38 protein-coding genes and 2 pseudogenes are annotated in these 42,852 nt (G+C 64.4%); 29 read left to right on the plus strand and 11 right to left on the minus strand.

The features are described 5' to 3' along the window. From H8B02_RS48025 to H8B02_RS13645, 7 genes and pseudogenes are all read left to right on the plus strand, one after another. Nucleotides 1-673 (plus strand): annotated as a pseudogene (locus H8B02_RS48025) (amidase family protein); the annotation flags it as partial. A gap of 224 nt (nucleotides 674-897) precedes the next feature. After that, complete coding sequence (locus tag H8B02_RS48030) at nucleotides 898-1,224, plus strand: amidase family protein (RefSeq protein WP_283842187.1); 327 nt, start codon at nucleotides 898-900, stop codon at nucleotides 1,222-1,224. 255 nt (nucleotides 1,225-1,479) lie between these two features. After that, on the plus strand, nucleotides 1,480-2,478 hold the full coding sequence (locus H8B02_RS13625; protein WP_229166710.1) for an AraC family transcriptional regulator: 999 nt from the start codon (nucleotides 1,480-1,482) through the stop codon (nucleotides 2,476-2,478). Nucleotides 2,479-2,626: 148 nt separating this feature from the next. Beyond that, a complete protein-coding gene (locus H8B02_RS13630; RefSeq protein WP_229166711.1) occupies nucleotides 2,627-2,959 on the plus strand; it encodes a hypothetical protein in 333 nt (110 codons plus the stop codon). Next, nucleotides 2,899-3,624 carry a transporter gene (locus H8B02_RS13635; RefSeq protein ID WP_229166712.1) on the plus strand — a complete coding sequence of 242 codons (726 nt, stop codon included), beginning with the start codon at nucleotides 2,899-2,901 and terminating at the stop codon, nucleotides 3,622-3,624. Before H8B02_RS13630 ends, H8B02_RS13635 begins: the two co-directional genes overlap by 61 nt. Nucleotides 3,625-3,709: 85 nt before the next feature. Beyond that, on the plus strand, nucleotides 3,710-4,447 hold the full coding sequence (locus H8B02_RS13640; RefSeq protein ID WP_229166713.1) for an alpha/beta fold hydrolase: 738 nt from the start codon (nucleotides 3,710-3,712) through the stop codon (nucleotides 4,445-4,447). A 40-nt stretch (nucleotides 4,448-4,487) separates the two neighbouring features. Beyond that, complete coding sequence (locus H8B02_RS13645) at nucleotides 4,488-4,931, plus strand: nuclear transport factor 2 family protein (RefSeq protein ID WP_229166714.1); 444 nt, start codon at nucleotides 4,488-4,490, stop codon at nucleotides 4,929-4,931. A 309-nt stretch (nucleotides 4,932-5,240) separates the two neighbouring features. On the opposite strand, the gene H8B02_RS13650 is transcribed toward H8B02_RS13645, so the two are convergent. Together H8B02_RS13650 and H8B02_RS13655 are read right to left on the minus strand one after the other, a co-directional pair. After that, on the minus strand, nucleotides 5,241-5,519 hold the full coding sequence (locus H8B02_RS13650; protein WP_229166715.1) for a hypothetical protein: 279 nt from the start codon (nucleotides 5,517-5,519) through the stop codon (nucleotides 5,241-5,243). Nucleotides 5,520-5,629: 110 nt separating this feature from the next. Further along, nucleotides 5,630-7,462: an outer membrane protein assembly factor BamB family protein gene (locus tag H8B02_RS13655; RefSeq protein WP_229166716.1), complete on the minus strand. Its 1,833-nt coding sequence runs from the start codon at nucleotides 7,460-7,462 to the stop codon at nucleotides 5,630-5,632. A 269-nt stretch (nucleotides 7,463-7,731) separates the two neighbouring features. Here H8B02_RS13655 and H8B02_RS13660 point away from each other — a divergent pair, with 269 nt between their 5' ends. From H8B02_RS13660 to H8B02_RS13675, 4 genes are all read left to right on the plus strand, one after another. Further along, the gene (locus tag H8B02_RS13660; protein ID WP_229166717.1) at nucleotides 7,732-9,306 is read left to right on the plus strand and encodes a sugar ABC transporter ATP-binding protein; all 1,575 of its coding nucleotides are present in this window, start codon (nucleotides 7,732-7,734) and stop codon (nucleotides 9,304-9,306) included. Then, on the plus strand, nucleotides 9,303-10,295 hold the full coding sequence (locus H8B02_RS13665; RefSeq protein ID WP_229166718.1) for an ABC transporter permease: 993 nt from the start codon (nucleotides 9,303-9,305) through the stop codon (nucleotides 10,293-10,295). The genes H8B02_RS13660 and H8B02_RS13665 overlap by 4 nt, the downstream gene beginning before the upstream one ends. A gap of 74 nt (nucleotides 10,296-10,369) precedes the next feature. Then, a complete protein-coding gene (locus H8B02_RS13670; protein ID WP_229166719.1) occupies nucleotides 10,370-10,681 on the plus strand; it encodes a hypothetical protein in 312 nt (103 codons plus the stop codon). After that, nucleotides 10,621-11,520, plus strand: a complete 900-nt coding sequence (locus H8B02_RS13675; protein WP_229166720.1) for a substrate-binding domain-containing protein — start codon at nucleotides 10,621-10,623, stop codon at nucleotides 11,518-11,520. The genes H8B02_RS13670 and H8B02_RS13675 overlap by 61 nt, the downstream gene beginning before the upstream one ends. 80 nt (nucleotides 11,521-11,600) lie before the next feature. On the opposite strand, the gene H8B02_RS13680 is transcribed toward H8B02_RS13675, so the two are convergent. Then, nucleotides 11,601-12,395, minus strand: coding sequence for a DeoR/GlpR family DNA-binding transcription regulator (locus H8B02_RS13680; RefSeq protein WP_229166721.1), 795 nt, complete (start codon nucleotides 12,393-12,395; stop codon nucleotides 11,601-11,603). Between the two features lie 349 nt (nucleotides 12,396-12,744). On the opposite strand from H8B02_RS13680, the gene deoC reads away from it, so the two are divergent. From deoC to H8B02_RS13720, 8 genes and pseudogenes are all read left to right on the plus strand, one after another. Beyond that, nucleotides 12,745-13,662, plus strand: coding sequence for a deoxyribose-phosphate aldolase (deoC, locus tag H8B02_RS13685; RefSeq protein ID WP_376711656.1), 918 nt, complete (start codon nucleotides 12,745-12,747; stop codon nucleotides 13,660-13,662). A gap of 10 nt (nucleotides 13,663-13,672) precedes the next feature. Beyond that, the gene (locus tag H8B02_RS13690) at nucleotides 13,673-16,060 is read left to right on the plus strand and encodes an aldehyde dehydrogenase family protein (RefSeq protein WP_229166723.1); all 2,388 of its coding nucleotides are present in this window, start codon (nucleotides 13,673-13,675) and stop codon (nucleotides 16,058-16,060) included. A 177-nt stretch (nucleotides 16,061-16,237) separates the two neighbouring features. Next, nucleotides 16,238-16,693: an RbsD/FucU family protein gene (locus H8B02_RS13695; protein WP_229166724.1), complete on the plus strand. Its 456-nt coding sequence runs from the start codon at nucleotides 16,238-16,240 to the stop codon at nucleotides 16,691-16,693. A gap of 4 nt (nucleotides 16,694-16,697) precedes the next feature. Beyond that, a pseudogene (locus tag H8B02_RS13700) lies at nucleotides 16,698-17,620 on the plus strand (ribokinase). Between the two features lie 7 nt (nucleotides 17,621-17,627). Continuing rightward, nucleotides 17,628-18,503, plus strand: coding sequence for a carbohydrate ABC transporter permease (locus tag H8B02_RS13705; RefSeq protein ID WP_092124618.1), 876 nt, complete (start codon nucleotides 17,628-17,630; stop codon nucleotides 18,501-18,503). Continuing rightward, nucleotides 18,500-19,537, plus strand: a complete 1,038-nt coding sequence (locus H8B02_RS13710; RefSeq protein WP_229166725.1) for a carbohydrate ABC transporter permease — start codon at nucleotides 18,500-18,502, stop codon at nucleotides 19,535-19,537. Before H8B02_RS13705 ends, H8B02_RS13710 begins: the two co-directional genes overlap by 4 nt. A 49-nt stretch (nucleotides 19,538-19,586) precedes the next feature. Beyond that, the gene (locus H8B02_RS13715) at nucleotides 19,587-21,026 is read left to right on the plus strand and encodes an extracellular solute-binding protein (protein WP_312000884.1); all 1,440 of its coding nucleotides are present in this window, start codon (nucleotides 19,587-19,589) and stop codon (nucleotides 21,024-21,026) included. 82 nt (nucleotides 21,027-21,108) lie between these two features. Next, nucleotides 21,109-22,200: an ABC transporter ATP-binding protein gene (locus H8B02_RS13720; RefSeq protein WP_229166726.1), complete on the plus strand. Its 1,092-nt coding sequence runs from the start codon at nucleotides 21,109-21,111 to the stop codon at nucleotides 22,198-22,200. Nucleotides 22,201-22,235: 35 nt separating this feature from the next. Here H8B02_RS13720 and H8B02_RS13725 read toward each other — a convergent pair whose 3' ends face one another. Continuing rightward, nucleotides 22,236-23,189, minus strand: coding sequence for a helix-turn-helix transcriptional regulator (locus H8B02_RS13725; protein ID WP_229166727.1), 954 nt, complete (start codon nucleotides 23,187-23,189; stop codon nucleotides 22,236-22,238). A 585-nt stretch (nucleotides 23,190-23,774) separates the two neighbouring features. Between H8B02_RS13725 and H8B02_RS13730 the strand changes: the two genes are divergently transcribed. From H8B02_RS13730 to serA, 3 genes are all read left to right on the plus strand, one after another. Then, the gene (locus H8B02_RS13730; RefSeq protein ID WP_229166728.1) at nucleotides 23,775-24,071 is read left to right on the plus strand and encodes a hypothetical protein; all 297 of its coding nucleotides are present in this window, start codon (nucleotides 23,775-23,777) and stop codon (nucleotides 24,069-24,071) included. A gap of 157 nt (nucleotides 24,072-24,228) precedes the next feature. Next, nucleotides 24,229-24,597, plus strand: coding sequence for a BA14K family protein (locus H8B02_RS13735; protein WP_229166729.1), 369 nt, complete (start codon nucleotides 24,229-24,231; stop codon nucleotides 24,595-24,597). A gap of 380 nt (nucleotides 24,598-24,977) precedes the next feature. Next, the gene (serA, locus tag H8B02_RS13740; RefSeq protein WP_229166742.1) at nucleotides 24,978-26,231 is read left to right on the plus strand and encodes a phosphoglycerate dehydrogenase; all 1,254 of its coding nucleotides are present in this window, start codon (nucleotides 24,978-24,980) and stop codon (nucleotides 26,229-26,231) included. Between the two features lie 9 nt (nucleotides 26,232-26,240). Here serA and H8B02_RS13745 read toward each other — a convergent pair whose 3' ends face one another. Beyond that, on the minus strand, nucleotides 26,241-27,680 hold the full coding sequence (locus H8B02_RS13745; protein WP_092124625.1) for a helix-turn-helix domain-containing protein: 1,440 nt from the start codon (nucleotides 27,678-27,680) through the stop codon (nucleotides 26,241-26,243). A gap of 144 nt (nucleotides 27,681-27,824) precedes the next feature. Between H8B02_RS13745 and H8B02_RS13750 the strand changes: the two genes are divergently transcribed. After that, nucleotides 27,825-29,453 carry an isocitrate lyase gene (locus H8B02_RS13750; RefSeq protein WP_229166730.1) on the plus strand — a complete coding sequence of 543 codons (1,629 nt, stop codon included), beginning with the start codon at nucleotides 27,825-27,827 and terminating at the stop codon, nucleotides 29,451-29,453. Nucleotides 29,454-29,678: 225 nt separating this feature from the next. Further along, nucleotides 29,679-30,206, plus strand: a complete 528-nt coding sequence (locus H8B02_RS13755; protein WP_229166731.1) for a DUF4269 domain-containing protein — start codon at nucleotides 29,679-29,681, stop codon at nucleotides 30,204-30,206. Nucleotides 30,207-30,215: 9 nt separating this feature from the next. On the opposite strand, the gene H8B02_RS13760 is transcribed toward H8B02_RS13755, so the two are convergent. The 3 genes from H8B02_RS13760 to H8B02_RS13770 are packed head-to-tail and all read right to left on the minus strand — an operon-like array spanning nucleotide 30,216 to nucleotide 34,783. Then, complete coding sequence (locus H8B02_RS13760; RefSeq protein WP_229166732.1) at nucleotides 30,216-31,430, minus strand: PepSY-associated TM helix domain-containing protein; 1,215 nt, start codon at nucleotides 31,428-31,430, stop codon at nucleotides 30,216-30,218. After that, nucleotides 31,423-32,448, minus strand: coding sequence for an extracellular solute-binding protein (locus tag H8B02_RS13765; RefSeq protein WP_229166733.1), 1,026 nt, complete (start codon nucleotides 32,446-32,448; stop codon nucleotides 31,423-31,425). Before H8B02_RS13765 ends, H8B02_RS13760 begins: the two co-directional genes overlap by 8 nt. A gap of 1 nt (nucleotide 32,449) precedes the next feature. Next, nucleotides 32,450-34,783, minus strand: coding sequence for a TonB-dependent siderophore receptor (locus tag H8B02_RS13770; RefSeq protein WP_376711657.1), 2,334 nt, complete (start codon nucleotides 34,781-34,783; stop codon nucleotides 32,450-32,452). A gap of 263 nt (nucleotides 34,784-35,046) precedes the next feature. Here H8B02_RS13770 and H8B02_RS13775 point away from each other — a divergent pair, with 263 nt between their 5' ends. Then, nucleotides 35,047-35,244 (plus strand): hypothetical protein, encoded by a 198-nt coding sequence (locus tag H8B02_RS13775; RefSeq protein WP_229166734.1) that lies wholly within the window; start codon nucleotides 35,047-35,049, stop codon nucleotides 35,242-35,244. Nucleotides 35,245-35,508: 264 nt separating this feature from the next. On the opposite strand, the gene H8B02_RS13780 is transcribed toward H8B02_RS13775, so the two are convergent. From H8B02_RS13780 to H8B02_RS13790, 3 genes are read right to left on the minus strand one after another with little or no spacing between them, the layout of a single operon-like run. After that, nucleotides 35,509-36,435, minus strand: a complete 927-nt coding sequence (locus tag H8B02_RS13780) for an acyl-CoA thioesterase (protein WP_229166735.1) — start codon at nucleotides 36,433-36,435, stop codon at nucleotides 35,509-35,511. A gap of 5 nt (nucleotides 36,436-36,440) precedes the next feature. Then, on the minus strand, nucleotides 36,441-37,556 hold the full coding sequence (locus tag H8B02_RS13785; RefSeq protein WP_229166736.1) for an Rv3169 family protein: 1,116 nt from the start codon (nucleotides 37,554-37,556) through the stop codon (nucleotides 36,441-36,443). Nucleotides 37,557-37,610: 54 nt separating this feature from the next. After that, nucleotides 37,611-38,834 (minus strand): ABC transporter substrate-binding protein, encoded by a 1,224-nt coding sequence (locus tag H8B02_RS13790; protein ID WP_229166737.1) that lies wholly within the window; start codon nucleotides 38,832-38,834, stop codon nucleotides 37,611-37,613. Between the two features lie 201 nt (nucleotides 38,835-39,035). On the opposite strand from H8B02_RS13790, the gene H8B02_RS13795 reads away from it, so the two are divergent. The 4 genes from H8B02_RS13795 to H8B02_RS13810 form a co-directional block, all read left to right on the plus strand. Beyond that, nucleotides 39,036-40,589, plus strand: coding sequence for an acyl-CoA synthetase (locus H8B02_RS13795; RefSeq protein WP_229166738.1), 1,554 nt, complete (start codon nucleotides 39,036-39,038; stop codon nucleotides 40,587-40,589). Beyond that, nucleotides 40,589-41,656, plus strand: coding sequence for a phosphotransferase family protein (locus tag H8B02_RS13800; RefSeq protein WP_229166739.1), 1,068 nt, complete (start codon nucleotides 40,589-40,591; stop codon nucleotides 41,654-41,656). Before H8B02_RS13795 ends, H8B02_RS13800 begins: the two co-directional genes overlap by 1 nt. Next, the gene (locus tag H8B02_RS13805; RefSeq protein WP_229166740.1) at nucleotides 41,653-42,162 is read left to right on the plus strand and encodes a hypothetical protein; all 510 of its coding nucleotides are present in this window, start codon (nucleotides 41,653-41,655) and stop codon (nucleotides 42,160-42,162) included. The genes H8B02_RS13800 and H8B02_RS13805 overlap by 4 nt, the downstream gene beginning before the upstream one ends. 187 nt (nucleotides 42,163-42,349) lie before the next feature. Continuing rightward, nucleotides 42,350-42,852: aromatic ring-hydroxylating oxygenase subunit alpha (locus H8B02_RS13810; RefSeq protein ID WP_229166741.1), on the plus strand; the 503-nt coding region annotated here is incomplete at its 3' end.

Here is a 42,852-nt window from a genome sequence, read left to right on the forward strand (position 1 = left end):
GTTCGCTGAGAGTGCCCGCTGCGAGGCTGAAGCTGCCGATCGGCGCGCGGTCGCCGGGACCACACGCGGCCCGCTCGACGGTCGCATTGTCTCGGTCAAGGCGCTCTTCGACGTCGCAGGCTCCGTAACGAGCTCGGGGTCCGCTGTACTAGGCGTCTTGCCCCCTGCCGCCGAAGACGCCCTGGTCGTGAAGCGCTTGCGCGCCGCGGGAGCCGTGATCATCGGCAAGACCCAGATGACCGAGTTTGCCTTTTCCGCGTTGGGCACGAACCCGAACGATGGGGTGCCGGCTAACCCCCGGGACCGCCGCCGCGTTCCGGGAGGGTCATCGTCGGGGGCTGTCGTCTCGGTCATCGACGGCATGGCGGAAATCGCCATTGGGAGCGACACGGGAGGGTCGATCCGAATTCCGGCGGCGCTGTCGGGCGCAACCGGCTTCAAGCCGACCAGCGGGTTCGTGCCGACCGCCGGCGCGTTCTCGTTGTCGTCCAGCCTCGATACCATCGGGCCGATTGCCTCGAGCGTCGCGGACTGCTTCGTCGCCGATCAGGTGCTGTCGGGTGCTGACGTGGTGCCGCGGCCGCAGGCTGCCTCTCCCTACACCTTTCGTCTTACGGTCGCTCGCGGACGCCTGTTTGACGGCTGCGAGCCGGAAGTGCTTGGCGCATTCGAGAATGCCATAGAGCGGCTTCGATCAGGTGGCTTGCAGATCGAAGATGGATCGATCGAACCTGCTCTCGATCGCATTGCCGAGATCGACAGGATCGGCACTTTTCCGTCGATCGAGGTCGGCGCTACGCTGCGCAGTCTCGGGGTATCGAGCCTGGATGGGGTCGATCCGAAACCCGGGTTCGTATCGAGGCGGGCACCGGCATCCTCGCCGTCGATTATGTGCGCATGGTGCGTTTCCGGCGCGCCGCAATCCAGGCTTTTGAACAGTCCTTCGGCAATGATGAGATTTTCATTCTGCCAACGACGCCAATCCGTGCGCCGCTTCTGTCGGCGGTCAAGGAGGATAGCGCCTTCCACAAATTCAACGGACTGGTGCTTCGCAATCCCCGCATCGCCAACATGCTCGATTGCCCGTCGATCTCGATGCCGTTGCCGGTCGGCGGCCTGCCCGTCGGCCTGATGCTGATCGGCCGCAGGAATGCCGACCGGCGCCTGCTGGAGATCGCGGCTAGCGTGGAAGCGATGCTGCGTGGCCATTCGCATGCCGTTTAGGAGTTTCGCGCGAAAAGACCGCCGCATCTGGTTGAATACGGAGGCTGTGCGCAAGCGCAGGTGAAGCTGTAGCTTGCCGATTGTCGGCATAGGGTATGGGCGCCGAAGCAGGGCGCTTCTGCTGCGGTGGCCCAATCGTGGGTTTTGCGATGCGGCAGACCTACGCTGCCGATAGCCGCGATATCGTGCGTCAATCAGCCGATTGCGCTATGGTTGCGATGTTGCGGTGCCGCCGACGGTTGGAAAGGAGCAGTGATGGCCGTATCGACCTCGTTCATCGCAGATCGTCTGTTCGACGCCAAGCACCTGGTTCTTGCAAGCGGTGACCTTGACGAGGTGGTCGAGGGATGCAGCAGGATGCTGCGGCCGCACGATCTGGCCATGCGAGGGCGACGCGCGAAGCTGGCCGCGCGCTTGCACCATCTGCCGATAGGGCCGATTTCGCTCAACCGGTTGCGCTATGGGGGCGATGTCACCGTGGTGCCCGAATTGTCGGAGGAGGGAAATTTCCTCGTCACGCTGCCGGTCCAGGGCAGTGCGCAGTTTCGCTACGGCTCGGCGGTCGCCGACGTGACACCGGGGCACGGTACGATCGTAGGGCCATACCGGGAATTCCGCCTCGACATTGAAGGTGCCTTTGACCAGATATTGCTGCGGCTGGATCGTCGGCGGGTAGAGGTCGTTTGTGCTAGTCTGCTGGGCTCGGACAAAGCCATGCCAGTTCATTTCGACCTCACGCTGCGCGAGATGCCCGCGTTCTGGCACAAGCTTCTCGAGGCTGCAGCCGGCCTGTCAACGTTCGGCGAGGCGTTGGCGTATCCGAAGATGTTCGTGCAACTTGAGGAGCTGATCGTCGAGTCGCTCCTCGTGGCGCAGCCGAACAATTTCAGCGGCGCGATCGCTGCGGCGAACGGGGCAGCGCCGTCGGCGCAGGTGCGCAAGGCGATGGACTATATGCGCCAGCACATCGCCGATGCGGTTAGCCTGGGGCAGGTCGCACGGCACTGCGGGCTCAGCCTGCGCAGCCTCCAGGCCGGATTCCAGCGCGATCTCGGGACGTCGCCGAGCCGATGGCTGCGCGCGCAACGGCTCGACCGGGTGCACGCCATCCTGTTGTCATCTGAACCCGGCAGTGTTGCGGTGACCGACGTCGCGCTGCAATGCGGCTTCTTCCACCTCGGCGATTTCTCGGCGCGGTTCAAGGAACGGTTCGGCGAGAAGCCGTCCGCCGTGCTGGCAAAACACCGCTCGTAGCGCCGCGCGTCCACGAAATTTTCGCGATTCCGATAATCGTCTTCGCGCGCGCGATAGCGCCGCGTCGCCCTCTGTCCAACAATCCGGCCAACGAAACCTGCCGCCGCCATCCGGTGATGAGAGCAGGAAGCTGTGGATCGGAGGGGACATGTTTTCTGAACGGATATTTACCACAGGATTGACCGTCGGTCTGACGATGGCTTGCACGCAAGTCTCTGCGTTCGAGGCCGGCTATATCGGCTCGGCGCAGAAGCCGGGCCTCGTGCTCGGAAATGCCGCGATCACGCCGCCGGCCGGCCTCTACATGTTCGACCAGGCGGTAGTCTATTCGGGATCGATCGTCGGTCCGGGCGCGCGACCGCCGCAGGCGGCGGCAAGACCTCCGTTCACATCGCGGCCGGGGCGGCAGGATTGCTCTGGGTGCCCGGATGGACGGTGTTCGGCGCAAGCTACGATGCTGTCATCGTGCAACCGTTCATGATGCTAGACGTCGGCTCGCCGGTGAACGTCAATCCGCTCGGCATGCATAATACGTTCCTGGCGCCGGCGGAGCTGAGCTGGAAACTCGGCGACAGCGGTGTGTACGTCAAGACGGGCTTCGGCATGTGGATGCCGACCGGTACCACCGCGGGCCCGAACGGGCTCGGAGATGTAGGCGCGCCCTGGTGGACGTTCCAGCCGAACCTCGTGGTCTCGTATTTCAAGGACGGCTGGAATCTCACGGCCAACGTCTTCGAGGAAATCAACACCGCGAGCTCGGTGACCGGCTACACCAGCGGCAACGTGCTGCATGCCGAATTCACTGCGACCAAGACCATCGGCAACTGGACGTTCGGTCCGGTCGCCTACTACGTCGGACAGGTGAGCGACGACAAGTCCAGTGCGTTCTATGGCGGGGCGGTCAACCTCAAGCGTTACGACATCTGGGCCGCCGGCGCGCTGGTCGGATACAATTTCGGTCCCGCCGCGTTGAGCGTGTGGGCGACGCACGAACTGTCGGCCAACGTTTCCGGAGGGACGGCGGTGCCCGGCATCGACAGCGCGGCCGTCTCGCGCGGTTTCACGGTGTTCGCCAACCTGAGCTACCGTCTGTGGGCGCCCGATGCTCCGGCCGCTGCGCCGACGCGTACATCGTCTCGCAAATAGCTCCATTCGCGCCGGCGCAGCGCTCGACACAGCGCTGCGTGGGCGTCCGATCGCACATCACGCCATCGAATATTGGAGAACATTGATGTCCTACGCAGTTGAAAATTGGGGTGGCGGAGGGGGGCGGATCGTCCTTGTTCATGGCAGCCTTGGCGTCGGCGCCGCCGCATTCGGCGAGCAGAAACCGCTGGCCGAGAGCTTTGCCCTCGCCGTCATGACGCGCCGCGGCTACGGCGACACCCCACCGATCGATTCGGTGGATGTCCTGCGCGACGCGGCTGATGTCGTCGAGTTGCTCGGCGACGGCGCGCATCTGGTCGGCACGTCGATGGGAGGGATCGTTGCGATGAACGCCGCGGGCCGGCGTCCCGACCTCGTGCGTTCGCTCACGGTCATCGAGCCGCCGGCCTTTGCGCTGGCGTCGGATCTCGCCCCGGTGCGCCGCGTGGCGGAGGCGATGCGCAAGCATTGGGCCACCGCCGATCGGACGAAACGCCACGCCTTCGTGACCGGCTTCCTGGCAGCGCTCGAGATGAACATGCCGATGCCCGATCCGCTTCCCCCGCCGGTTAACGCCGCGGCCGGCGTCCTCGTCACCGAGCGTCCCTGGAGCGTTGATGTGCCGGTCGGCGCGGTCGCCGACGCGCGCTTCCCGAAGCTCGTCGTCACCGGCGGCTGGAGCGAAGCCTTTGACGGCATCAGCGGGCGGCTCGCCGACCTGTTCAACGTCGAATGCCACTGCCTGCAAGGTGCCGGTCACGCGGTCCAGAAGGTTGGCGAGCCCTTCAATGCGTTGCTGCGGCGGCACATCGCCTCCGCCTGAGTCCATTCATTCAAAAACCGAAACCAAAGGGAGACTATCGATGACCATCACGACCGAAGACAAGATCGACATCCAGGAACTCACCGCGCGGACCTATATCGGGCTCGACAGCGAGGACGCCGGCGGCTTCGCTTCCGGCTTTGCCGACGACGGCGTCTTCGTCGCCCCCTACGGCGAATTCGTCGGCCCCGCCGCGGTGAAGGAATTCATCACCAAGCACATCGCCGCCGGCAAGGAAGACGGCGTGCGGCATTTCCTCACCAACCACGTCGTAGATGCTCACGAGGACGGCGCACGCTATCGCTTCTACATCGCTAAGATGAACATCGCGACCGGGCCGGTCGCGATCGCAACTGCGGGCGGCGATTGCATTGTCAGGCGCACGGCGGATGGCTGGCGCTTCAAACGCTTCCAGTTGACGATCGATCCGGCGATGTTCGGTGAAGCCAAGCCGGTCGTAGCGCCAGTCGCCAAGAGTATGTGACTCTTAATCCGCGGTCTCGTCGCAAGGCGGTTGTCGGAGCAAGCGGGCGGACGTTGAGTTTGCTCGCGTGTTACGAATTCCTCAAGCGCAAGATCGGATGAGCTACCTTAGATTCGGTTGGTGCGGGAAGTGGCGGTAGCGGTCCCCTGACTCGGACCCCCGACGGACCGGCAGGTGCCAACGGACATTATGCCCACCATCGGCTTCGCTGGTAGCCGATTTGACAAGCAATACTCGAGCCTGGGAAAAAGGCTTCGCCAACCACCGATTGACCACCGCAACCCCGTGAACAAACAGCGATAGCGGTGGTCAACCAGGATCGAGCTTCATTGTTTTTGTTGATTTTTTCGGTCGCTGATTACGTTCGGGACGCAGGGGTCGCAGGTTCGAATCCTGCCACTCCGACCATTCTTTCAAGCACTTATAGTTTCTGTGTTTTTTGTGCGCAACGACATGCGCATCGATTTCGGGCGCGGCAGCCATGTCGGTCGATTCGATTCGACGCCGCTCGGAACCTGACGCGCGACGATTGTTGGGCGCGGGGGAAAAGCCGCCTGACGTGATGTTGCGTAGCACGTCACCAAGCACCAGAAGGCCTCCCGTCAGACCTATCAGCCGATCTTGGCCGACATCAAAGCACGAATAGCCCGTGGCGAGTAGTGCTCAACGTGCCGTCGCAAATGCTGACATTGCACTCGTCAGGGGATGCCGACCTCGAAGGCCAGCAGAACGTTGCCGGGCAGGCCGCCCCATTGCGCGTAGCCGGAATTGACATACAGCATGCCATCGACGACGACCGCGCCGGGGCCGTCCATGGCGCCGCCACGGGCCGGAACACCATTCACCGTGGTGTAGTCGCGCGCGGTGTCGATCTCCCAAAGCAGCCGCGCATCATCGGTGGCGTAGGCGCGCAAGAAACCGCTCACGCCACCCGAGAAGACGACGCCGGGAACGAGGGTGATCGCTGCGGAGAGGGCGGGACTGCATTGTGGACGATCGCCACAGGCAACCGGCGCCACCTGCATCGCGATTTTCCCGGTCGCAAGATCGAGGCCAAACAGGCCGCCACCTTCGCTTGAGTTGAGACGCCTCGAGCCGTCTCTCAGAAACCGCACGTCGGAATTGGCGACATAAATTCGCTCCTGGTCCGCGGCGGAGCCCCACTCGGTTCCTCCCAATGGGCCACCTTGGCCGATCCGCGTCTGCCACAGGATCTTGCCCTCGTGGTCGGGATCGAGTGCATGCACCACGCCGGATTTCTGGCCGATCACCAGCACGCGTTGTCCGTCACGCAAGGTCACCAGGATCGGCGATTGTCCGAAGTCGTGGTCGGGGCCGCGGTCCTGCGGACAGTTGGTCTGGTCGGTGCCGAAGCACGCCACAACGAAGCTGTCCTTCGGCGTGGCCTGCTGATGCCAAAGCATTCGCCCGGTCGCGAGATCGAACGCGAGGATGGCATCGCTGGTGTCGGTTGCCGGGTCGGCATAGCTGTTCGACGTCGCGACATAGAGCGCCCGGCGTTGAACATCGATCGTCGGTGCGGACCAGACCGATGCGCCGGCAGGCCCGAACAGCTGCGTCCCGATCGCGTTGGTCCGTGTGGGATGCGGTGCTTCAGGGATGGTGTAGCTCTTCCAGATCTGCGCACCGGTTTCGGCCTTCAGCGCAACGACGCTGCCGCGAAACGTGCAGCATTGGTAGGTGGGGCGAGATCCCGTGGCTTCCTCTATCGATGACACCCCAACATAGATAACGCCGGAATAGAAGGTTGGCGCGCCGGTAATCCGCGCGGCCAGATGATCCTCGACCCTGCTTTTCCAGATCAACGCGCCGGTCGTCGCATTCACGGCGTAGACATTGGCGAGCACATCGCCAAAGACGATGGCGGACTGGCCATTATCCATCGGGATAAGACTGATGGCCGCCCTGACCGGTGCGTCGGTCGGAAACACCCAGCGGGTGCATCCGGTCTTGGCGTCGAGGGCGTGGACCTTGCGGTCGCCGCCGCCGACGAACAGCAAGCCGCCGATGACAGTCGGCTGGGCGTTAGCGGTGGACATGCCAGGAAACCCGAAGGCCCACTTCAAACGTAGCCGCGGGACCTGGTCTGGCGCGAGGCCGGCCATCGCCGCCGGCTGAAATCGGCTATTGTTGAGATCCGCGCCCCAGCCGTTCCACCGTGGCCCGTCGATCGGTTGCGGGAAACCGGTCTCGCCCTGCGCGCATTGGCCGGCACTGTCGGTCGACGCATGCGATGCAGCCTTGCCGGTGACGAGTGAGGCGATCGCCGCCCGCTCGTCGTTGCTCAGCCCCTGCGCGAAGGATGACATCGCGCCGGTGGTGATCGCACCCAGAACCTCATCGAACGACTTCGATTGCAGCGCGGTGCGGCTCGGCGCGCGAATATCGGTGTTGCTGCTGTCGTGACACTGCGCACAGCGTTGCGCGTAGAGGGCGGCTCCGCCTTGCTGCGCTGTCGCGGGAAGGCAGGACCAGATCAGGACGACGGCAATCGCAGCACTCAGTTTCATCGTGGTTCACCGGCGTTGGCTTTGATGAGATGAGCGACTGAAGCGTAGCACAACCTGCCGGCTTCCATCGTGCTTGGGGAGGCCGGCGGCGTGTATCGGGCGGTGCCGGACCAGGTCGCGACCGGCCGCCCCTAATTCGAGCGCCAGGCGGCGCGATCTCCCATTGACAGGTCGGCCGATGTGATAGAATTATAACACATTAAGTTGCAAAAATAACAAGATGTCATCATCGCATCAGCGTTCCGCGCGGCGATGGGAGGAAAATGGAATTGTCCGGTTCGATCGCGGCAGAGCCTCGGCCGTCGGCGTCGCTTTTGACGGTCGGTGGCATCAACAAGCGCTTTGGCGGCGTGCGCGCGCTGCGCGACGTCAACCTCGAGGTCCTCTCCGGCGAGGTACATGCGCTGCTGGGCGAGAACGGCGCCGGAAAATCCACACTGATCAAGATCCTCAGCGGCGTTCATGCCGCCGACAGCGGCACGATCGAGATCGCCGGCAGGCCAGTGATGTTCGACAGCCCGGCAAGATCGCGCGAAGCGGGGATTGCCGTCGTCTATCAAGACCTCAGCCTCGTCGAATCGCTGAGCGTCGCCGACAATCTGCTGCTCGGCCGCGAGCCGCGCGCGCGGTTCGGCTTTGTCCGGAAGCGCGAGCTGATGGCCAAAGCCGAAGCGTTCCTGGGGGAGCTCGGCATTCCCCTTGATACACGCGCGGCGGTCGGCTCGCTGCCGTTCGCCTACCGCCAGATGACGGAGATCGCCAAGGCGCTGATGGGCGAGGTGCGGCTCTTGATCCTCGATGAGCCGACGTCCTCGCTGACGTCGGACGAAGTCCGCATCCTGTTCGATGCGATCGGCAAGGCGACGCGCCGCGGTGTCGGCGTGATCTATGTGACCCATCGGCTCAACGAGGTGTTCGAGATCTCGCAGCGTGTCACGGTGCTGCGCGATGGCGCCAACGCCGGCACGTTCGTCACCGCCGATACCGACATGAAGCGGCTGGTGAACGCCATCATCGGCACCGATCGATTGGCGCCGGCAGCATCGCGTGCCGCGCCCGCGGCAACGCGTTCGTTCGATTCATCGCCGGTTCTGTCGCTGTCGGGTGTGTCGAATGACCGGCTAGCGGCGGTCGACTTGTCGGTGATGAAGGGTGAGATCCACGGCCTTGCCGGATTGATCGGCAGCGGGCGCACGGAGATTCTGGAGACGATCTTCGGACTTCGGCCGGCCGAGCAGGGCACGCTCGAGATCGAGGGCCGGCCGTGGCTGCCGAAGAGCGCGGCCGATGCAATCAGCCAGGGCGTCGCGCTGGTGCCGGAGGATCGGCACGTGCAGGGCCTGGTGCTCGACCATTCGATCGAACGAAACATCACCTTGCCGCGGATTCCGCATTTCTCGCGTTGGGGCTTCATGCAGCAGCGCGCCGCCGCCCGGCGCGCGGACGCCGCGGTCGCGCGGCTTTCGGTGAAAGCGCAAGGCGCTTCCAGCCTGGTCAGGACACTGTCCGGCGGCAACCAGCAGAAGGTCGTGTTCGGAAAATGGAACGATCCGCGGCCGCGGGTGCTGCTGCTGGACGAACCGACGGTCGGCGTCGACGTCGGCGCGCGCGAGGAAATCTACGGCGTGATCCGCAATGCCGCCCGTGACGGCAGCGGCGTCCTGATCGTCTCCTCGGATCTCGTCGAACTGATCGAGCTCTGCGACCGCATCTCTGTGATCGTCGATGGGCGCGTGGCGCGAACGCTTGCGCGCGGCGAGATCGACGATGCCGAAGAGCTCCATCATCTCCTGCAGATCTACCAGGCCTCCGGACAAGGCGTATTGCAAGAGCTGCCCGCATGACCGAACTGACCGCGCCCAATGTCGTCGCCTCGTCGACCCGAACCGATCGGCGCCGCAAGCTGCTGCAGAACCTGCTGCGCGGCGAGCGGCCCTACATGCTGTACATCGCCTTCGTCGTGCTGCTGGTCGTGTTCAGCCTGTCCTCGCCCTGGTTCCTGTCGATCGACAATTTCCTGAATATCGGACGTCAGACGACGTTGGTGTCGATCATCGCGGTCGGCATGACCTTCGTGATCATCGCGCGTCAGATCGACCTGTCGGTCGCATCGACATTGGCGCTATCAGGCATGGCCGCGGCGCTCGCCATGAGCCAGATCAGCAACAGTTGGATCGTCGGCGCCGTCGCAGGGCTCGGGACTGGCGCGCTGGTCGGGTTGCTCAATGGCATCCTGACCACGCAGCTTTCGATCCCGTCCTTCCTGGTGACGCTCGGCTCGCTGAGCATGGCGCGGGGCCTGGCGATGATGGTCACCAACACCAAGCCGGTCATCATCACCAACGAGACATACTTTGCGATCTTCGGCGAAGGCACGTTCCTGGGCATTCCCGTTCCCATTGCCTGGACGCTGGCGGCGATGATCGTCGGCATCCTGCTGCTGCACTACAACGTGTTCGGCCGTCGCATCTATGCGGTCGGTGGCAATCCGACCGCGGCGCTCTATTCCGGCATCAACACCAAATGGGTGACGACGGCGGCCTTTGTGCTGACCGGCGCGCTGGCCGGGCTTGCGGCGCTGGTGCTGTCGGCGCGCTCGCATGCCGCGCGGCCCGACGTCGTGCAGGGGATGGAGCTCGACGTCATTGCCGCCGTGATCCTCGGTGGCTGCAGCCTGTTCGGCGGGCGCGGCTACATCCTGGGAACGCTGTTCGGCAGCCTCATCATCGGTACGCTCAACAACGGTCTCGTGCTGCTCGGCGTCAGCTCGCCGATGCAGCTCGTCATCAAGGGAGCGATCATCGTGGCCGCGGTCGCCTTCACGAAACGCTAGAGCGCAATCCGGAAAAGTGTAGGGGCAAGGTCGCCGGCCTCCGGTCAATCGGCGACCAAAAAAGGGAGGAAACAATGAAGCCAATCTTGCGACAAACCCTGCCGCTGACCATGCTGATTGCGGCGACGGCCATTTCGATCGCGCCCTCGGCCCGTGCCGAAGTGCCGGCAAGCTGCGTCAAGGGCGTCGATCTCGCGACGCTTGGACCGAAATCGATCGTCGGTCAGGGGCCGCACGGCGAGAAGGCCGCGTCGCCGGAGGTGCTCGCGCTGTCGGACGCCGACGCCGCCAAGATCAAGGAGAAGCATTCAAGGTCGGCATTTCCATGCAGACCGTCAACCTCGACTGGGCGCAGCTGCAGATCCAGGGCATCACCGATACGCTGAAGAAGTACGGCGTGACGGTGACCGGCGTCGCGTCCGCCGAATATCAGGTCGACAAGCAGATCGCCGACATCGAGAACACCATCCAGCAGCATCCGGACGGCATCATCTCGATCCCGGTGGATTTCACGGCGACCGCGCCGACCTACAAGAAGATCGCGAAGGCCGGCATCAAGCTCGTGCTGATGGACAGCATCCCGACCGGCCTCAAGCATCCGGAGGAATACGCCTCGATGATCTCGGCGGACAGCCAGGGTAACGGCCAGATCGCGGCCCAGATCCTGGCCTCGTGCGTGGCGCAGGGCGCGACCATCGGCCTCGTCAATTTCGGTGTTGACTATTTCAGCACCAACGAGCGCACCAAAGGTGTCCGCGAGTGGATGCAGAAGAACCGTCCCGACATCAAGATGAAGCAGGTCGACTTCACCGATCCGCCGAAGGTGTCGCAGATCGCGGGTGACTTCCTCACCGGCAATCCGGACATCAAGGGTCTGTTCGCGGTCTGGGATCAGCCGGCGCTCGATACGCTGAGCTCGATGCGCGCGCAGGGCATCGACATTCCGGTCACGACCGTCGATCTCGGCCTGCAATCGGCGATCGAGATCGCCAAGGGCGGTCCCTTGAAGGCGACCGGCTCGCAGCGCCCCTACGATCAGGGCGTCGCGGAAGCGATGGCGATGATGAACGCGCTGCTCGGCAAGGAAACGCCCGGCTGGATCGGCGTGCAGTCGCTGCCGGTGACGCAGTCGAACGTGCTGGAATCCTACAAGACGGTGTTCAAGAAGGAGCCGCCGCCGGAACTGACCGACGCCTGCAATAAGGCGAAGCCTGCCTGCAACTGAGCCGCAGGAGTTCGATGCGTGGTCCCGTGAGCCCGCGCATCGTGAGCAGCCTGATCCGGGCGTGCCAGCCCCCGCTCGGATCAGGTTGCGCTGGTCACGTACTCGACAGGAAGGCTGCGGAAGTGCTTGCGCATCTCCGATGACGCCGCGCCGCCGACGATGATCCGCGAGAACGCGCCGATATCGGAGAAGAATGCCGACTTGAGACTGCCGAGCTTGCTCGCGTCGATCACCAGGGTGCTCTCCATCGCGGTCTCGATGACGGCCTGCTTGACCGCGACCTCGTGAAAATTCGAGCAGCTCGCGCCGCGGGTCCAGTGCACGCCGCCCGCGGAGATGAAGGCCTTGTTGATCCCGAGCCTCCGCAGGTAGGACAGGCCGTCGTCCGACGCGAACGATTGCGACGAGGGATGATAGAGCCCGCCCATCAGCATCACCTGCGTGCCCGGCCGGTGCGTCACGATCGACGCCACGTTCATCGAATAGCAGATCACCGAGAGCGGCAGATCCTCGGGCAGGCAGTCCGCCAGCGACTGCATCGTGGTGCCGCAGTCGATGAAGATCGTATCGCCTTCGTTGATGGAGGCGGCGGCAGCCCGGCAGGCGAGGCGCTTGTCCTGGGTGTGCTGGTCGATCTCCTGCTCGAACGTGTACTTGATGCCGGTCGGCGACGCCGCATTGACGACGTAGCCGCCGAGCAAAGCGAGCGCGGCCTCCGGACCGGCAAGGTCGCGCCGCACCGTCATTTCGGAAACCTTGAGGAGCTCGGCGGCGTCCTTCAGGTGCAGCGCACCACTCGATTCGACGGCGCGGCGTAGCCTCTGCAGGCGCTGGACGCGTGTCTCGCTTGGTCGTGCGTTGGAGGTTTCAGCCATTTTGATCGCCGAGCTTGCTTATCCGATTGACAATGATCTTACAATGTTGTGAGTTTATCAACATCTATTTGTTACAATAATAACATCCAGTCCGGCGGGCTGATCCGGTGTCGAGACGATATCGTCCTCGGCAGGCGGCAAACCCGGCGGCAAGGTCAGGGGAGGATCACATGTTGCGATCGACACATTCAATCTATCTGGCCACCTCGTCGATTCGCTAGGACCGCAAGGCGTTTCCATGACGCAGAGCGTCTTCATCCAGAATCCGTCACCGTTGGCCGTGCAATCGCCTTCCCCGGGCGGCGAGCATTTGCATCCGCTGCCGCGCAACAGCGGCCGTGCGCTCGAGATGGATTGGGTCGACGACATCAGGATCAACCTGTCGGCCGCCGAACGGCGGGTCGCGAGCCTGCCAGGCCGGCGAACCGTGAAGAAGGACGCACAGGCGGGGTGGCTGCTCAAGGCGATCACCTGCATCGACCTGACGACGCTGAACGGCGACGACACGGCCGAACGAGTGAAGCGCCTCTGCGCCAAGGCCAAGGCGCCCGTGCGCGGCGACCTTCTCGAGCAGCTCGGCTTTGCAGGGCGCGAACTGCATACCGGAGCGGTGTGTGTCTACGATCGGTTCGTCGGCACCGCTGTCGAAGCGCTCGATGGATCCGGCATCCCTGTGGCCGCGGTCTCGACCGGGTTTCCCGCAGGCCTCGTGCCGCATGAGCTGAAACTGAAGGAGATCGAGGCGTCGGTCCGGAATGGCGCGCAGGAAATCGACATCGTCATCACGCGTGAGCACGTGCTGACCGGCGATTGGCGGGCGCTTTACGCCGAGGTCCGGGATTTCCGCGCGGTCTGCGACAACGCGCATCTGAAGACGATCCTGGCCACGGGTGACCTCAAGACGCTGCGCAATGTCGCCAAAGCCTCGATGGTCTGCATGATGGCCGGCGCCGACTTCATCAAGACCTCTACCGGCAAGGAAGGCGTCAACGCGACGCTGCCGGTGACGCTGGCGATGCTGCGGATGATCCGCCTCTATCAGGAGCGCACCGGCTACAAGATCGGCTTCAAGCCGGCCGGTGGCATCTCGACGGCAAAGGACGTGCTCAACTACCAGTTCCTGATGAAGGAGGAACTCGGACGCGACTGGCTCGAGCCGGATCTGTTCCGCATCGGCGCTTCCAGCCTGCTCGCCGACATCGAGCGGCAGCTCGAGCATCACGTGACCGGCCACTACTCGGCTTTCAACCGCCACCCCGTGGGATGAGACTCCAGCGATGAGCGTCGCCAATTATTTCGAGACCATGGAGTATGGCCCCGCGCCTGAGGCGGACGGCGAGGCGCGCGCCTGGCTGGCGCGGCATGGCGCCACGTTCGGGCATTTCATCGCCGGCAAGTTCACAGCGCCGCATGCGGGCAAGCACCTCACGACAAGCGAACCTGCCAACGGCAAGGCGCTGGCGCGCATCGCGCAGGGCGACGCTGCCGACGTCGAGGCCGCGGTCAACGCCGCGCGCACCGCGCAGGCCGCATGGGCAAAGCTCGGCGGCCACGGCCGCGCGCGTCATCTCTATGCGTTGGCGCGCATGCTGCAGCGTCACGCCCGGCTGTTCGCCGTGCTGGAGGCGATCGACAATGGCAAGCCGATCCGGGAAACCCGCGATCTCGACGTGCCGCTCGCCGCGCGCCATTTCCTCTATCACGCCGGCTGGGCGCAGTTGCAGGACCGGGAGTTCGCCGATCAGGTGCCGATCGGCGTGATCGGGCAGATCATTCCGTGGAATTTCCCACTGCTGATGCTGGCGTGGAAGATTGCGCCGGCATTGGCCGCGGGCAACACGGTGGTGCTGAAGCCGGCGGAGTTCACCTCGCTCACGGCCCTGCTGTTCGCCGAGCTTTCGGCCGAGGCCGGCCTGCCGCCGGGCGTGCTGAACGTCGTCACCGGTGACGGTGCGACCGGTGCGTTACTGGTCGAAAATCCCGGTGTCGACAAGATCGCCTTCACGGGTTCGACCGAGGTCGGGCGGTTGATCCGTCAATCGACCGCTGGGACCGGAAAATCGCTGACGCTGGAGCTCGGCGGCAAGTCGCCGTTCATAGTGTTCGACGATGCCGATCTCGATGGCGCCGTGGAAGGCGTGGTTGACGCCATCTGGTTCAACCAGGGCCAGGTCTGCTGCGCCGGCTCGCGGCTGCTGCTGCAGGAGGGGATTGCGGAGACCTTCCGCAGGCGCCTGATCCGCCGCATGGAGACGCTTCGCGTCGGCATGCCGCTCGACAAGGCGATCGATATGGGCGCGGTCGTCGCGCCGGTGCAGCTCGAGCGGATCAAGTCGCTGGTCGAGATCGGGGTGAAGGAAGGCGCCGAGAAATATCAGGCGTCCGGTGCGATGCCGACGGAAGGCTGCTTCTATCCGCCGACTTTGCTCTGGAACGTGCATCCGTCCTCGACGGTTGCGACCGAAGAGATCTTCGGCCCTGTCCTGGTGGCGATGACGTTCCGCACGCCCGACGAGGCCGTGATGCTCGCCAACAACACGCGCTACGGCCTTGCCGCGAGCGTGTGGAGCGAGACGATCGGGCTGGCGCTCGACATCGCGCCGAAACTCCTGGCCGGCGTGGTCTGGGTCAACGCGACCAATCTGTTCGATGCCAGCGTCGGCTTCGGCGGCTATCGCGAGTCTGGCTTCGGCCGCGAGGGCGGCCGTGAAGGCATGTATGAGTATCTCAAGCCGAAGGCCTGGAGCGGGCGCAAGGCCCGGCCCAAGCCATCGCCGCTGCCCACGGCGTCCGGCGCCAGCGCCGGCTTCGACGTGCCGCCGATCGATCGAACGGCCAAGCTGTTCGTCGGCGGCAAGCAGGTGCGTCCAGATGGCAATTATTCGCGCGCGGTGCTCTCGCCGAAGGGCCGGCGTCTCGGCGAGGCCGGCGAGGGCAATCGCAAGGATATCCGTAATGCGGTGGCTGCGGCGCGCTCCGCCGAGTCGTGGGCGCGGGCGACGGCGCATAATCGCGCCCAGATCCTCTACTATCTTGCCGAAAACCTTTCCGCGCGCGGCGACGAGTTCGCCCGGCGCATCGCCGACATGACCGGCCTCTCGGCAGCAAAGGCGCGCGCGGAAGTCGATGCGAGCATCGAGCGGTTGTTCAGCTATGGCGCCTGGGCCGACAAATTCGAGGGATCCATCCATGCGCCGCCGCTGCGCGGCGTGGCTCTCGCGATGCATGAGCCGATCGGCGTGGTCGGTGTCGCCTGTCCCGACGAGGCGCCGCTGCTCGGCTTCATCAGCTTGGTCGCGCCGCTGATCGCGATGGGCAACCGGGTCGTCGCGGTGCCGAGCGAGCGGCATCCACTCGCCGCAACCGACTTCTACCAGGTGCTCGAGACTTCGGACGTACCGGGCGGCGTGGTCAACATCGTCACCGGCGATCGCGATGAACTGGTCAAGGTGCTTGCCGAGCATGACGATGTCGACGCGCTCTGGGCGTTTGGGTCGCAGGATGCCTCGACAGCGGCCGAACGGCTGTCTATCGGCAATCTCAAGCGGACGCTGGTCGATCATGGCCTTGCGCTCGACTGGTACGACAAGGCCGCGAGCGAGGGCCCGATCCTGCTCCGCCATGCCGTGCAGGTGAAGAACATCTGGATTCCGTATGGCGACTAGAGCCTTTTCGAGCGAAGTGGGTACCGGTTCGCGTGAAGAAAACACGTCAAACAAGAACCGAGTGCCCCGTTCCGATCCAATCGGAACGGGGCGCTAGAGACGTCACCTTGCGGTGATAGGGATGGGGATCCGGACCGTCAGAGTCCGGCAAGTTTGAAGACAAGGGAGGGACGCAACATGCTCAAGGGCATCAATCCACTGCTCAATGCTGACGTGCTCTACGCCCTGCGGGCGATCGGGCACGGCGATCGCCTAGTGGTGTGCGACACCAATTTTCCGGCCGACTCGATCGCGCGCCAGACCGTGCTTGGCAGGCTGCTGCGCATCGACAATGTGAGTGCCGCCAAAGCGGTCGAAGCAGTTCTCTCGGTGATGCCGCTCGATACATTTGTCGACGACGCCGCGATCCGTATGGAGATCGTCGGCCAGGCCCAGGACGTGCCTCCCGTGCAGCGTGAGGTGCAGGCCGCGATCGATCGCGCCGAAGGACGATCCTGGCCGCTCGTCGGTGTTGAGCGCCATGCCTTCTACGAGAAGGCCAAGACAGCCTACTGCGTGATTGCGACCGGCGAGCGGCGCTTCTATGGCTGCTTCCTGTTCAGCAAGGGCGTCATCGCGCCGGACGGGGAGTGACGACATGAGCAAGCATGGCGTCGCCGTCCTCGGTGTCTTCGTCGTCGACCTGGCGTTCCGCGCCGGCAACATGCCGGCGATCGGCGAGACGATCGCCGGATCGGGATTCGCCATGGGACCCGGCGGCAAGGGATCCAACCAGGCTGTCGCGGCCGCGCGGGCCGGCGCCAGCGTGAGCTTCATCTCCCGGATCGGCAGCGACGCCTTCGGCGAGCTCGCGATCAAGACCTGGGAGGCCGAGGGAATCCGGCCGCGCGTGGCCAGGACGGCGGACGCGCCGACTGGAGCTGCGTTCATCTACGTCCACGAGACGCGCGGCGATAACGCGATCATCGTGGTGCCAGGTGCGGCGGGCGGGATCGGCCCGGCCGATGTCGACGCGGTGGCGGACGCCATCCGCGACAGCCGCGTGTTCGTGACGCAGCTCGAGCAGCCGGTCGATGCGGCGCGGCGCGGGCTCGAGATCGCGCGCGCCGCCGGCAGCATCACCGTGTTCAACCCGGCGCCGCGATCAAGTTCGACTCTGGCCTGTTTGCGCTCTGCGATTATGTCGTCCCCAACGAGACCGAGGCCGAAGCGCTGACCGGCATCGCGGTCGGCGATCTCGCCGGCGCCCGCCGCGCCGGCGATGCCTTGCTGGCGAAAGGCGCCGGAACGGCGCTGATCACGCTCGGCGAGCGCGGCGCCTTATTTCACGCGCGGGACCGCTCGCTGCACGTGCCGCCCTTCGCCGCCGGCAAGGTGGTCGAAACCACCGGCGCAGGCGACGCCTTCGTCGGCGGCTTCGCGGCAGCGCTCGCTGACGGTGCCGATCCGCTGGAGGCTGCGCGGTTCGGTTCGGCCACGGCCGGAATCTCGGTGACGCGACCGGGCACCGCGCCTGCGATGCCGCGGCGTGCGGAGATCGACGCGCTGCTGAAGGGATGATCGCGCGATGATGCGGAATGATCCGATCAAGCATGTCTTCATCTGGCCGGCGGTGCTCGTCGTGCTGGCGATCTCGATCTTTCCGCTGATCTATTCGCTCACCACGAGCTTCCTGAGCTATCGCCTCATTCCGCCGATCCCGCCACGGGTGGTCTGGCTCGGCAACTATGCCACGCTGTTGCAGGAGCCGCGGTTCTGGAATGCGATCTTCACGACGACGCTGATTGCCTTCATCGCCGTCGGGCTGCAATACGCGATCGGTTTCGGCGTCGCCTTGGCGCTGAACGCACGCGTGCCGGGCGAGCGGCTGTTTCGTGTCGCCTTGCTGCTGCCCATGCTGCTGGCGCCCGTCGCGGTCGCGCTGGTCGCACGCATGATGTTCAACCCGACGATGGGGCCGCTCAACCAGTTCCTGTCGAAGTTCGGCCTGGTCAACCTGCCGTTCCTCACCAACGGACATTGGGCGCTCGCCTGCATCATCGCGGTCGAGGTCTGGCAGTGGACCCCGTTCGTCATCCTGATGATGCTGGCCGGCCTGCAAACGCTTCCCGAAGATGTCTATGAGGCCGCCGAGCTCGAGAATGCCAGCGCCTGGCAGCAGTTCTGGGGCATCACCTTTCCGATGCTGCTGCCGATCTCGGCTGCGATCGTCTTTATCCGCCTGATCGAGAGCTACAAGATCATGGACACGGTGTTCGTGATGACGGGCGGCGGCCCGGGCGTGGACACCGAGACGCTGACATTGTTCGCCTATCAGGAAGGCTTCAAGAAGTTCAATCTTGGCTACACGTCGGCGCTCAGCTTCCTGTTCCTGATCGCGATCACGATCATCGGCGTCACCTATCTGGCGCTGCTGCGGCCTCATCTGGAGAAGCGCCGATGAGCGGGCAGGGCTTGACCGGATTGTCGCCGTGGAGCCGCCGCCTGGTCGCGGTCGGCGTCCTCGTCTGGTGCCTGATCACGGTGTTTCCGCTCTATTGGGTGGTGGTGACCGCATTCAAGACGCCGCCGGGCGTGGTCGGCGGACCGACCTATCTGCCGTTCATCGACTTCACGCCGACCTTGCAGCCCTTCATCGATCTCTATCAGGGGATCCGCGGCGAGTTCTTCCACACCTTCCTGAATTCGACCATCGTCGGCCTGTCTGCGGCAGCCATCGCCACCGCGATCGGCGCAATGGCGGCCTATGCGCTGGTGCGGTTCGAGTTCAGGGTACGCCTTGGTGCGGGCCTCGTGTTCTTCCTGCTCGCACTCGGCGGCTATCTGCTCTTCAACACGACGTTCGGATTTACCCGGCCGCAGGCGCTGCTGCTCGCCTTTCCGATCGCGCTGATCGCTGCTGTCGTCGCCAATCGCCTGCCGTTGCCCGGACCGATCCTCGGCAATGAGGACATCCTGTTCTGGTTCGTCAGCCAGCGCATGTTCCCGCCGATCGTGACGGCCTTTGCGCTGTATCTGCTCTACAGCGAGATCGGCCGGTTGGGCTTCCAGCTGATCGACAGCTTCGTCGGCCTGACGCTGTGCTACGTCGCCTTCTCGCTGCCGATCGTGGTCTGGCTGATGCGCGACTTCTTCGAGGCGGTGCCGATCGAGGTCGAAGAGGCGGCGATGGTCGACAACGTGCCGAGCTGGCGCATCTTCTTCGGCATCGTGGTGCCGATGTCGATGAACGGGCTGCTGGCGACGTTCATGATCACGCTGGCCTTCGTCTGGAATGAGTTTCTGTTCGCGCTGTTCCTGACCAATTCCAGATGGCAGACGCTGCCCATCCTGGTGGCGGGACAGAACAGCCAGCGCGGCGACGAATGGTGGGCGATCTCAGCTGCGGCGCTCGTCGCAATCGTTCCCATGATGATTATGGCGGGCCTGCTCAGCCGGATGATGCGGTCGGGCCTGCTAATCGGGGCCATCAAATAGCAAAAAACCTTGTAGGGAGGACTAGACGATGTTGCGACGGACGTTCCTGATGCTGACCACCTCGCTCGCGATGGCCTGTGCCGCGAGCCAGGCGAATGCTGCCTGTAGCCCGGATTACACCGGCGTCACCCTGACGGTGGCGTCGCAGACCGGACCGTATATCGCGTCCGCGCTCAAGCTCGGCGCGGACGAATGGGCCAAGAAGACCTGCGGCAAGGTCAACGTCGTCGAATTTCCGTGGTCCGAGCTCTATCCGAAGATCGCGACATCGCTCACGGCGTCCGACGCGACGTTCGACCTCGTCAGCTTCGCGCCGGCCTGGCTGCCGGATTTCGTCCCCTACCTCAGCGAGATGCCGAAAGAGATGCAGTCCGGCAAGGATTGGGACGATATCGAGCCGGCCTACCGCGAACGCCTGATGGTGTGGGAAGGCAAGATCTACTCGCAATCGATGGACGGCGACGTCCACACCTATACGTACCGCACCGACTTGTTCAGCGATCCCAAGGAGAAGGACGCCTTCAAGGCCAAATACGGCTACGACCTCGCGCCGCCGAAGACCTGGAAGCAATATCTCGACATTGCGGAGTTCTTCCAGCGGCCCGACAAGGGCCTGTGGGGAACGGCGGAAGCTTTCCGTCGCGGCGGTCAGCAGTTCTGGTTCTTCTTCAGCCACGCCGCGGCCTACGCCAACAATCCGAACTATCCGGGCGCGATGTTCTTCGACCCCGAGACGATGGACGCGCAGATCAACAACCCGGGCTGGGTGAAGGGGCTCGAGGAATACATCCGCGCGTCGAAACTCGGGCCGCCCAACGCGCTTAACTTCTCGTTCGGCGAGGTGAACGCAGCCGTGGCCGGCGGCCAGGTCGCGGAATCGATCGGCTGGGGCGACACCGGTGTCATCGCGGCCGATCCGAAGCAGTCGAAGATCTCGGGCAAGGTCGGCTCGGCGATGTTGCCGGGTTCGGACGAGATCTGGAACGCCAAGACCAAGAAGTGGGATAAATTCCCGAGCGTGCTTCCGGGCCCGTTCATGGCATTCGGCGGCTGGCAGATCGCGGTGCCGAAGGCCGGCAAGAACCAGCAGGCGGCGTGGGACTTCGTCAAGACGCTGACGAGCCCCGAGGTGTCGGGCCAGGCGGCGATCACCGGCGGCAGCGGCGTCAATCCCTATCGCAAATCGCACACCGCCAATCTGCAACTGTGGAGCAAGATCTTCTCGCCGGAAGAGGCCAAGGAATATCTCGGCGCGCAATCGGACTCCATCAACGCCAAGAACGTCGCGCTCGACATGCGTCTGCCCGGCTATTTCTCCTATACCGAGGTGGTGGAGATCGAACTCGGCAAGGCGCTGGCCGGCCAGACCACGCCACAGGCGGCGCTCGACGCGATGGCGAAGGAGTGGAATCGCCTGACCGACGAATTCGGCCGGGCCAAGCAGCTTGCCGCCTATCGCGCGGCGATGGGCCTCCCGCCGAAGAACTAGCCTTCCAGTGAGACCTCCCGGATGATGCCCGAGCGTCATCCGGGCTTGACCAGCCGTCGACGAAAGGACGGAAAAGGATTCCATGGCGCACGTCGAGATCGAGAACGTCAGCAAGGCATACGGCCCCTACAAGATCATCGAAGGGCTCGACCTCAACGTGGCCGACGAGGAGTTTGTCGTGCTGGTCGGCCCGTCCGGCTGCGGCAAGACCACGACATTGCGCATGATCGCGGGACTGGAGGCCGTTACCAGCGGGACCATCCGTATCGGCAACCGCGACGTCACGCAGTTGCGCCCCGGCTTGCGCAATTGCGCGATGGTGTTCCAGAACTACGCGCTCTATCCGCACATGACGGTCGGCGAGAACATCGGCTACGGCATGAAGGTGCGCGGCGAATCGCGCGCCAGCATCGAGAAGGCCGTCAATGATGTGGCGCGCGTCCTCGATCTGGAGCAATACCTGCAACGCCGGCCCAAGCAGCTTTCCGGCGGACAACGCCAGCGCGTGGCGATCGGCCGTGCCATCGTGCGCAGCCCGGACGTGTTTCTGTTCGACGAGCCGCTGTCCAATCTCGACGCCAAGCTCCGCATCGAGATGCGGACCGAGATCAAGGCGCTGCATCGCCGTCTCGCCAAGACGATCGTCTATGTCACGCACGACCAGGTCGAAGCCATGACGATGGCCGATCGCGTCGTGGTGATGAACAGAGGCCGGATCGAGCAGGCGGCCGATCCGATCACGATCTACGAGAAGCCCAGCAACCTGTTCGTCGCGGCCTTCATGGGCGCGCCCAGCATGAATTTCATCGATGGCGAAATCATCGCCCGCGACGGCGCGCTCACCTTCACCGCGCCATCGGGCACGGCGTTGCGCGTGCCGAAGTCGCGTGAGGCGGCCTATGCGAGCAGCGCCGGCAAGCCGGTGGTGCTCGGCGTGCGGCCCGATCATGTGTTGCAGCAAGGCGCGCCGGCGGGTTCTTCCGTCCGGCTGCTCGTGAAGGACGTGGAGCCGCTGGGGCCGCACACGCTGGTGATCGGGACCGTCGCCGGTTTTGCGTTCACAGCGCAAATGCCGGTCGGTGTCGCCGCGGAGCCGGATCATGTCATCGACGTTGCGCTCGATCTCGAGCGAACGCATTTGTTCGACAAGGCGTCAGGGATGGCCATCTCCTGATTTGCGCCGCGGCGTTGAGTGCAACCCAAACTCTCTTAGCTGCAGAACCCTCGGGCTCGTCGCACCGTATCGGACGGGTACAGGCCAAATGCGGAGCGGTACACCGCTGCGAAACGGCCCAGATGCGTAAAGCCCCACTTCAGTGCAACTTCGCTGATCGGGAGCATGTTCTCCGGTCGCGACAGCTCATCGTGGATCGCTTCAAGTCGAATCTTCCGCAGATAGGCGACAGGCGTCGTGCCGTGAATTTTGCGGAAGCCCAATTGCAGCAGCCGGCTGCTCACACCAACCGTTGCGGCAATATCCGATATCGTCAGCGGCAGATGTGGATTGGCCCGCATATACTCAACTGCGCGCCGAATGTAACGCGGCGGCGCATCGAGCGGATGGCGATTCAACCGGTCGCTCAGCCGATGCGGGACGTTCTCAAGGATGAGCTGTATCGCAGCCTCGGAGAGCAGCGCGCTGGCTTTCGGAGAGCGCACCAGGATGCCGTCATACAAGCCGGTCGCGCCCGTACGAACAAGCTGAAGAAGGATCTGCCCGACGCCGGTCGACAGATCGACGACCGGTGTCAGATTGAGGTCTTCCAGCGCTGTGCTCCCGAACGTCGCGGACAGCACCTTTGTCACCATGCCCGTGTGCAAGGTGAGCGTGACGCTCGCGTATCGTCCATCGACCGCTTCGACCCGCTGCGCCTGCATCGTCGGAAGCGGAACGATCGCGATCTCGGCGGGGGTTCGTTGCACGCTCTTTCCTGCAATGCGCATCTCGGCCTTGCCGGCATTCAGCAGGCTTATCGCGAGTTCTCCCGACGTACTCTCGTACGAATAGTGCCAATCCCAACCCGCAGACAGTTCCGCCCGCACGACGTCGATTTCCGCACCAATTGCAATATCCGCATGCCAACGAAACGATTCGTCAGGCCGCGGCGAGGAGTGCGCATTGATTCCGTGCGGCTGGAGCATTTCCAGCAGCTCCTCAAACAATGATCCCGATCGCGTCGGAGGTGCAACGAGTATGTCTTCGACCATCAAATTCCGAACCAGCGGATGTTTGCTGTCCGCGAAATGACCCGATTCATCGGGATCGGGTATCGATCGTTCAGGGCGTCCGCCCACACGCATAGACCGCATCACCACCCTAGCACAGCTTTGCTGAGTTCGGCCCGCGCTCTCCTTCGCGATCCCTTCAATATCCGATTTTCGAACAAGATATCCAGATCACGCAATCGAGCCGCGGAAGGTAACATTTGATCTCATTCGCACGCCTGGATCGCGCGAAAGTTCCGATTTGGTCGCGCCGCGCTGACGTTTGAGAGCACGCGCGAATGCGCAACGTTCGCGACCGATCTTGGTAGCCACAATCCGAATGCCTCCATCCGGAATGCGATGCCGTCCATGGACTCATAGCCCATTTGGCCTAAATGCTTTCGACCTACTCAAACGGGTTATGAAAGCATGCTTACAAGGATAATTTGCGTATTCGCGCTCACGGTTCTTTCGTCCATACCTGCGTTGGCCGATAGCTGTGCAGATCACGTCCAGAGTACCGGCGTTCCGATGGTAACGGGCATGACGCACAAGACCTGGATGACCTTCCCGTCGGTCAATCCCGGTGCTGCCCTCGACAAGGTGTCGCGAGCGGTTCTGGCCGAGGGCTTTGTCGGTGTGAACGTAGACAAGAAGCTTGGCACCGTGACCACGCAGCAGGAGACCACCGGATCCGGCCGGCCGCAGACGTTGCAAGTCGTCGTCCGCAAGGACGGCAAAGGCAGCCGCGTCGATGCGACGTTCATCTTGCCTCCCGGACAATTGGCTCCAGGTGTCGGCGAAAACCTCTGCCGTGTCGTGAATGCGGCCGGTCAATGAACTCCGTCCATCCGTGAATCCACGCTGACGCGCGAAGTGTAACCGGCCGCGCGTGTACGGGTGTCGTCCGGTCCGACCAGGCGAGCCCACAATCCATACTTGGAGAATCGGGACGCAGGGGCCGGCCTGCGCCCACAGAAATGAAGCAGGAGAGACGATGCGTAGCGCTCACATTCTGAAAGTCGTTTTGATGGCCGCCACCGGTGCGACGGCGTTTTCCGCCTCCGTGAGGTCGGCTCCGTTACAGCACGGTGCCGGCGTTGCGGCCGCGGTGCCGGCAGTGACGGAGAAGGTCTGGTGCCGTTACGGGTCTTGTTATGACAATGGCGGCGGCGCTGCCGTCGGCGGACTGGTCGGTGGCCTGATCGGGGGCGTCATCGCGGCCGGTGCGGCCAACGCCGCCGCGCAGCAGGAAGCTGCCGCCGCCCAGCAGCACGCGACGTCTTGCGCCCAGCGCTATCGCTCGTACGATCCCGCGTCGAATACGTTCCAGGCAAAGGACGGCCGGCGCTATCCCTGCCAGTGATGAGATTGCAAGCCGCGACTGCGGCCGGCTTGCGGGCACCGGCGCAGCGAAGTGAACCCGCCGCTCCGGACACGCCCCTCGGCGACGAGCGGAGCACGAATGGGATGGCAGAGCTCCGGCCGGTGAGCCGGAGCAGGCGTTCGAACGCCCCAGGAGCCGCAGCGGCGCGTCTGCCGGCGAGTTGACCAAGACATACGGCTAAAGTGGCCGAATCGGTTCCCGCTCTGTGTCTGGAGGCGCGGATCGAGGGGGGCTTCGTCGGAAATCGCAGGGTGCGCCGCCGATGGCGGCTTCTGACGCGATTGTTTTCCATGTTATCACCTGATCCGTCGAAACTGCGTTCGTGCCTAACCTGCCCGAACCTACGAGCCTGGATCTTGATGATGTTGTCGCTGCCCAAGACCAAAATACGCGTGCTGCTGCTGGAGGGCGTGAATGATTCAGCAGCCCGGATGTTCGAGGCGAACGGCTATACCGAGCTGCAACGTCTGCCCAAGGCGTTGGGGCCCAAAGAGCTCAAGCAAGCGCTGTCGGGTATCCATATGCTGGGAATTCGGTCGCGGACCCAGTTGACCGCGGAAATCCTCGAGGCGGCCGACCGGTTGCTCGTTGTCGGCTGCTTTTCGGTCGGCACCAATCAGGTGGATCTCGACGCCGCGCGAAAGCTCGGAATACCCGTATTCAACGCGCCATATTCCAACACGCGCAGCGTGGCGGAGCTGACCATCGCCGAGATCGTCATGCTGTTCCGCCGGATCTTTCCGCGTTCGGTCTCCGCACATGCCGGCGGCTGGGACAAGTCCGCCGAAGGCAGCCGTGAGGTGCGCGGCAAGACGCTCGGCATCGTCGGCTACGGCAACATCGGCTCGCAGCTGTCGAACCTTGCGGAAGCCATGGGCATGCGCGTGATCTATTTTGATCAGACCGACAAGCTCCGCCACGGCAATACCGAGCCCGCTGAATCGCTCGACGCGCTGCTCGCAGCGAGCGACGTCGTCTCGCTGCATGTGCCGGAGACGCCGACCACCGCCAACATGATCGGCGCAGCCCAGCTCCAGCTGATGAAGCCCGAGGCCTATCTGATCAACAACTCGCGCGGCACCGTGGTCGATCTCGATGCGCTGGCGAGCGCCCTGCGTGAGGGCCGGCTGGCGGGTGCCGCGGTCGACGTGTTTCCGGTCGAACCGGTGTCGAACGAGGCGCGCTTTGTCTCGCCGCTGCAGGGCCTCCCCAACGTCATCCTCACACCGCATGTCGGCGGTTCGACGGAAGAAGCGCAGGATCGCATCGGCGGCGAAGTTGCACGCAAGCTGATCGATTATTCCGACGTCGGGTCGACCTTCGGCGCGGTCAATTTTCCACAGGTGCAATTGCCGGCGCGACCGACCGGCACCCGTTTCATCCATGTTCACCGCAATGTTCCGGGCGTCATGCGTCAGGTCAACGACGCGGTGTCCCGGCACGGGATCAACATCCTGGCGCAATATCTGCAGACCGATCCGGAAGTCGGCTATGTCGTGCTCGAGACCGACGTGGTCGGCGGCGAAGGCGAGGGACTGCTGGCCGATTTGAAGGCCATCGACGGCACGATCCGCGTGCGGGTGCTGTATGACGCGAACCGGCCGCAGGGGTGATCGATCTCGTCAATCCGCCGAGAAGCCGAACGGGACGCTCGAGGTTCTGAAATCGTCGGGAAGAATCTCGCGTCCGATCGGAGGCGCCGACCGCGCTGCGCATCGCGGGCGATGGCAGACCCGGCAGGCGACGCCGATCGGGGTCGGCTCATCCGCGTTCGGCCCCTGTCCGTCGCGCGTGTAGATCAGCTGGCTCGCATGCTCGGCGGCGCAGCCGATCGCGATCGCCCGCTCGACGCGGATGGCGCCGAACGCGCCGCCGCCGGCGGTCACGGTGCGGGCGATCGAGAAGAACCGCTGTCCATCGGGCAATTCCAGCCATTGCGTGACGATCTGGCGTGGCGTCTTGAAGATATCGTGGACCGACCATAGCGGACACGCGCCGCCGTGCTTGGCAAACGGGAAGCCGGCACCATCGAGCAGCTTGGAAATGTTGCCGGCCGGATCGACGCGGATCAGGAAGAATGGGACCTTCTCGAGGCCTGGCCGCTGCAGGGTCGTGACGCGGTGCGCGATCTGCTCGAAGCTGGTGCCGAATTGGCGCGCCAGCGCCTCGAGATCGTATCGACGCGTCTCAACTGCTTTGGCAAACACGGAATACGGCATGATGAGCGCGGCCGCTGCATAGGCCGCGAGTGCCCGGCGGGCCAGCAACTCGGCGCTCTTGCTGGTGAACTTGCCGTCTTCCACCGCCGCGCCGATTTCGCCTTCCAGTTCCAGATAGGCGAGTTGCTTGGCCAGCTGGAAATTAAGGCCTGCGGTATCGAGCGAGTCCTCGAGCAGCAATTGCCTGCGATGGAGGTCCAGTCGCCTGACCGAACCGAGCATGACGTTCGGCGGCAGGTAGCGGACCTGGAGCTTGTGACGCTCGCGAAGCCGCTCGATAAATCCGGCTGGTCCGGCCGGTTCATGGACGAGCCGCTCGGCGGCATCGTCGAGGTTGGCGAAATTGTTGCGGCGCGCGGCGAGAAATCGCCTGACCTCGGCAACGGGATCGTTGGCGTCAAAGTTCTCCTGCCCCGGGTGGGACCCGCCACCCACCAGGTCCGGCGCCCGTCGCTCGGCCAGCGCCAGTTGCTCTTCGCGATAGGCGGTGTAGAGGCGAAGGAACGCTTCGGTCATTCCGGGATAGCTGACAGCGAGGTCGCTAACCTCGAGCGCGGGGATGTCGATGTCGGCAAACATCGGCTCCTTCAAAACCGACTGCATGCGCGCGGTGTGATCCGCGCCGCCGTCGCCGGCGAGATCGGCTAGATCGATCTTGTAGGTCCGGGCCAGGCGAAGCAGCATATCCGCCGTCACCGGCCGCTGATTGCGTTCCAGCAGCGCGACATAGGGGGCGGAGATTTCGAGATCGGCCGCCATGTCCGCCTGGGTCAGCCCGAGATCACGCCGCAGCCGCCGCAGCCGCGGGCCCATGAAAACGGAACGGGCGCTTGAGGTTACCATCGCCTAATCCATCGGTTGTAAGATTCTTACAACAATACATCTGTTTCTTGTAAGTTATGACAAGTTTTCCGCGCCAGGTCTAGCTCCCGGCGAGGCTGGCCTTACAAAGAGACCAGTTATTTCGTCACCGAAGGGATCACGGACATGAACTTCCAACCGCGCGGGATCAGCATCCAGGGGCCGGCTTCGTATCAGAGCGAGCTTGAGGCGGCCGAAGCGCTCCTCAAGACCAAGGACACCTGGAACGGCGTCACCGCCGAGGCCGTGGCGCGCATGCGCCTGCAGAACCGCTTCAAGACCGGTCTGGATGTCGCCCGTTACACGGCTGCGCTGATGCGCGCCGACATGGCCGCCTATGACGCCGACAGCACCAAGTACACCCAGTCGCTCGGCTGTTGGCACGGCTTCATCGCCCAGCAGAAGCTGATCTCGGTCAAGAAGCACTTCGGCACTACCGATCGCCGTTACCTCTATCTGTCCGGCTGGATGATTGCGGCGCTGCGCTCCGAGTTCGGACCGCTGCCCGACCAGTCGATGCACGAGAAGACCTCGGTGCCGGCGCTGATCGAAGAGCTCTACACCTTCCTGCGCCAGGCGGATTCCCGTGAGCTCAACGACATCTTCCGCGCGCTCGATGCGGCCCGCAAGGAAGGCGACAAGGCCAAGGAAAAGGCGCTGATCGAGAAGATCGACAATTTCCAGACCCATGTCGTGCCCGTCATCGCCGACATCGACGCCGGCTTCGGTAATGCCGAGGCGACCTACCTGCTCGCCAAGAAGATGATCGAGGCGGGTGCCTGCGCCCTGCAGATCGAGAATCAGGTCTCCGACGAGAAGCAGTGCGGCCACCAGGACGGCAAGGTCACCGTGCCGCACGAGGTGTTCATCGCGAAGATCCGCGCTTGCCGCCATGCATTCCTCGAGCTCGGCGTCGAAGACGGCATCATCGTGACCCGTACCGACTCGCTTGGTGCCGGCCTGACGCAGCAGATCGCCGTGAGCCACAAGCCCGGCGACCTCGGCGACCAGTACAACAGCTTCCTCGATTGCGAGGAAGTGACGGCTGCCAATGCGCGCAACGGCGACGTCATCCTCAACCAGAACGGCAAGATGATGCGTCCGAAGCGTCTGCCCAGCAATCTCTACCAGTTCCGTCCCGGCACCGGTGCGGATCGCTGCGTGCTCGACTGCATCACCTCCCTGCAGAACGGCGCCGACCTGTTGTGGATCGAGACCGAGAAGCCGCACATCGAGCAGATCGCCAGCATGGTCGATCGCATCCGCAAGGTCATTCCGAACGCGAAGCTCGCCTACAACAACTCGCCGTCGTTCAACTGGACGCTCAACTTCCGTTGGCAGGTCTACGACGCGATGAAGGAAGCCGGCCAGGACGTCAGCAAGTACAACCGCGCCGAGCTGATGAAGGTGGAATACGACGGCACGCCGCTGGCGATCGAAGCCGACGAGCGTATCCGTACCTTCCAGGCGGATTCGGCCAAGCGCGCCGGCATCTTCCACCACCTGATCACGCTGCCGACCTATCACACGGCTGCGCTGTCGACCGACAATCTCGCGAAGGAGTATTTCGGCGACCAGGGCATGCTCGGTTACGTCAAGAACGTGCAGCGTGCGGAGATCCGTCAGGGCATCGCCTGTGCGAAGCATCAGAACATGGCGGGATCCGACATCGGCGACGATCACAAGGAGTACTTCGCGGGTGAGGCCGCCCTCAAGGCGGGCGGCGCGCACAACACGATGAACCAGTTCGGCTGATCGATCGAACAGGTCATTTAGACATCGGCTGGACAGGCGGGATTGCGAGGCAGTCCCGCCTGTCTGCTCGTTTGGCGGGGCGATTTCGACCACGGTGACGCGGTCGAGATCGCCCCGTAGCGTTTGCAAGACCGTTCCTGTCAGGGCCACGCCCGCTTGTCGAGGTTCCCTCACTCCACGCCAGCGTGGTATTGCGTCGCTGCGATCCTGAGGGCATGCCACGCGATGACTATCGGGCACTACGCATCCGCCGTCACCAGCTCCGCCGTGATGGAGCTGCTCAGGCCGTTCGATCCCCGCATCGTCGGAACGCTGCCGCTCGGCCTCGCCGTGCCGGGTAGCGACATCGATATCGTCTGCCACGCGCTGGACCCGAACGCTTTCGCGGACATCGTTTGGACCCACTACCGATCGGCCGATGATTTCGTGCTGTACCGATGGGTCACGGGAACGCGGCCGGCAATTGCCCGCTTTGTGTGGGATGGCTGGCCGTTCGAACTGTTCGGTGACCTGCGTCCGGTCGATCAGCAGCAGGGCTGGGTCCATTTCGAGGTCGAGCGGCGGCTGCTCGCGCTTGATGACGGACGGCTGCGGCGAGCCGTCGGCAAGTTGCGGGCAGATGGCCTCAAGACCGAGCCTGCGTTCGCCGCCGTGCTCGGGATATCGGGCGATCCCTATCGCGGGTTGCTCGAACTCGCTGCCGAAACGGACGCCGCGTTGCGCGGCCGGCTCGCGGCGTGCGGTCTCGGCTGATTGCGAGGTTCATTCACCCGGAACGAGGTGCCCCATCGGCTGTCGCGCGAGGCGCCGGTGCTTGCGACGCGACAGATAGAGCAGCAGGCCGGTCACGGCGAACAGCGGCATCATGGCGGCGGCCAGCATGAAGGCGAGCTTGCCGGGCCAACCCAGGATCGCGCCGCGGTGGATGTCGAGCACGCCGACGAGGACGCGCTCGCCAAACGTCTTGTCCGCGTAGCGATCCGACGAGATGACGCGGCCGGTGACGGCGTCAACCCGGAATTCGTCGCGCACGCTTTCGAGCGACGAATCTCGCGGCCATGACCGCACGCGTACCGCCGTGCCCGCGCCGGCCGGCAGGGTCAGCAGGACCCGCCCGTAATCGTTGTTCTCCTGCTGCAGGAACGTGGTCCAGACCCGATCGAAGGCGAGCGGCTTTGCTTCGGCCTTCGCTTCGATTTTGGCTTCGCCCTTGCCCGCGGCGGCCGCCGCGCCGCGTGGTGGCTTGGGCTGCATCGCCGCATCCGTGGCCTGCGGCCGCGCCAGGAGCCAGTTGGCGCCGGCTTCGTACCACTCGAACGAGTACCACAGGCCGGTCAGCGTCATCACCAGATAGACCGGCAGCACCCAGGTGCCGATCACGGCGTGCAGCGAGCGGTGCAGGCCGCGCCCGCGCAGGCCCAGATTTGGCTTCAGCCACATCTTCACGCTGCGTGCGCGATGCGGCCAGCGCAGCACGAGGCCGGTGATCAGCATCACGATCAGGCAGATCGCGGCTGACCCGGTGATCTTGCGGCCTATGCCGTTGCCGTCCCCCGGTAACAGCAACCAGCGATGCAGCTTGCGGACGGTGGCGAAGAAGTCCTCGCCGCGCGGCGAGCCGAGCACGTGGCCGTCATAGGGGTCGACATAGACCGAGGACGGCCGCGCGCCGCCTTCGCTGCGGGCGAAGCGGATGCGTGCGGCCGCTGACGGGTCGCTCGCCATCGTCACGGCGGAGGCCCGGCCGAAGTCGCCGGCCGACTGCAGCCGTGCGACCAGTTCATCCGGTGTCAGCCGCCGCGTCGCACTGGCATCGACGCGCATGATGTGGCTGTTCAGGCTGGCCTCGATCTCGTCTTCGAACGCCATTGTCGCGCCGGTGATGCCGACTACCGCCCACAGCAGTGCCAGAGCGAGGCCGGCGAGGGAGTGGACCTGCAGCAGCGCGGCCTTGATCGGGCGGCGGATATCATTCATTGAATCCGGCCTTTCGGATCAGTGCGATTGCGGCCGCTTGCTGCGCGGCGATCTCGTCGATGGGGAGAGCATCGGCAGCGAACGATCCGATTCCCTCCACAATCGGGGCCCGCTTTGCGGTCGCAAGCACGGGGTATTCCAGCTCGGCGGTGGAGAAGATCGTCTGGGCCTCGGGTGTGACGAGGAATTCGAGGAAGGCGCGTGCCGCGGCCGGATGCGGTGCGTGCCGGGCGATCGCCGCGCCGGTCAGGTTGACGTGACTGCCGCCGCCCGCGAACACAGTCGGCACCGCCTTCACGGCTTCCGCCCATCCGCGCCAGTCATTGCCTTCGCGGCCGTCGCGGAGCTGCGCGAGCGCGACCGTGTTGCCGATCCCGATGTCGCAGCGTCCTTCCGCGATCTCGCGGATCACGTCGTTGTCCTTGCCGTTCGGCTTGTGGACGAGATTGGCCTTCAGCCCGGCGAGCCAGCTCTCCGTTGCATCTGTTCCGTGATGCGCAAGATAGGCCGTGATCAGCGCGACATTGTTCTGGTGCAGCGCCGGCCGCATGCACAATTTGCCGCGCCATTTGGGATCAGCGAGCTCGTCATAGGTGATCGCCGCGAGCGGGTTGTCCTTGCTTGCGAACACCACACGCGGACGGATGGCGAGCGCGATCCACTGGCCGTTGCTACCGCGCAGGTTCGCGGGCACCACCTGCGCAAGCGCCGGCGATGCCAGTGCCTGCGTCAGCCCGCGCGCGGCAAGCTGGGTCGTCTTGTCGAGACCGATGGTGAGCAGGACATCGGCAGGTGAACTGTCGCCCTCGGATGTCAGTCGCTTGACCAGGCTGTCCTCGACAAAGACGGTCTTGACCTTGGTGCCGGTCGCTGCCGTGAAGGCCGCGACGACAGGCTCGACCAGATTGGCTTCGCGGGTCGAATAAAGCGTCAACTCGTCGGCCCGCACCGGGGTGCAGGCGTACGCGAGCGCGGCCAGAGCAGCCAGCAGTCCGATCGCTGTCCGTGCCGTGGCCATGCTAGAATTTCACCGTCGCCGAAAGCGAGAAGCGCCGCGCGTCGCCCATCGCCACGGCCAGATTGCTGACGGCCGAGGGATAGTAGACGGTATCGAACAGGTTCTTGACGTTGAACTGATAGACCACCGGGAACGTCTGGACCTTGGTCTCGTAGGTCGCAAAGACATCCGCGACGGTGTAGGCGGGCAGCACGAAGCTGTTCGTGGCGTCGCCGGGCCGGTCGCCGACATAGCGTGCGCCGCCGCCGAGACGCAGCCGGCCGGGCAGGGTGGTGCCGAAATCATAGACCAGATAGAGCGAAGCGGTCTTGAGCGCGACGTTCTGCAGCGCCTTGCCGGCGAGCGTCGGATCATCGGTGACGCGCGCATCGGTATAGCCATAGCTGCCGATCATGCTCCAATTGTCGGCTAGCCTGCCGGTGACGTCGAGTTCGACGCCGCGCGAGCGAACCTTGCCGGCGGTGCGGTACTCGACAATGCTGGTCGCAGGGTTGAGCTGCGAGACCAGCACGTTCTTCTTGTCGATATCGTAAAGCGCAAGCGTGCCGGAGATCCGCTTGTTGAAGTCGAACTTGACGCCGGTCTCCCACTCGGTTCCCTCTTCCGGGGCGATGTTGGAGCCGATCACGACGCCACCGGTGAGCGGCGCAATGGTCGAGGTCGGCTTCAGCGACTGGGTGTAGCTCGCATAGAGCGAGACCTCGTCGGTGAGCTTGAGGATCGCGCCGCCGAGCGGCAGCGCCTTGTCCTGCGAGACGTTGGTGTTGGTGATGAAGGGCCGTCCCTTGCCCGCGATCTGGTCGTATTCCATGTAGCGCACGCCGCCGACCAGCGCGAAGCGCTCGGTTAGGTGCAGCGTGTCCTGGAAGAACAGCGACCACTGGCCAAGCTTGTCGGTCTGGGCGCTGTCGGCGGCGGACACCGTGGTGCCCGGCGTGATCAACCCATAGACCGGATTATAGAAGTTGAAGCTCGGCGTTGCCTGCCGGATCAGGTTGTCGCGGTAGATCGTGCGGTACTGGCTGTCGCCGCCGAACAGCACCTCGTGGCGGAAACCGCCGAGCCAGACATTGCCCTGCAGGTAGGAGGTGCCGTAGCTCGCATTGCTGAGCGAGCCCTGCGTGCCGTCATTGCTGCGGGTCTCGGCGCCGGTCTTGGTATTGATGCCGGTGATGCGGAGCTGGTTCGCGCTGAACGTCTCGGTGTTGTAGCTGTAGGCCGCGAACAGCTTCCAGTCCTGGTTCAGCCGGTGCTCGACCGAGGCCTGCATCAGGTCCGAGGTGCCCCACACGTTGTTGAAGGGCTCGTCGAGCCGGCGCGCCGCCGGGATCGCCAGCGGCGCCTTGGTCACGGGATCGAATGCGGTGCCGCGGTCGAACGGCGTGATGAACTCGCGGTGCTCGTAGTTGAGCTGGACGGTGGTGTTCTCGCCGTACCAGGCCAGCGACGGTGCGACCAGCATCTCGCGGTGGCGTCCGAAATTGCGCCAATAGTCCTCGCTCACGCCATAGCCGATGAAGCGGTAGGCGAGGCCGCCATTGCCGATCGGGCCGGTGATGTCGATGGTACCGTCGGCGCCGTTTTTGTTGTTGGCGAAGGTCGAGCCGAGCAGGGTGACCGAGCCATGTTGATAGAGTTCGGGGCGCTTGCTGATCGTATTGACGATGCCGCCGGGATCCATGATGCCGTAGAGCAGCGACGCCGGGCCTTTCAGCACTTCGACGCTTTCCACCGCCGCGTCGAGGCTGCGGCCCTGCACCAGCGGCATGCCGTTGCGCATGATCGAGCCGTCGCGGTTGTCGCCGAAGCCGCGGCGCATCACCGCATCCTGGGTGCCGGCCAGCGTGTTGCCCTGGGTGACGCCGCTGACATTGGCGAGCGCGTCGTCGAGATTGCGCGGCAGCTGATCCTTCAGCACCTGTTCCGGCACGACGTTGACCGTCTGCGCGGTGTCGAGCGGCGAGGCGCCGCTGCGCAAGGTGGTTGAGCTCGGCATCGCGCGATAGTGCAGCTTGGCTTCGTTCGACACGGCGGCGGCAGCTGCCGCGCGCTCCGATGGGGGCGGGGGCGTCGGCTGGGCATTCCGGCTGCGCTGCCGTGCCGCGGCGGCCGACTGCGTTCGCTGTGCCGACCGCGCCGAACTGACTGCGGGCTTGCGCTTCTGCGTCGGTTGGTCGACCGTGACCGGCGGCAAGGGGACGCTCGATTGGGCGCTTGCCGGCGTCACCGCCGAGGAGACGTCGGCGAGCAGGAATGCTGCACCGATCAGCAGGCGGGTGCGGCCTTTGTCGGCGGCATTTCGACGGTCGCCGACAATCCGGCGATCAGCATTCACAGGCACTCTTGCACTTCCGATTCACGCAAACTTATTCACGCCGCGCCTCTAGCAGTCGGCGCGCGCGAAAAGAACCGGAGCAGACTTGAATCCCTCTAACCGGATAGGATTTGAATCGTTCTAAGACAATGCAGGGCCCGCGCGCGAGCGCGAGCCCTGCATCTCATGACTTGATTTCACGTTAGCGCGTCAAATGGTCGCGCGATCCTGGCCTGAGGTGAGCGGTCGTTGTCCTGTCACGCCTCAGGCGTAGGTTAGCTCGTGTGGCGCGCGATGCGCGTCACGACATCGCCAGGCTGACGGGCGCCGAGCCGACCATTCCCGTGCTCACGCCATCGCGCGCCATCGATTCGATTGCGCTCCAGTTCTCGCGGAAGATTCGCGCCGCCTCATTGGCGCTTTCCGCCTGGATCGTCAGACTGCACGCGCGTCTCGCGCCATTGCTGGCAAGCTGGAAGTAGAGAACATATCCAGACGGTTCCGCGCTCGGTGCGCCCGACGGTGCCTGCTGCATGTAGGTTTTCCCCAATCGTGTTTTTGTTGCGCCACCCGCAGGCAGGATTGGACTGAGATGCGGCACAGTCGTGGTTCAAAATGCGCAACCTGCACGATTGCGCATTTTGTCTGCCGGTGTTGCCGGGATTCAACAGGTCATGGAACCGGTGATGAACAGCGGCTGCAACTCAGCTGCGATCACGACGCCGTCTCGACTGTTGCAGCGTGAGCTACGCATCGCCATCCGGATGCACCATCAAGGTTTCCTGGATCGAGGTTGCGAGCATCGACCCATCGCGGTCATGGACGCGGGCGATCGACAGCCCGCGGCCGCCATCGGCGCATGGGCTCTCGGTTTCGACATGCATCCAGGCGTCGGGCGAAAACGCACGATGAAACCAGATGCAATGGTTGAGGCTCGACAGATAGAGCGGCGCGCGCAACTGCAGCTCGCGGAGATGGCCGCCGACGCTGGAGAAGTTGAGCCACCAATCCGAGAGATAGGCGAACACCGCGGCCTCGGCGCGGGAACCGGGGGTGAGCGGCAGCCGGCATCTGATCCAGAAGCGCAGGCGCGGCTCTGCCGTCGCGGCCGAAAGCTGACGTTCGATCTCGGGGATGCGGAAATCCATGCTGGGCTTGATGTGCGGCGAATAGGGGCCGAGCGGCCGCAACTGCGCCATCAGCTCATCGGGGATCATGGTCAGATCGGGCAGGCTTTCGGGATCTTCCGGCGGCGCAAACGGCGCTGCGTGTCGCGGGCCCGGCTGGGCTGCGCAGAACGTGGCCTGCACGCTCAGCACGGTACGGCCGTCCCCCTGGCTGCCCGCGACGTGGCGGGAGGAGAACCGCTTGCCGTCCTGCAGAACCTCCGCGTCAAACGTGATGCGCCGGGTGGGATCGGCGCCGCGCAGGAACAACAGCTGCAGCATCGCCGCCGGGCGATCTTCGGGTGCGCTCAGCGTTGCGGCCATCATGGCCTGCCCGAGGATCTGGCCGCCATACGAACGGCCGTTGAGATTGCCGTCGCCGAAGCGGCTGCGATAGCGCAGCGGGCCAATGGTCTCGAGCGAGACCAGCGCCTCGGCCGCCTTGTCGTCCCACGGTTCGCACGCAGCGGCGTGCCCTTCCGCGACGCGCTTGCCTTGCCCGTCCATCCCGATCACATCGCCGGAAATTTCTGCGGTCCCGGATAGAGCGGATAGCCCGCGGCGACGCCATATTCGCTGATGCCAAATCCGGTCTCGTTGCCGCTTTCGAGCCGGACGACATGGTCCGACAGCGTGCGTGCGATGGCGCGTGTCGCCGCGTCGTCGAGATTCCAGATGTCGTGCGCGCCATGGTTCTCGCCGCGGTCGTCGCCTTGGGTCCAGCCTTGCAGGCCGCCATACATGCCCGCCTTGAGATAAAATCGCGTCGGCAGTCCGTGCATCCTGACGCGGCGCGGCTCGCCGCGATCGAAGCCGAAGGTGAAGTCGGCCACAGCGATGGTTTGGCCGAGCGGATCGTCGACCCATTCGATCGCGTGCTCGACCGAGGTCACCTCGCGATGCGAAACAGATCCGTCGGCTTCGCGGCGGAACTCGCTGCCCGAGAGGTAATGCGGTTTGCCCGGCGTGCGCTCCTTGATGAAGATCGACAGCGCCGACGTCTCGAACTGGAACATCGACCAGGTCCAGAAGAAATTGCGATGGGTTGCAACCGGCGGCCTGGTCTCGTCGGTGCGCATCTCGGAGCGCAGGCCCCAGGAGCGGTCACGCTGTCCCCACCACAGTTCCGGTTCGATGTTGGTGCGCTTGCCGTCGGCGACGATCCAGCCGCGCCAGCGGCCGAATTGCGAGACGCGCGCGAGGTCTTCCTCGACGACGCCGTTGCGCTCGCGAAAATTCTGCTTCTCCTGCGCCGCCGGAAAGCTCGCCTTGAACTCGAGCTGAAAGCTGATTCCGGACGGGTTGTCGGCGAGCGACAGCCGATGCAGGCCGTTGCCCTCGACAATCTCGATCCTGAGCCCACCGACTTCCGTCTCCAGCGGACGCGCCCCGAGCCGGCGCGAGGCACGGAAATTGTGCTGGCGGCGGCCGATGGTGATGCCGGCAAAGCCGTCCATCACGTTGCGGTTCGGGTAATAGCCGAGCCCGATGTCGATCAGCAGTTCACGGCCATCGATCGGATGCGCGGTGTACCAATAGCGCTCGGTGAACCTGGCATCGCCGCCGCCTACTTTGGCAAACGGTTGCGGCGTCTGGTGGCCGATGAGATCGTCCTGGGCTGTCAGCATTGTTCTTGTCCTTGTGTTTGAGCCGGCTCGGTCAGTCGGATGCGAGGCGCGGGATCAGTCCTTGGCCGGGCCCGCGCCCACGATGTCGCCGAACAGCACCCAGGTCTTGCCGTCGAAGCGGGCGAAGCGTCGTTCGGTGATCGCCGCATAATCCTGCGGCGTGGTCTGGATGGTGATGCCCGGGAGCAGCATCGGCAGCTCGATGCCGCTGAGGTTGGTGGCCTGCTTCAGCACGTTCTCCCGCGTGAGATTGTCGCCGCTGCGCTGCAGGATGATCGCGCCGAGCTGGGCCGTGGTGTAGCCGGTCACCGCGATCACGTCGTTCGGGTCCATCCCCGGCATGTATTTGGCGGCGAAGGCGAGATAGTCGGCCACGCCCTTGTCATTGGCCCAGGCCGGATCGTTCGGCGTCTTGTAGGAGGTCGTGGTCAGGATGCCGGTCGAGGCCTCGATCCCTGCCGGCACAAGCACGCCGGCGATCGAATTCGCGGTCGAGCCGAGGAAGATCAGCGGCTTCCAGCCGAGCTCGTGGATCTTGCGGATCGCCATCGAGGCGAATTTGTTCTGCGCGGCGATCAGGATGGTGTCGGCGCCGGACGCCTTCAAATTCACGATCTGGGAGTCGATCGTGGGCTCGGTCGACTGATACATCGCCTCCTTGACGATCATCGTGTCGGCTTTCGCGCCCAGTCCTTCCTTCAGGCCAAGGACAAAATCCTTGCCGATGTCGTCGGCCTGCAAGAGCACGCCGATCCTGGCATCCCGCTTCTCGCGCAGCACGTAGCGCGCGATGATCCGGGATTCGTTGACGTAGGTCGGCGAGTAGGGCGTCGTCCAGGGAAACTGCTTGGGATCGTTCCAGCGGGTGCCGCCGCTCTGCACGAGAAGTTGCGGAACGCCATTGCTGTTGAGGTATTTCTGGATCGCGGCGTTGGTCGGCGTGCCGAACGGCGCCATGATCGCGAGCACCTTGTCGTTCTCGACCAGCGCGCGCGTCACCTCGACGGTTTTTGGCGGGCTATAGGCGTCGTCGCGGGTTACGAAATTGATGTGGCGGCCGTTGATGCCGCCTGTCTCGTTCAGCATCGTGAAATAGGCGAGCATGGTCTTCGGGAAGCTCGCATAGATCGACGCCGGTCCGCTGTAGGGCGCATTGGCGCCGAGCAGGATCTCGGTGTCGCTGACCCCGGGACCATAGGCCTTCTGGGCGTTCGCTGTTCCGAGCGCGCCGGTGAGCGCGAACGCCCACACGGCAAGCGTGACGATTGGCTTCCGCATCTTCCCCTCCCATGACGCCCTCTTTCGCGGGGCTCGTTGATCCCTACGGCGGTGCCTCAAGGGCTTTACCCGTCGCGTTGGCTGTGTAATAATAGACCGTCTGTCCGGATTATCAACTGAAATCTCCGGGCGGCGTATCGGCTTCACGCATGACGGAAACAACCGCAGGCGCGCGCGGCCGCATGGCGGTGAGGAGGAAACATGAAGCTGACGCAGGCGCTCATCTCGGCGGTGCAGTTGCGCAAGGATGCGCCCGGCACCATCCATGCGGGACGGTCGCGAAGCTGGAAGGAGATCGGCCGCCGCGTCGCCTGCGTCGCGGGCGGACTGCGGCGGCTCGGCGTCGAGGCCGGCGATCGCGTTGCGATCCTTGCGCACAACAGCGACCTCTATATCGAGGCGCTCTATGCCATCGCCTGGGCCGGTGCGGTCGCAGTGCCGCTCAACACACGCTGGGCGGTCGCCGAGAATGCCTATGCGATCGACGATTCCACGCCAAAGCTGTTGCTGGTCGACAAGGCCTTTGCCGAGATCGCATCAAGCCTGCGTGGCGCGAAATCACTCACCGCGATGGTCTATCTGGACGAGGGACAGGTTCCCGACGGCATGCAGGGCTATGACGAGCTTGTTGCGAACGCGCCGATCGAGGATGCCTGCGGCGCCTACAACGACCTCGCAGGCATCTTCTACACCGGCGGCACCACCGGCTTTCCCAAGGGCGTGATGCTGTCGCACGCCAATATCATCTATGAATCGCTGGTCTGGATCTATGCGCTGCGATTCCGCGAGGACACGCGGTATCTGCACTCGGCCGGCATGTTCCATCTGGCCGGCACCTCGCCGATGATCGCGCTCACGCTCGTGGGCGGCACCCATGTCACGATCCCGAAATTCGAGCCTGAGCTCGCGATGAAGACGATCGCCGAGCACAAGGTAGATTACTGCCTGTTCGTGCCGACCATGCTCAACATGATGCTCAATCATCCGTCCTTCGGCACGTACGATCTGAGCAGCGTCAGGGATTGCGAGTATGGCGCCTCGCCGATGCCGGATGCGCTGCTGGTCAAGCTGATGCGCGTGCTGCCGAGCTGGCGCTTTCACCAGGGCTACGGCATGACCGAGAGTGCGGCGCTGGCGACAATCCTGCCGTGGGAGTACCACGCGCTGGAAGGACCGCTGGCGGGAAAGCGCAAATCGGCAGGGCGGGCGGCGCCGGGCGTCGAAGTCCGCATCATCGATCTCGCGGGCAACGAAGTGCCGCGCGGCACGGTCGGCGAGATCGCGATCCGCGGCGCCGGCGTGATGCTCGGATACTGGCGCAAGCCGGAAGAGAGCGCGCGGGTGCTGCGCAACGGCTGGCTGCACACCGGCGACGGCGCCTGGATGGACGAGGATGGTTTCGTCTATATCGTCGATCGCCTGAAGGACATGATCGTCTCCGGCGGCGAGAACGTCTATTCCGGCGAGGTGGAGAACGCCATCTTCCAGCACGAGCAAGTCAGGGAATGCGCCGTCATCGCGGTGCCCGATCCGCAATGGGGCGAGGCGGTGCACGCGATCGTCGTGCCGAAGGACGGCGCACGGCTCGATTCCGACATGGTGATCGCGCATTGCCGCACCCTGATCGCGGGCTACAAGTGCCCGCGCTCGGTCGACATCCGTCTTGAACCGTTGCCGCTGACCGGCTCCGGCAAGATCATGAAGTCGGCGCTGCGCGAGGAGAAGTGGCAGGGCTATACGAGGTCGGTCAATTGATGCAGGACGTTGCCAAACGATCCGATGATGTGTCGGCCGCGCCGGAGGCTGTTCGTCCGGTCGCGGTCAATGACGACGCGGTGCGCACGGCGCTCGCGCAGCATCTGTCGCGGATCTCCGGGAGCCGGACGGAGATCACGAGCTTCGGCCGCAAGTCGTCCGGCTTCTCCTGGATCACCTATGCTTTCGTGGCGCGCTCTGCGGCTGAAGGGGATCGCAAGCTGATCCTGCGCGTCGGTCCGCCGAACGGGCTGTTTGCGCCTTACTCGGTGCTGCCACAGGTCTATGCGCTGCAGTCGCTCGCCGGCAGCGGCGTGCCGGTTCCGGCGCTGGTGTCATCAGAACAGCATGGCGCCGAGATCGGCTTTCCGTTCTTCATCTGCGCGCATGTCGAGGGCGACGTCCCCGCACCCTGGGCGGCGAGCGAGCTCGATCCGGACCACAAGCGCGCGATCGCCCGGCAGTTCGTCGAAATCCTGGCGTCGCTGCATCGGATCGACCCAGGCGCAACCGCATTCGCATCGCTGCAACAAGGCGGGCGACGCGCCGAAGTTTGCGCGATCGCCGGCTGGCGTGCGTCGCTGGCGCGTCCGACGGCGCGCTATTATCCGCTGCTCGATTGGGGCGGACACTGGCTTGAGGACACCTGCCCGCAGCCGCCATGCCGCACCATCGTTCATGGCGACTACCGGATCGGGAACTTCATCGAGCGCAGTGGCCGGATCGTTGCCATTCTCGATTGGGAGCTCACTCACCTGGGCGATCCCCATGAGGATCTGGCTTGGGCGATGATGCCGACCTTCAATGCCAGGAGCCGGAAGCTCTATGGCGTCCTCGAGCGGGCGGAGGTGATCGATCTCTATCAACGAGCCTCCGGCATTGCGGTCTCGGACAAGAGCCTCGCCTTCTACGAGGCATATGCGCTGTATCAGGCGGCGGCGATCCAGATGTGTGCGGTGCGCGCCTTCGAGGTCGATCGCTTCAACGACATGCGCCTCGCCGTGATGGCGAGCCAGATGCCCTCGATCGTGCGGGCCTTCGAGCGCGCATTGGAGGCCGCGGCATGAGTGCATCCTTCGAGCGGCTGATCGACGGCATTATCGATGCCCTGCAAAGCCATGTCGTGCCGAACAGCAACGACGATTTCGTCCGCGGGCAGGTGTTCTCCGCCATCTATGCGCTGAACGGGCTGAAGCTCGCGGCCGACTGGAAGGCCGGGCCGCTGCTGGAGCAGGTGCGTCTGCAGGACGATACTCTTGCTGCGGTCAAACGATTGGCGGACGGCATGGCGCATCCGGAGATTCCCGCGACGCCGCGCCTCACGAGCGACATCTCCGACGCTGCCGCGATCGAGGCCTTGCGCGACGAAGGCGACCGGCGGCTGGGGCAGCTTCTGCTTTGGGCGAGCGGCGCGGACGCGCGCGCAGCCAATCGCGATCTCGCGGCTGGGATCGAGCGCCTGCTGCGGCGTGCGACCTGCGACCAGCTCAAGATCGAGCTTGCGACGACGCCGAAGTCGATGCTGCAGCAGATCGCAGGCGGCGAGCGCGACGGTGGCGTGGCACAGGGCTGAGACGGTTGCGTCGCCGTCCACCGGGGATTGCATCGTTGCACGCTGCTCCGGAACCAGCCGCGGTGTTTGCAAAGGAGCTTGCCGGCCCGCCGCGTACGTGTTATTCATTGACCGAACGGTCGTTCGGATTATTATTGACGGCCGGTGAAGGCATCCGCGGCAAGCGGCCGGCGAGGGAGACGGAGCGATGAACATGATGACCGGCGTCTCGCCATGGGAGCGGCTGATCCGGCCCGACCGGGTGCACGGATCTCTGTACACCGATCCTGAGATCTTCGAGGCCGAGCTCAAGAACATCTGGTACCGGACCTGGGTCTATGTCGGGCACGAGAGCGAGGTACCGAACGCCAACGACTACGTCGTCAAGTCGATCGGCCCGCAATCCGTGATCATGACGCGCGACGAGCAGGGCAAGGTCAATCTGCTGCTCAACCGCTGCTCGCATCGCGGCAACCAGGTCTGCTCTTTTGAGCGCGGCAATGCGCGCTCGTTCACCTGTCCGTTCCACTCCTGGACCTTTGCCAATGACGGCCGCCTGGTCGGCTATGCCTTCCCGGACGGTTACGAGGGGCAGGACAAGGCGCAGCTCGCGCTCGGGCGGGTGACACGCGTCGAGTCCTACCGCGGCTTCGTGTTCGGCTCGTTCGCGGCCGATGGCCCGACCCTGAAAGAGCATCTCGGCGGCGCGCC

It is taken from the genome of Bradyrhizobium altum (genome assembly GCF_020889705.1).
GTDB lineage: Bacteria > Pseudomonadota > Alphaproteobacteria > Rhizobiales > Xanthobacteraceae > Bradyrhizobium > Bradyrhizobium altum.

Coding starts and splice junctions, on each gene's coding strand:
- H8B02_RS13805 (WP_229166740.1), top strand. CDS start 41,653: ATGAGTGCATCCTTCGAGCGGCTGATCGACGGCATTATCGATGCCCTG.
- H8B02_RS13720 (WP_229166726.1), top strand. CDS start 21,109: ATGGCGCACGTCGAGATCGAGAACGTCAGCAAGGCATACGGCCCCTAC.
- H8B02_RS13745 (WP_092124625.1), bottom strand. CDS start 27,680: ATGGTAACCTCAAGCGCCCGTTCCGTTTTCATGGGCCCGCGGCTGCGG.
- H8B02_RS13795 (WP_229166738.1), top strand. CDS start 39,036: ATGAAGCTGACGCAGGCGCTCATCTCGGCGGTGCAGTTGCGCAAGGAT.
- H8B02_RS13690 (WP_229166723.1), top strand. CDS start 13,673: ATGAGCGTCGCCAATTATTTCGAGACCATGGAGTATGGCCCCGCGCCT.
- H8B02_RS13765 (WP_229166733.1), bottom strand. CDS start 32,448: ATGGCCACGGCACGGACAGCGATCGGACTGCTGGCTGCTCTGGCCGCG.
- H8B02_RS13655 (WP_229166716.1), bottom strand. CDS start 7,462: ATGAAACTGAGTGCTGCGATTGCCGTCGTCCTGATCTGGTCCTGCCTT.
- H8B02_RS13665 (WP_229166718.1), top strand. CDS start 9,303: ATGACCGAACTGACCGCGCCCAATGTCGTCGCCTCGTCGACCCGAACC.
- H8B02_RS13675 (WP_229166720.1), top strand. CDS start 10,621: ATGCAGACCGTCAACCTCGACTGGGCGCAGCTGCAGATCCAGGGCATC.
- H8B02_RS13785 (WP_229166736.1), bottom strand. CDS start 37,556: ATGCTGACAGCCCAGGACGATCTCATCGGCCACCAGACGCCGCAACCG.
- H8B02_RS13780 (WP_229166735.1), bottom strand. CDS start 36,435: ATGGACGGGCAAGGCAAGCGCGTCGCGGAAGGGCACGCCGCTGCGTGC.
- H8B02_RS13715 (WP_312000884.1), top strand. CDS start 19,587: ATGCTGACCACCTCGCTCGCGATGGCCTGTGCCGCGAGCCAGGCGAAT.
- H8B02_RS13670 (WP_229166719.1), top strand. CDS start 10,370: ATGAAGCCAATCTTGCGACAAACCCTGCCGCTGACCATGCTGATTGCG.
- H8B02_RS13695 (WP_229166724.1), top strand. CDS start 16,238: ATGCTCAAGGGCATCAATCCACTGCTCAATGCTGACGTGCTCTACGCC.
- H8B02_RS48030 (WP_283842187.1), top strand. CDS start 898: ATGGTGCGTTTCCGGCGCGCCGCAATCCAGGCTTTTGAACAGTCCTTC.
- H8B02_RS13760 (WP_229166732.1), bottom strand. CDS start 31,430: ATGAATGATATCCGCCGCCCGATCAAGGCCGCGCTGCTGCAGGTCCAC.
- H8B02_RS13755 (WP_229166731.1), top strand. CDS start 29,679: ATGACTATCGGGCACTACGCATCCGCCGTCACCAGCTCCGCCGTGATG.
- H8B02_RS13790 (WP_229166737.1), bottom strand. CDS start 38,834: ATGCGGAAGCCAATCGTCACGCTTGCCGTGTGGGCGTTCGCGCTCACC.
- serA (WP_229166742.1), top strand. CDS start 24,978: ATGATGTTGTCGCTGCCCAAGACCAAAATACGCGTGCTGCTGCTGGAG.
- H8B02_RS13730 (WP_229166728.1), top strand. CDS start 23,775: ATGACGCACAAGACCTGGATGACCTTCCCGTCGGTCAATCCCGGTGCT.
- H8B02_RS13800 (WP_229166739.1), top strand. CDS start 40,589: ATGCAGGACGTTGCCAAACGATCCGATGATGTGTCGGCCGCGCCGGAG.
- H8B02_RS13640 (WP_229166713.1), top strand. CDS start 3,710: ATGTCCTACGCAGTTGAAAATTGGGGTGGCGGAGGGGGGCGGATCGTC.
- H8B02_RS13625 (WP_229166710.1), top strand. CDS start 1,480: ATGGCCGTATCGACCTCGTTCATCGCAGATCGTCTGTTCGACGCCAAG.
- H8B02_RS13645 (WP_229166714.1), top strand. CDS start 4,488: ATGACCATCACGACCGAAGACAAGATCGACATCCAGGAACTCACCGCG.
- H8B02_RS13735 (WP_229166729.1), top strand. CDS start 24,229: ATGCGTAGCGCTCACATTCTGAAAGTCGTTTTGATGGCCGCCACCGGT.
- H8B02_RS13705 (WP_092124618.1), top strand. CDS start 17,628: ATGATGCGGAATGATCCGATCAAGCATGTCTTCATCTGGCCGGCGGTG.
- H8B02_RS13630 (WP_229166711.1), top strand. CDS start 2,627: ATGTTTTCTGAACGGATATTTACCACAGGATTGACCGTCGGTCTGACG.
- H8B02_RS13680 (WP_229166721.1), bottom strand. CDS start 12,395: ATGGCTGAAACCTCCAACGCACGACCAAGCGAGACACGCGTCCAGCGC.
- H8B02_RS13750 (WP_229166730.1), top strand. CDS start 27,825: ATGAACTTCCAACCGCGCGGGATCAGCATCCAGGGGCCGGCTTCGTAT.
- deoC (WP_376711656.1), top strand. CDS start 12,745: ATGGATTGGGTCGACGACATCAGGATCAACCTGTCGGCCGCCGAACGG.
- H8B02_RS13710 (WP_229166725.1), top strand. CDS start 18,500: ATGAGCGGGCAGGGCTTGACCGGATTGTCGCCGTGGAGCCGCCGCCTG.